Origin of the sequence: Oceanobacillus halotolerans (assembly GCF_010993955.1) — a bacterium.
Classification (GTDB): Bacteria; Bacillota; Bacilli; order Bacillales; family Amphibacillaceae; genus Oceanibacillus_A; species Oceanibacillus_A halotolerans.
In genome coordinates this window covers 1-57,671 of record NZ_WIXL01000007.1, presented here as the reverse complement: position 1 = coordinate 57,671, position 57,671 = coordinate 1, and the positions used below count along the sequence as shown (strand labels likewise).

The following is a 57,671-nucleotide window of genomic DNA, read 5'->3' as shown; positions in this document are numbered from 1 at the left end:
GATATGCATCTACCGTACGCTTAAATACGGCAACTGGTCCACCTAAATGTGCCATAAACATCCCAACACCAGCATACCCTGCCTTCATCGCACTTGCGGGAGATCCCCCAACCGCACGCCAAATTGGCATTTTTCCATTTTGTGGACGGGGTAGGATCTTGGCATTGTTTAATGGTGCTCGGAACTCGCCACTCCAATCCACCACTTCTTCTTCATTTATCTGGCGCAAGAGATCAAACTTTTCCTCAAATAATTCTTCATAATCACGTAAATTATACCCTAGTAAATCAAATAACCCAACTCTTGACGCTCGGCCTGCAATAATTTCTGCACGTCCTTTTGAAATTAAATCAAGTGTTGCGAAATCTTCATATACACGGACAGGATCAGATGTGCTAATAATCGTAGAGGAACTAGCTATTTTTATATTTTTAGTTGCCTGTGCAATTGCTGAAAGTACAACGGAATGTGCTTGTGTTGCAAAATACTCCTGATGACTCTCCCCTACACTAAAAAAGTCAATACCAGCCTGATCCGCTAATTTTGCATATTCTATAATTTCGTGAATCCGTTCTTCTGCTGAAATTCTTTCACCTGTGTTTGGATTTGGCAAATGATCACCTAAAGTATAAATACCAAATTCCAATCCTTTGTTCGGATCAATGCGATAGTTTTCCATCTATTTTCACCTTACTTTCTCATACTAGTATTTACTTTTTCCTATCTATAACGTTATTATAGATAATAATAACTTATTTTTTAAGTACCCACTTTAAAGTGGTATAGTATCCTAAAAGATACTTAGGGAGGAAATATCATGGAAAAGCAACCAGAAAACTGCCGTGTCGAGGATGCGTTAAGTATCTTAGTCGGCAAATGGAAACCAATTATTATCTTACATTTATTGCAACAAGGTACGAAACGTTTTAGTGAGTTAAAGCGGAGCTTACCTGGAATCACACAAAAAATGTTAACCAAGCAATTACGGGAGCTTGAGGAAGAAGACATTGTCCAACGCGTTGTCTATCCACAGGTCCCGCCAAAAGTAGAGTATTCGATCACGGAATATGGGAGAAGTTTGGAACCGATTTTAGAAGCCATGCATGAATGGGGTACCAAGCACACCTTGCACAAAATGGAAAAACAAAAACAAAATCAAATGACTTCTTAAGAAGCAAGAGTAGATTCCTCTGCTTCTTTTTTTTACACGTGAGGAGTGCAAAATTTTAGCTAGAAACTAGATTCGACGCGGCTAAAATTTTAATATCCTGTGACAATGCCAGTACTAGGACATCAATCACTCCGATCTGGACGTGACCTTTCCTTTAAAGGCTGTAATACGGCTAATTTTTTCCTCACTTTTAAAGAAATAAAAGGAGGTCAAATTTTCATAAAAAAATGAATGGAACAATACAATAGTGATATTGATACATTAGAAAGAGGTGAATCGTTATTGATCTGAATTTCCAATCACAAGAATACGTGCAGGCAAGTTTCCAGGCTCTAACCGATGCTATCGTCCCATCAACAGGAAATGGACCTCATTTTTATACTTCGGATATAGGTGTTCATGAATATATCATCTATGCTTTGGACCACTACATTTCGATTCAGCAGCAGTTATATCACACCACTATCCCTCTCGCCTATCCTACAGCCATCATGCTAGACACAGCGGCAACACAGCTCGTAAAAACGCATCAGGCACAAGCCTTTCCTCAAAGTCTATTCCCTGGAGGGCGAATGTTTTCTCACCTTTCCCGAAAAGACCGAATTCAAACACTAGCTGCACTAGAAAATCTTGAGATCGACCTTTTCTTATTACCATCTCCTTTTCAAAACAATGCTGGTTTGGTCAAATATGTAACAGATGCGCTAAATCGCTTTTCAATGTTTGGCTATTATTCCGAGTGGCTTGCTTATGGCTCGACACGGTTATATCCACCGAATCATCGACAGCTCGAATTTTTCCCTTTCAGTTGGCAACAAGTTGGTTACCCTGGTGTGTCATTGGGTTATCGTGATTTTCGTGGCTTTTTATTACTAATGGGCAGAAATGAGGGTGAAGAATGAAAAAAGATGCTGATGTAATTGTTATTGGTGCTGGAGGAGGCGGCCCTGTTATTGCCAAAGAACTTGGTGAACTGGGAATCCGTGTATTGGTACTTGAAGCAGGACCATGGTATGGAAATAAAAAATGGCCCGAGCCTAACGAAAATCGAGGTGTGGCAAAAGAAAGTTCTAATCCCAGAGATTTAGATGGTGCTCTTTATCGAAGGCAGTTAACAAGACTTGAAAATGATATGAATGATTTTGTTACTGGTAAATTCCGTTGGGGATCAGCCGACCGAAGACGAACACCTTGGTACAGGAACACCCCAGATCAAGCGGTTTTATGGCAAAGTGCTGGGATTGGAGGATCCACACTTCATTACTATGCCAATTCTTTACGTGCATTTCCTCATGCAATCGATAATGAGTGGCCTATCAGTTACAATGAGCTCATCCCTTATTATGAAAAAGTGGAAGATACATTACCAGTTGAATTTGCACCAACGACATCGAAAGAAGCACTTTTTTACTATGGAGCGGATAAGGCAGGATTTTCTCTTAATAAAACATTAGATGTAACGAAGAGTGGATACCGTCCACAACCGAATGCAATCCTGCCCCCGAATGAGCATCTAATGGACCCAGAATTTTCCTTAGAAGAATTAAGTCATCTGGAGGGGTGTACACTAAGTGGGCATTGTGGGCAAGGATGTCCATATGGTCCAACACTTGAAAGGATGGCAAAACGTTCAACAAATGTCAGTTATGTCCCCTTAGGAATGAGGACGGGGAATGTGACGTTTAGGCCGAACACGTTTGTAACAAAAGTATTAACAGATCACAGTACAAAAAGGGGCCGTCGTGCAGTAGGCGTTCAAATTCGAGATACATGGACAGGTGAAATGGATGAATTACGCGCTAAAGTAGTCGTAATGGCGGCTGGTTGTGTGGAAACACCACGTCTTTGGTTAAACTCTGAATTGCCACAAAATCCTTGGGTAGGAAGAGGTTTGACAAATCACTACATGGATATGGTTACAGGTACATTTGATGAGGAAACGTTAATGGACATATTAGGAAGTCCAACAACTGATCCCTTCGTTGGTCATACTTCAGGAGCGCGGCTTGATTATCCTGGTCTTGGGATGATAGAAAATATTGGTGAAAGTCCTGGTCTTTCCGCTATGCCACTGTTTGGATTTAGTCAATACGGTTATAACAGCCTACATCATTCTGATTCAGATATGTGGGACCAACGAGGAAGACTTGTCGGACCTGAATTGGAAGAAGCCATGAATGACTATAAAAGGACACTCACGCTTTCTGTCATTACAGGTGATGAGGTACAATACAGCAATAGAGTTGAGTTAGACCCCCATATAAAAGATGAACATGGGCCAGTACCTTTTGTCCATTATTTACCTAGTAAAGAATCAGAAAAGAAAAGAGAGCAATTAACAAAAATCGCAACCAATATCTTACGACAGGCTGGTGCGAAAAAAATCCACCGAAGTGACCTACCTCCAAACTACTACATTCATTTACAAAGCACGATGCGAATGGGTTTTGTTGTTGATACTTCATGTGAAGCTTATCAGGTAGAACGCCTCTACATTGCGGACAATAGCGCGGATTATAATTCCCTTGGCGGTCCAAATCCAACCTTAACGACTCAAGCACTTGCGACAAGGACAGCTGAACGATTAGCTAATAAATATTTTTAAGGATTGTCATAAAGAGGCACCAATTATTGGTAAGTAGTTTATTTTTGATGGACTGAAATAGGATGCCAAGTCGAATAGTGATTGGTGTCCTATTTTTCGTTGATATATCAATAACATCACTATTAACATCCTAAATAGCACACAAATGAATATACCGCTAACAGATGTTTGTCGAGGGATAATTGTTATGTTACTTTTGTGGCTAAATTGAAAGTCTAATATCAAATGCTTCTATAATATCAATTGTCTCCCAACACTTTATGATTCTTCCCTCCTACTTCAAAAACTATCTCTTTCACTCTAAAATCGAAGCATAATAGTATTTAGTGGCATTATTTCAAAAAAAGATTGTGCGTATGCCTAACGAACATACTAGAAAAGACAATTCACCTTATTTGGCAAATTGTCTTTTCTATTTAAAACTCTACGTTATTTCGTGATAGCGTCCACTGCATCTTTCACAGGAGTTGACCCTTTGACTACTTGAAACTCTTTTCCGATTGTTTTCTCGTTCTCTAGGCTAGCCACAATCACACGTGCTATATCTTCTCTTGGAACTTTATCGATTTCTACATCTGTTGCGATGTTTACTTTTCCAGTTCCTTCATCATTCGTTAATCCACCTGGATGGATAATGGTATAATCCAAGTCTGTACGCTTCAGCCATTCATCAGCATAATGCTTTGCGGCAACATATGGTGCAAAGGATTCAGGTGCATCTTGGATGGCTTGACGTCTTGTATCAAACGAACTAATCATGACAAACCGCTTGACTCCAGCTTTCTTTGCTGCCTCGATTGTTTTTACTGCACCATCTAAATCAATCATAATGGTTTTGTCTTTTCCTGTATGTGGACCAGAACCTGCTGTAAATACAATTGCATCGACATCCTCTGCTGCTTTTGCAATTGGTTCAATATCATCTTCCAAGTCGACTAATGCTGTTTCTGCACCTAAGTCTTTAAAGTAGGTAGCTTGTTCCGCTTTCCGAATCATTGCTTTTGCTTTTAAGCTATCACTATCTTGAATAAACGAAACAAGGTGTTTCCCAATTTGGCCATTTGCTCCAACAACAAGTACTTTCACACGCTTCACCCTTTCGAATAAATTAGACCTCTAGCCTCAAGATGTTACACTATGTAGGTAGGTCCCTTATCTTTATCGTAAATCGAAAAAAGGCCAATGTCTAGGAAGTGGTTTAGCTTATCCTCTTCAAAGATAGACCTTTCACATTATTTTTATTCGAATTTCCCTTCAAAAATGGACTCTTTTAATGGACGACGGTCAGATGGTTGCTCACGTTCTTGAAAATCTTCTGGAAGCACCTCTTTTTCTCCTTGATAACCAATTGCAATTAGTGCTTGAATCGCAAAATTATCAGGTATGTTTAGTACTTCTCTTGCTTGATCCTTATTAAAACCACCTATTGGATGAGTGATTAATCCCTCTTCCACTGACTGTAACGAAAGGTATCCCCAAGCAGCTCCAGCATCAAAACCATGAACTTTGTCTTGTTTGTCTGAGATAATTAAAGCTAAAACAGGAGCTTTTTCACACCATATACGGTTACGCTCCGCAATAAACGGATAAAATTTTTCTCGGTCCTCTTTCGTACGAGCGATAATAAATCGCCATGGTTGGATATTGTTGGCAGACGGAGCCCAACGCGCCGCTTCCAATACCCGCATTAAGACATCCTCAGGTACCTCTTTTTCCAAAAAAGACCGAGGTGACCAACGATTTAGAAATATGGGATTAATCTCATGATCTGCCTTTCGAATTTGTTTTATCTCTGTTGAATTCATTCCTGTTCACCCTTTTGCAAAATATTTATGACGTACCCATTATTATAAATAATAGATAGTATGGAATGAAAATAATCTGTTTTGGAAAAGGGGTGAGGAAGTTTCAGTAAATGGTTCAATTAAATTAAAGAAAATGGCGTGACTTACGGTGACACAAACCAGTACGTTCGTATATATCGGGGGAATAATATTGGACCAAAATACAGCAGGTAAGCAGATACATTAATTAAATTGTTAAAGGAGGTTATAGAGGAAAACATACATTTCCTAGCAGCATAAAAAGGCTGTCGAAGGTTTCTCGACAGCCTGAGGGGTAGAATAAGACACCTGTCCTCTATTTAAAATTATGCAGTTGCCCAACGACCAACAACATTGATGGCAGATTGTTGTGGAAACATTTCCTTATACATTTTATAGTACAAACATTCTTGCTTACTGCGAAGTTCGATCGGTGCTTCTGATTGTACTTGACGAAATTCTCGATCGGTTATCACAGAATTGGCATGCTCCTCTAAAATATCTAACGCACCACTTCCTGCAGAGAATTCTTCTTTTTTTCGCCATAAAATAGGCTCTGGAAGCAATCCCTCAAACGCCTTTCGTAAGATCCACTTTTCCATTCGATTATCATGGTGGAGCTTCAGATGTGCTGGTATGCTTAACGCACCGTCTATTAGTTCTAAGTCTAAAAATGGTACACGTAATTCCAAGGAGTGCGCCATACTCATCCGATCACCACGTTGTAAATTAATGTTGTGCAACGTATTCATGATGCGAATTATCTCGTCATTTAGCTCCTTATTATCATTGTATTCCTTCAAATAATCATAACCAGCAAAAAGTTCATCAGCACCTTCACCAGATAAAATCACTTTGACATGTTGGGAAGCTAGCTTCGAGACGAAATAATTCGGAATTGCACTTCGAACGAGTGAAGGTTCAAAGGATTCCAAGTGATAAATTACTTTAGGCAACACTTCAATCAACTCTTCTTTCGTGTAAATATATTCATAATGGTCGGTATCGATTGCTTTTGCGACATCACGTGCTCGTTTAATGTCTTCACTGCCCTTTGATCCAACGCAAAATGATTTCACACGTCCTGTTCCCTGATGTTGATTAGCCGTGATCGCCGAAATCAGACTACTATCCAAGCCTCCACTTAACAGCACACCTACTTCCACATCTGCAAGTAGACGCTTATGTACAGCTTTTGTTAGATAGTGATTAATTTGAGTTGTAATATCTTCTTTTGTCAATTGATCAAGCATTTCAGGATTAACTGGTGCTTTAATTTCTCGATAGCAAACAAATCCTGTCTCAGGCGTATAATAATAACCTGCTGGAAATTCATACACTTCATCCGTAATTAAATACAGCGTTTTTAGTTCAGAAGTAACCACAAAATTTCCGAATGCATCTTTCCCATAATAAAGTGGTTTAATTCCTAAGGTGTCTCTTGCAGCTATAAATGTATTATTCGCCACATCAGCAATAAAAAAGGCAAACATCCCGTCTAACCTTTCAACTGCATGTACTCCCTCTTCTTCATACAGTTTTAATACGACTTCACTGTCAGATTCCGTTAAAAAAGAAACGTTTTTGTCTAGCTCCTCCTTTAATGTTAAATAATTATAAATTTCCCCATTACACACAATCCACTTAGATGCATCTTCATTTTTAATGGGTTGGGTACCATCCTCAAGGCCAATAATCGACAAACGTTGGTGACCTAAATGAAACTGATCAAGCGCGACATTTTTCCCTTCATCTGGACCTCGATGATTCATACTGTTTAATACTTCTTGCTTTAATGGTTCTGAAATCGTTCCTGTTGTTGCAAATATTCCACACATATTGTTGGCTTCACCTTACTTCTTATATTTTTAAAACTTTTTTCCTTAATTAATGCTATGGAAAGCCTTAAACAAATGCAATGCGCATTTATCGTTAAATCTAGCTAAATTATATAATGTAGGGGATAAATCAGTAGTTTCGTTATGAAGAAGCAAAATTCCAAGCAATAAAGCCATTATTCGTAGTATTTGTACAGAGCACTAGAAGATAAAGGAAACATGTCCCTTCATACTTTCCTAACGTGTTAGAAAAACTCGCATTCGCTCGTCCTTTAGCGAATGTGTTAGTTTTTCTTATACTTGGGACATTAAAACTTTAGCTACGTCGAGTCTACTTCTTAGCTAAAATTTTATACTTTCCTAACGTGTAAAAAAAGCTTGACGCCATGTATGAATGACATCAAGCCTTTATTGATTCATGTGACATTCTTATTCTAATGCACCAATTTCAGTTAAAAATTCTTCGGCTACTTCTTCTACACTGCGTTCTTCAACGTCTACTTGGTAGTTCAGGTTGATCATGGTTTCGTTATCCAAGTTATCTGCCATTGGTTTTAGTAGTTCTTCGATTTCAGGGTTTGCATCTAACACCTCTGTACGAATGACAGTTGCAGCTGAGTAATCTGGGAAGAATGTTTGGTCATCTTCTAAGTTCATTAGGTCAAACTGTTCGATACGGCTATCTGTTTTGAAGCCCATCGCTACATCTACTTCCCCATCACGTAAAGCTTGGTACGTTAAACCTAAGTCCATTTGTACAACATTATCTGCACCGAATTCGAAGCCATAATGTTCTTCAAGTGCACCTAATCCATCAGGACGTGCATAAAACTCATCGTTAACGGCAACAGTCGCACCGTTTTCTTTTACATAACTTGCTAAGTCACTTAGAGAGTGTACACCCTGTTCATCTGCAAAGTCTTGGCGAATCATAAGTGTATACGTATTGTTAACCGTTGTTGGGTTTGTCCACGTAATACCATTTTCAGCATCGATTTCTTTTACAGCTTCAAATGCTTCCTCAGCAGAAGGAACTGGATCTTCCCCTAGATAGGTAACAAGTCCTGTACCTGTATAATCCCAAGTAATATCAATTTGGCCACTTTCTATCGACTCACGTAATACATTACTACCCATATTCGTACGTTTATCCACTTCATAGCCATTATCTTCTAGAATCATTTGTGTCATTTGAGCCAATAATAGTGACTCTGTAAAACTTTTTGCACCAACGGAAACCTCTTTACTTTCACCTTCGTCCCCGCCACCACATGCAGCTAAGACGAACATAGATAATGCTATTAAAACCATCATTAATTTTTTCATAGTTTAAATCCCCCTTGTTTTTTTATCGTTTTGTCCCTTTTGGAACAACTATATGCTCAACAGCCCTTAACAGATAGTCTGTGATCACAGCTAAAAGTGTGACTGTTACAGCCCCTGATAATAGAATGGAATTATCAAACACCTTAATTCCCATGAAAATCCAGTTACCCAAACCACCGCCGCCAATTAAATAGGCTAGTGCGGTTGCGCCAATATTAATAACAACAGCTGTTCGAACACCTGCGATAATCGCATATGCAGCATTCGGCAACTCCACTTTGAATAAGATTTGGGATGGTTTAAATCCCATTCCTTTCGCTGCATCTATTAAACTAGTATTCACGGACTGAATCCCTGCGACGGTATTTCGATAAATCGGTAAAATGGAATATAAAAACAATGCAAATACAGCTGTCTTAAATCCAATACCTAGAAATCCCATCATTAATGCTAAAATTGCCATATTTGGAATGGTATACCCGAAGTTAACGAGTGTAGATACAAGACTTTCCACCCGTTTAAAGGTTGGTCTTGTCACGAAAATGGCCAATGGAATGGCAACTAGAAGTGCCATACCCGATGATAATCCAACAATTTGTAAATGCTCGCGAACCAATACTTTAAATTGGTCAATATTCTCCGTTATATAGTTAAAATATTCATTAGTAATCGTCCAATAGAAAAACGCGATAACTAGTAAATAAACAATAATTCGAACGATCCACGTAATCCTTTTTTTGCTATCCACTATTTTTTCCCTCCCTCACTCGTTTGTCACGTTGAAAAGGGATGGTCATGACGTAAGCTCTGATATAAATTGATTGATGCCATCAAAGTCTAAGCTTCCTACCGTCTCATTTTGACCATTGACCACAGTAACTGCCTGCTCCTTACTTTCTAAAATGGCACCTAATGCATCACGTAGATTCGTGTTTAATGATACCTGCTTCGCTAATTTCTTATTTTCTTTTAATTTATTTTGGCTATAGATATCATTAACCATATGAATGCTTAAACTCTTTATCGTACGATCTTGTCCAACAAATTGAGTCACAAATTCGTTTGCGGGGTTTTGCAGGATATTAGCTGGTGTATCGTATTGCATGAGCTGCCCATCTTTCATTAATGCAATCTTATCCCCCATTTTGATAGCCTCATTAATATCATGACTCACGAACAGTATCGTTTTGTGTAATTCTTTTTGGATGGCTAAGAATTCATCTTGAACCTTTTCACGGATAATTGGATCCAATGCACCAAATGGTTCGTCCATTAACATCGCCGGTGGATCGGCTGCTAGAGCACGGATTACACCAATACGCTGTTGCTGACCACCTGATAACTCATGTGGAAAACGTTTGCGGAAATCCTCTACATCTAATCCAACTAATTTCATTAACTTCTGATAGCGCTCTTCTTTCTTTTGTTTATCCCATCCTAATAAATGAGGGACAATCGTGACATTTTGTTCAATAGTCATATTGGGAAACAATCCATTGCTTTGGATGACATACCCAATACCACGTCGTAATTCAATTTCGTTTAGATTGCTGGTACTTTTTCCATCTAGTAAAATATCCCCTTCTGTGATGGACTCTAATCGATTGACCATTCGAAGTAGTGTGGTTTTCCCACAACCAGAAGGACCAAGTAGAACAACAATCTCTCCATCTTCCACTGTAAAGGACACGTCATCTACAGCCTTTACGTCTTCACCATATACTTTTGTTATGTCCTTATATTCAATCATTTCATCCATCTCCTTCTATTTGGCATTAAGAAGATACACCTTTTGACGTGAAAATTCGTTGCAATAATCGTAAAAATAGATCGGCGGAAATACCTAGAACAGAAATCGTAATAGCGCCGGCTATAACCATATCCTGATGTCCTCTTGTTATACCTTGTTGAATTAAGATACCTAATCCACCTGCACCAATAAAGGCAGCAATAACACCGATTCCAATGTTTAACACAACTGCTGTACGAATACCTGCCATGATAACTGGAATTGTATTAGGAATTTCAACTCTAAATATCCGCTGTGTGGTGCTCATACCGATACCAATAGCTGCATCTCGTATTTCTGGATCCACATTATTAATAGCAGTATACGTGTTTCGAATAATTGGTAGTTGTGAGTAGAGAATTAGAGCTATGAAGGCCGGAAGAAATCCAATACCTTGGTTAATGAGGGAGAAAATGGGTACCATTAAACCAAACAAAGCAATACTTGGAATCGTCATGATAACACTCGCAATATTTAACACCGTTCCAGCTAAGCTATCATTAGTAGTCAAGTAAATACCTAATGGAACCCCTATTAGGATCGCAACAATAATCGCTAAACCTACTAGATTAACATGCTCAGCAGTCAATTCAAGAATGAAATCCATATTTTCCTGGAAGTATTCGATGACCTGTAGCAACGTATTTTCATCATTGTTATTCAATTCAACGCCCCCTTTGTTAAAAGAATTTTTAACACGTAAAATAGCCACATCTTATATAGTATCGTAAAATCACCTCCTAAAACAATCTACATATCGGGGTGTTAAATGGCGATATATCGGGGAAAACGGTTATAGACTGAGATCTTCATTTGTTTTCGACATAATTACTAAGATAATCTCCAAATTTCTACAAATGCCTGATTTGTCAATTTCTCTATTGTTTGTTATAGTTTGCACATTATTTGTAACAGTTTGCACATTATCGAAAACCGAACAAAAGCGCAAGCACCCTTACAGGCTTAAAAACGCCACGTCCTTATGTCTATCGGCACTAGGACGTCCTGTACATCGGGGCTAGAATCTATTAAAAAGGAGTTCCCTATGAAAATTACATCTATTGAAGTGAAACATTATGTTAAGAAACTAGATCCCCCATTTAAGGCAGCGTGGGATCCGAAACCTCGAGAAAAATTTGCATCTACTCTCGTTTATGTACATACCGATGAAGGCATAACTGGGATTGGCTCTGGTGATTTAATGACAGGTTTTGAAGGACATGCACACCTATTTATTGGACAAGATCCATTTGCCGTTGAACGACACATACAAGTTGTTGATAATATTGATTTTCATTATGGCCGTTGCTGGCCACTTGATCTTGCACTATGGGACTTAATCGGGAAGGCTACTGGCCAGCCAGTTTATAAACTATTAGGTGCAAAATCAAATAAAATTAAAGTATATGCCTCGACTGGTGAAATTGTCACACCACAAGTTCGCGCTGAGCGAGCTCAACAATTTGTAAAAGACGGATATGAAGCCATGAAAATCCGTTTCCACCATGATGACGTAAAAGATGATATTAAAGTCGTTGAAGAAGTAAGAAAAGCAGTCGGTGATCAGCTCGAAATTATGGTCGATGCAAACCAAGGATGGAAAATGCCATGGGATATTAAGCGCACTTGGGATTTAAAACAGGCCGTTCAAGTCGCAAGAGAACTCGAACAACTTGATGTCTATTGGTTGGAAGAACCTCTTCCGTCCGATGACTTTAAAGGCATGGCAAAACTTCGTGAAATGACAGATATTCGAATTGCAGGAGGTGAAATGAATCGTCGCTGGCATGACTTTCGTGAAATGGTCAACTACGGATCATTAGATGTTTACCAACCTGATGTTGCTTTAGCTGGTGGAATTACCAACGTTAAGAAAATTGGTGAACTCGTCCAAGGCAGTGGTCATATTTTCTCTCCTCATACGTGGAGTAACGGTATCGGATTACTCGCCAACTTGCATCTGAGTGTTGCAATTAGTGATTGTCCATTTATTGAATTTCCGTTTGATCCACCATTGTGGACCCCTGACCGAAGAGATTATGTGATGAAAGAGTTTGTACGTCCAAATGATGATGGTGAATTTGTAATGTCTGACAAACCAGGATTAGGCTTTGAACTTAATGAAGAAGATCTTAAGAAGTATGAAGTTGAATCAGCTTATTTTGGGGAATAATTGAATATAGTGTCAACTCCCCATTGATGTCTAGAAGCCATTTTCAGATATAGCTTGTGAAATTTGAATAAGCGTTTTCTCGATTTTATTTAAACAGAGGAAACGCTTTGTTCATCTAGTTTACCTTCAATTCTACCCACAAAGGAAGCTATTTTGTCAATTATCCTTCCCTTCTATTAATAAAAAAACCCTTCTAAACAAAACCCAAATTCTCAACCTAGATACCCCAGTTTTCTTTTAAAATTCTTTTAAATGACGTTACCTGCTCCACACCAATCTTATCAGCAATTTGTATCGCTAATTGTGCCTTTAGGGACTCGTTTTTTTCATAGCATTCTTTGCCTAATGGCGTTAATGTGATTGATTTTTCCTTCTTATTCGTTGGGTGTTTCTCTATTTCTACTAATCCTTTTTGCTGAAGTTGTTTAATAAATTTATGCGTGGCCTGCCTGGATATGTCGACATGTTTGGTCACATAGGAAATTGTCGTTTGCTCTTTCTGATAGATTCTTGTTAATATAAACCACTCTGAATTTGATAAATAAATATCACTGTGATTATTCCACATCTCTTCTGATCGTTTTCGTAGTTGAAGATGCCGTTCGCTAATTAAATCAATTAGATCTAAGTACTCCAAATCAGAATTCAACTTCTTACACTCCAATCATTTTACTTCGTCTATACTATACAAGTTAAATATAGATTGTCAACTTAATTGACAATCTATCGATAAAAGGAGTAAAATAGAATAGTCAAACTAGTTGACAATATGTTTTCAAAGGAGTGCTAACATGCTTGACGTAGGTAATCTAATTATCCATTCGGCACATGGGATCTGCCAAATCGACGATATCAGTGATAAAGAATTTTCGGGTACTACAAAAAAATATTATACCTTGCATCCCATTGACGAGACCCATGGTTTAACAATCAGTACCCCTGTTGATAATGACAAAATTAAGATGATGGATTTGGTTAATAAAGAAGAAGCAGAAAATGTTATGGAAGTGTTCCATGCGGATGGGGTCGATTGGATTGAAAAACCTAACTTACGAATCCAAACGTATACCGCTATTGTAAAAACGGGAGATCGAACAGAAATTGCGAAAGTAGCCATCACCCTATTGCGGAAAAAGCATGAACAAGAAGCACTTGAACGAAAATTCTCTGAAATCGATAAGACACTCTTAAGCAGTATTCAAAACATATTATACAAAGAATTGGCCATTGCATTCAATACGTCCAAGGATGCAGTTAGCGCAAGAGTGAATCAGAGTATTAAGGAGCATTTATAAAATAATAGTGTATAAAGCATGGATGATGGATACGGAAACGTCTGAGCAAAGACCATATGACGAAAACGCTTCATCCATTTTTTATCACTTTTTGCAAACCAAGAATTTGTTCTAGTTTGTTTTCGAATTTCTCTAGATTGTGCAAGGAGTCCTTTCCGTTGTTATAGAAGGATTGATCATCTCCTAGATCATGGTTAACTTCCTTCACAAATCCATCATCAAAAACAACCTTCGTTATACAAGATGGCAGATCGGTTGCAAACATATCTGGTTCTGGATAGGTAAACGACCGATAATCAAACGCTTCTAGTAACCTTTCTATGTCGTTAATTTTATTTTTACTAACCTTCCATTCCGCTTCTCCCACATGATAAACAAATTCATGCCCCTGCCATTGAACATCTCCCTTATTGTTTACGACCACATCATACACAGGACATTCCCCATAACAAGGGGTTCTGGAGATAAATAGTTCTATAAACATTGTCTCATCACCTTTTTTAAAATGTTATATTGAGAAGGATGCAATGCATTCTTGAATAACTTGTCTTAATTCTGTTTCACTGAAATCCTTTATGTTTATCAAACCTCTTGGATCAATTTTATACTTATTATCTGATGGTAATTATCGACCACAAACATATCCATTTCCTGTCCAAATGGAATTCACGACTGACATTCGTTGCTCGAATTTTCGAATTAGGGGAATGATAGCTCGCCCGTACTTTCTTTTCCAATTTTCTTTTCTAGTTCTATAAAGCTATTAAATATGTCTAACTTCTGTGATACAGTTAACATAAAAATCATCCTTTCGATCATGTGATATAATTAGAAGAGTAGAAGTACTCTTGTAGTGCTTCCCTTCTGCTTTTCATGCTAACTTCATTTTAACTAAAAAGTACGCCTCTATTTTTTTATTTTGGAAGCAATCGATAAACACCAACGATTATATAAGTAAATAACTTCATAAACAGGAATAGTCTGAATAACGGATTAACCACGAACGAACTAGAAAAGGGTCAGTCCCTCTGGTGCACTATGTAGTAGAGAATGAGTGACCAACTGGAGCAAAACAACCTAAAGGGGTTATAAATATTGATCTTTATCCACACGAATAGGAATGATAAGATTTCGAAGTGATCGTTTCCATGAGCTATAATCAATAGATTTCCCCTTTTTTAATACTAAAACATCAGATTGAATTTTTTCCCAATCTTTTACCAATCCCTCAGGTATATGATTTTCTTTCTCTCTTACTTGTTTTAGTGTTGATAAGTGTCTCTTAACAACTTCTTCATAGGATATATCCACATTATTTTTCTGTATCATCTTCGCTAAATAGATTTTACTTTCTTTTATTTCACGGATTCGCTTTTCATGTTGATCTAGTAGGGGAAAACCATACTTTATATGAACTTTAATATCTTCAGGTATGTCATCATCTTCAAGCATATCCTTTTGTCTTTTAACATCCTTATTGGCACTAATCATGACATCATAAAGTTCTTCAATGGTGTTCCTATCAAAACTTTTTACATATGATTGTTGCTCTTTACTTAATGAGGCTACAAACTTGTTTATTTCTTCTTCATATTCTAATCTTCGGCGTTCCTGATCTTGCTCCAGTTGTCGTCGCCGCTTTTCATACAGCAATTTATCTAACTTTTCTTCTTGTTTATATGAAAGTGCAATTCCTAATTCAAGTTGTTCCTTAATTAGTTCAGGAAGCATAATTTCTTCATATTCTTCTATTTCAGTTATTTCATTTCTCCTCATCCGAAAAAGTATTTCATCTCTTTCCAGGTTAATAGTATAAAATTCTTTTTTTATATCTTTTATTATTTCAGGAGTTAAACTCGTATAATTTTCAAAGCAAGTTTCACCTAACTTGTGAACTTTATTTGTTTTGGTATGCCTAACTATATATTGATATCTTAATGCTTTCCCACATTCACATCGATATTCTCTATTTCCATACCCACTATCTAATACTTCCTCTAAAACCCAGTCATCTATCTTATACTCTATTTCTCCAAGCTCATCTTCATTATTAATATTGTAACCTTTTTTATCAGCAAGAACCTCTAGCCACTTGCTTTTTTTGCTCTGTTTAATGAATTTATCAATAAATGCTTGTTGTTCCTCTGTTAATTTTTGAAGCAGTTTATACACTACTTGTTCAGACAGTGGTTGAGCCATATTTAACCCTCCAACTCGTTTAATAACCCCAATTCTACTTAGCTACATCAAAAAGCATATTATCTCTTGACATTAGTAATTATCTCAACTTTCGCAGTGTAATAATAAGGCTTAGGACATAAGTGTTATGGTGTTTTTGTGTAATCAAACCCCATTTTGACCCCATCCCCAATAACCTCATAAAAATTTATAATATTCTATATAATTATACCATAAAGTGAAACTTGGATCATAAGTAGTTCACTTATGGTGGAAAAATCTAAATTAACAATCGAAATAATATATAAAATCCCTTATAGTGCGTGTTTAAAAAGGAGGATTAAAAGGACCGAGTCGGCTAAGGTCTCAGGCGTCCTGTTACAACGCCGACACTAGTACGTCCTGTACGTCGGAAGTTCGAGGCAGCGTAGCTTTGAGTAGCGGACTTCCACAGGATGTGGTGACTTCTACGTTGGTCACAGGACGTGGACGGTTTTAGTAGAAGTTCCTTAGTTCATTTAATACATGAGCAACGGAAAAGCAAGCTAACGAAGAAATTCGATGTGTCATTTTCACCGGACTTTTTGAACAACCTCTTATAGCTAGTATGTTATTTTTATATAACAATGTAATCTACCGATAGATAGTTGTAATGGCCGATTGCAGCGTTCATTGAGATAAAGTGAAACTTCAGTCAGTGGGGCTTTCCTTTCCTCCCCCCTCTTATCTTTCTTGGATCTCCTAAGAAATCTTGAAGTGGGGGGCTTGCTGCCAGTTACATGCGGGATAAAATCAACTGACTGTTACGATCGATAGCATCGTATTTTAAGATAAAATCAACCGAAGTTAGCAAGAAATGGTATTTGTTCCCAATAGAAATTACCTTTGATAAGATAAGATTAACAAAAGATGCATAGAAATGAAGAATTCTTTCTTTTGGAAAGGGGAAAGTTGTTCGCATACAATAAAGTCTGGAAAGGCGGGACTAATATGGATAAGATCATTTTATTCGATGGGGAGTGTAACTTTTGCGACCAAAGTGTTCAATTCATCATCAAAAGAGACCCAAAAGGGTACTTTAAATTCGCTTCGTTACAAAGTGATGTCGGAAAAAAACTATTAAAAAAGCATCATGTACCAGAAAACATAGATAGTTTTGTTCTGATAGACGATGACAATTGTTATGTTCAATCATCTGCTGCTCTTCGTGTTTGTAAGCATTTGAAAGGTACTTGGAAGATACCCTTTATCCTACTAATTGTCCCAAAACCTATTAGAGACTTTTTTTATAAAATTATCGCTGCCAATCGATATAAATGGTTCGGTACAAAGAAAAGTTGTATGATACCAACCCCAGAAGAAAGAAAACGGTTCTTATAATGCTGCTAATGGAGAGGTTATTTAACTATAGTTACGAAGGATAATTGAATTCTTTATTAAACTAAATACAAAAATTAGAGAGTATTCGGCTTAAATAGATTTCCGCAATGGATGGGAATTAAAAAGGAGGAGGTAAAGTCGTTACTAAAAAATATTTCAAACTCTTATAACTTATTATTATCCTTAGGTACTTTTTATGTTGGGGTAACAATGTTTTAGGAAGTACTTCAATCAATGGGGGTTTTCCTTCATCCCCCACTGATTGTTAGTTGAACGAATCAAACATTTACTTTAGGTTAACCCTGCACTATGCACTACATCACCCTACAGTTTAACAATCGTTCTGCCACGTACTTTTCCATTGACAATATTAGCTAGAACGTCTGGAAGCTCCGCTAATGAGACTTCTCTTACCATATCCTCATGTAACATAGTAGGTTTCAAATCATCACCTAGACGACTCCACGCTTTTAAACGCTGATCCATTGGGTATTGCACAGAATCAATCCCAAGCCAGTTGATACTTCTTGAAATAAATGGAACAACCGTTGTGGAAACCTCTACCCCACCAGTTAACCCACATGTTGCGACAGATCCACCATATTGTAAGGTGCTTAGAATGTATTGAAGTGTTTTTCCGCCTACTGGGTCGATTGCTGCTGCCCATTTTTCTTCCCGAATGGGTAGCTGATCTGTATCTTGTACTTCGTTCCGTTGAATCACTTGTTTGGCTCCTAAGCCTGTTAAATAATCCGCTTCATTGGATTTACCTGTACTAGCGACAACGTCATACCCTTTCATAGCTAATATATTGACCGAAATACTGCCGACTCCACCTGTAGCACCTGCTACCAAAACAGGCCCTTTTTGAGGTTCTAATCCATTCATCTCCAGCTTTTCCACAGATAACGCTGCCGTTAATCCAGCTGTTCCAAGGATCATTGCTTCTTTTAGTGATAATCCTTTTGGTAGTGGGACAACCCAGTCTGCAGGTACGCGCGCTATTTCACTAAATCCACCAAAATGTCCAGTGCCTAATTGATAGCTTGTGACAATAACTTCATCACCTGTTTTAAATTGTTTATCTGTTGAGTCAATGACTGTTCCAGCTAAATCAATTCCTGGTACTAACGGATAGGATTCGACTAACTGATTATGGATGGCTACGATGCCGTCTTTATAGTTCACACTAGAATAGGCGACACGTATAGTTACTTCCCCTTCCGGCAAGTCAGCAGTGGTCAATTGCTTCACTTCTAACGTCGTTTGATCATCCACTTTATCTAGCACCAATGCTTGAAATGTGTCCATGCTGTTATCATCTCCTTTAAAAAACGATTCCTTGACCTGAAATAACATCTGTACCCATTATTATAAACACTCTTAAATCTTATTCCTACTAAAGTGAAACTTCAATCAGTGGGGTTTCCTTTCCTCTCCCACTGATTGTTAGTTGAACGAATCGGACATTTACGGGCAGTTTGAACCCCACTTATCTCTCTTGGATCTCCTAAGAAATCTTGAAGTGGGGGGCTTACTGCCAGTTACATGCGGGATAAATAGCACAAATCCCGATTAAAATGAAGGATTGCTTGCAACATGTTGCACAAACAAAAAGCCATGAATAAAAATTCATGACTTTATACATTATAAGATCTCCACTATTTCTTATCACTATATTTCCGTTTTCCAAAATTACTTTTATAATCCTTGCTACGGAAGTCTCTTACAAATGGACTTATTCTTAGTTGTTTTGGCGCTACATAAAAAATATTCAATTCATGTCTAGCACGAGAGCATGCAACATAGAGTAGTTTCTTTTCATCATTTAAGATAGCATCATAGTCATTTTCATAGTTTTTATCAAAAGTTTTTGCTCCACCATATTTATCATTTAATTCCTCGATTCGCTGTTGGGATGGATAGTGCTCCCTATCAAAATGAAGGATAAAAACGTAATCGAATTCCAACCCTTTAATTTCAAAGGGATCTGTAAAGAATATTGGCTTTTTACGCTTATTGTAATCAAATTTCTTACCATATTGATCAACATCGATCACATGAAATTCACGGTGTAATTTGCTTAGTAGACTATCTTCTTGGTTTAACTCATTCTTTGTATAACGGTGGATGACAGCAATCGTTTTTTCTTTATGCGTCTCATGTATTGCTTTAATTCGCTTTACTAATGCTTGAAACATCGTATCGTTTTTCTTATAATGCATGATATTTGGTGGATCCCCTTCACGAAAGAAATCTTGATCATCCTCCCGTACATTTTCCACATCATCAAATTGTAGAGAGCTAGCTAGATTCATGATTTGCTTGGTAGATCGGAAGTTTTTTGAAAGCTTTTGATTTTTCCGAGCTGTAATCTGCAAATTTAACTCTCGATAGGAAACAGGTGTCCGTTTATAAATCCGCTGTTTATCATCCCCAACTAATGTGATACTATTATTCGTTAGCTCTACTAGACTTTTAATTTGCATCGGCTGTAGGTCTTGAAATTCGTCAACGAAAATATGATCATATTGAAACGGGGCATTCGGACGGTTATTTAATTCGTTTAAAAGCAGGAGTGCATAATCCTCCATATCATACTGTGGTACTTGAAAGTTCGTCAGCATAAACGCATTATACAGCTCAAATAGATAAAATATCGTTGGACGCTGCTTCCGATTTACGCTAGGACTATTTCCACGTCCAGTCCGTTCCTTCTCAAAATATTTTTCCTTCGTAATGAGGCCGTTCGCTTTCATCCAGAAGAACTCTTCTCGTAGGAATTGAGCAGTATGGGTTTTAAATAGCTTCTCCATCTGTTCATATTCTTCCGATTGCTCAAACCCCGCTAAAACAGCCTCTAGTCTGGCATCAATTAATGATTCATGTGCTGCCACCCTTTCCTTTGTCATTCGAATTCTTTTCATTTCGGGGTAGCCACATTCCTTCATTAATATGGAGCGAACTAAATCATGATAGGTGCGAATATCCACGTGATGTTTTTCTTTCAATTTGTTATAGGTTTCAGATTGACACAAGCGTTTGACCGTATCCTGAATTAACGTTTCATTGAAGGTGACGTATAAAATCCGTTGTGGTTTGTTGCTTTGTTCCATTACTTTAATCAGACGATAAGCCAGCATCAAACTTTTCCCACTACCTGCTGAACCTCTAATGATTAGTTGTTTTTCATTGGATTGAACAACTTGTTTTTGTTGATTAGTTGGTTCAATACCTGGAATTAAACCGTCTATCGAAAAATAGTTCTTCCATTTCTTGGCAAATCGTCTGCTAAAAGTCTCTAGTTCTTCCGCTTTATTCCTGACTGATGTTGTCAATGGCATACATCCCCTCACTGCAGTTTTGTAAATGTGGACACATTTTACAATGGTTACCTGGCTCTGCTTTCACCTTATATCGCGACACATTTTCCTGAAACTGCTTTAGAACATCTGCATCCTTGAATGCGGTATTTTTACGATAACGGTTACGCGCTTTTGTTCGCCGATTCTCTTGATACACACTACGTAACAATTGAATTCGATTCATTTCTTTTGGATAGGTAACATTTTCGAATTCCTTATATATTCGCAATTGAGCTGGATATTCTGTATCAATTAGGTTTTCTTTTTTACTATAGGTCCAATGCGGAAACAATGGATAAATTAGGCTTCTAAATTCCGCTCGTTCATCAGCTGAGATCGAAAACAGTTTTCCTATTTTACTAAATAAGAACTGTTGATGAAACACATCTTCATAAACTGGCTGTTGCTCAATCAGGGTCGTTAGGAAAAACTTCTTCGCGCAAAAATCATGATCTAACCAAAATAATGCAGGGATTTTTCCTTTTAGCTCTTGAACAGCTGATGCTTGAGTTAGTTCACTACTTGGGATCGTTCCTTCTTTTTCCTGTTCAACTGATTCTTCTACTTGATAAGAAATGATTTCCCCTTGTTGGTACAAATCAGCGATAATATCTAAATAAATATTACGAAAATCATCAGCCTGCAAATGCTTGATCCAACTGAAACGAATAGGTCCTTGATAGGAAGAGATAACATGATACATTTGATAGGTTCCTAGCTTATCAAAATACTCACCAACAGTGTAATCAACCCATAGGGCATGTAACAATCTATTTGTGGACCAACTACTCCCCAAACTTTCCGTAATCAATTGTTTCAATTCCTGATGGCTAAAAAAGTCGGTAATCGTTGCATGATAACTTTCTGGAAAATTCATTAACGTTAAGTTCGTAATATGGAGAGTTTTCGCTTCTTCTTCTTCCATAATACTTGCTTGTAAGGTAGGCATCGAATAAATAGTCGTGTTCGTATTATCCATATAATTCGATACCGTTAAATAGATAACAGACAATAGCTCTTGGATTGGAAATACCCACTCTGCTGGGTGCTGTGGGGTGAAAACCTTTTTCCAAAAGGTATAAACATCCTTTTCCCACGAATCTTCATAGCGGTCCATTATCGAATTCCAACGCTGTAAATAGTCATTAACAGGCATCGTTTCGCCCTCATTCATCACCAAATACTGGCAAAGCTTTTCCGTTTGTTCCACAAGCTCGATTAGCTGATTTATCGTTACTTGATACCTTCCTTGTTGAAGAAAAGCAAAGGCTCGAAATGGATTTAAGAGATAGCGTTTCATTCTACTCTTTCCTGCATCTTGCATATTTTCCTGATCAAAGGTTTTACTGACTATATCTAGATCACTAAGCTGCTGCAAACGAGTCTTTACATCCTGAATGGACTCTACCCCGCTCATATACTCTTCTAAGTCCTTCAATAAGGCTAATGCATCTTTTCCACTTACCGCACGAGTGGACACCCATTCACTTGTTATGAGTTCCATTAGATGATCATAGCTCACAAAAATGGTGTCATCTTGCTTCTGGCAAAACTGTAAATAGTAGATAAATTTCCCATACCCATTTTCAAATGGTTCTGCTATCACATTCGAAACAATTCGATTAATATCATCTGGATGAACTGCGGTGATTTTATCGTTCGTTGTTTGATAAAAGTCTGCAAAATCCCGTGGTGACTCAAACTCCATGACCATAACATCTTTACGATCCGCGTGATCCATCAATATATTCTCATTAAACGCAGCAAATCGGTGGCCAAATGAGGGCATCTCTTTAGAATGTGCGATTTCATCTATATCTTGTCTTGTTACCACTTGATAAACCGATTTCCAAAACTGATAAACTTGTGGAAAAGAGGCATTATATGGAATGCAAAATTCCACTTCAAACCCCTTCGCCTGCAGCCAATGCACTAGATTCATCCGCCCAAAGTTTAAATACTCAATTTGATAGAAAGCAATTTTGTGTATCGTACTATCCCCACAAAGAAGTTTAGCAATCTCGTTTCTTGTTAGTGTTTGCTTTTGGTAATGAAAGTGTTCGATGATATCATCTTTTAATAATGCATTGACTAAGGCAATAATTTCGGATTGTCTTTCGGATTGACCTTGGAACTGTATCGCTTTCCGACCAAGGTCTGCCATGGCGTATACCGTGTTCATTATAGATGGGATCCGGTTTAGTAGATAGGTCTCATGTTGATAGTTTCCCGTTTGAATTAATTTTCTTATTTCTGATTGAAAGTAGATTTCCGTTAAACCTGTACGATAACCACGAAAAAGCTGATCTATCACTTCATCCATACTAAGCGCTTTCAGCTGATACCGTTTTCTTACATTCCTTGTGATTTCTGATGTCCCAAATACATGAATGCCATCAGTTGATCCTGTTTGTTCTCCTAAAATCCGATTTAAAGATGTATAGGTTTTAAGGTTGAACAATGGTTTCGCTTCTTTGATAGCCTCTTGCATATAAATCACCCCAGCTTCTAATCGTGTGGCTGTTCACTTGTTCTGGTGCATCAATATAGACTCCTTTTCGTGCTCTTGTTAACGCAACATAAAAAAGCCTTGCTTCTTCGCCAATATTTTCAACCTTTTCTTCAGATCGGAATTGTTGATAGGCATCATTTGAGAATATTTTCCCTTTTTCAATAAACGTTTTATACCCAACCTTATCCTCATCCATGATGACATCGGTTTTTGCAAACTTATCAAATGTATTTTTCGTGTATGGAAGGAACACATAATCAAACTCAAGTCCTTTTGCTTTATGAACCGTCATGATTGTCAAACGATCCATCTCGTTATCCTCAACAAATAGCTTCGACTCACTTCGATCTGTATTCATTTTTAAACGCAGGACTTTTTCAAGCTTGGGTAAGGTTGGAACCGTATCCTTTAATTCATTTTTCAACATATAGAACAGGTGATCAAGATTCAGTTGATACTCCTTTTTCATGACTTCCAGTTGAGGTCCTCTAATAGCTTCTTTGTAAAGGTGCTTTCTATCCCGTTCAAACCGTTGTGCATAGTTTTGTGCTGGTTGTACTTCTTCAATAACATCAGCTAACACCTCAAACACAGGACGTTTCGTCAATTCTCCTTGATAGTGATGATAGATCATATCTACCTTTTCTAACATTGGTTGGATATACTGCTTGTCATCAGAAAAATGTTCCAATATCTGGTTCACTTCAATGGAGCGTTCTCCATAGGAAGATAGATGTAAGGCATATCGATTTTTCCAAACAGTTGGATGGGTAAATCGGCGAATAAGCATATAGAACTCCCTGACTGGAAGTGATCGAAAGAAATCGCCATCCTTATCAGCAGTATAGTAAATTTTATTTTCATCACATATTGCTGCCAATTGGTTTACTTCCCGATTGGAACGTACAAGAATAGCGGTGTTTGTATTCTCTATACGCTTTAGAAACTGGGTAAATGCCGCATTTGTGGAAAAGTTTTTATGGATCACTGGATTTTCTAATTCCTGTTCTGGCTCAAATCCAGCTAATAATTTGTCCTCTTCTTCAAACCGAAATGTGGACACAACCCCGGGCCAAGTAGCAAATAGTTGATTGAAAGAATCGAGTAACGGCCGATCTGTCCGATAATTATGTTGAAGATAATACGTTTGGTCGATAGTTGTTTGGTTTTTCAACTGATCAAATGCTGTATAATCTGCTCCACGAAATCTGTAAATACTCTGCTTCACATCTCCCACAACAAATAAGTGAACTGGATAGCGATTAGCTAAATAGGCAAAGAATTTCGTTTGCATCTGATCTGTGTCTTGAAATTCATCCACAAAAATATAACGAAATGGCAATTCTTTGTCACTCTCTATGGCCATCAATTTATCTAACTCAATGATTAAATCATTGACATCAAAAAAGTCTTCCTGCTTTTTGTATTCGGTTAGCCTTTTACTTGTTTCTTTGACCAGGTAGGAATATAAACGATGCGAATCATCTGATGAACTACCAAAGTTTATTTGATCGATCTTCTCACTAGACAATGCTAAGTTGCCCATTTGATCGATGAGTGTTTCCACCGCGCTAATAATTTTATATTGCTCTATATATTTAAATTTACGAAATAGCTCTGGTTCAAGCTCCTGAAAGTCATCAATAACCTCTTCAATAATCTTTTTCCTGCGATAGCGAAATTGACTAATCCTCAACTGTGATTGACTAAATAACTCTTCTTGAAAATGTTCAAACATACTATAAGCAAACGAATGAATCGTTCCTATTTTCATATTTCGAATTTCCTGTAGCCACTGTAAATAGGTAACATCTTTTGTTAACTGAAAATAACCTTTCGTTCGCTGAATTAACTTTTCACGCATATTAGCCGCTGCCTTATTCGTAAAGGTAACTAGGCCAATATCAGAAAACAATAGATCAGAATCGATATGTTTTAAGAAAAAGATACGATTTATCATGACGGTCGTTTTCCCTGTACCTGCACCTGCAGATATCATTAAGTTTGACTGTAATGCCGCGTGCTCAATGATGTATTGCTCTTTATTGAAAAATGGGGTTTGTTCTGACAATTCCTGTAAAACATATTGTGGCACCTTGCCATCAAAATACGAAAACTCCTCATCCTGCCAATCATTCGTAAACATAGTTTCATAGGCAAATAGAAATTGATCCTGCTTTGCCTTAGCTAATAAATCATTTTCATAAAGTTGTTCTACTGGGTCAAAGGTAAAGTAAAATACTTTTACCCCTTGTTTTAGTAGATTTGTTAATTGATTGATCGTCTGTTCATTAATATCGGACTGAAAGGCAAGAACGGAATAATGATTCATCATATACCACCTCGGAAGCACTTATGAAAGGCTTTTTGGTAAATTCTTTTATACGAACAAGTATCTTACTATATATTAACAGAAATATAAAAAAAGGGTTAGAAGGAATTATTGGATATGGATCCTCTGGATGAAGGTTTCATAGAAATAGAATGGGGAATTAGTCAATCTCTTTTAGAAAAACTCGCATTCGCTCGTCTTTTAGCGAAGGTGTTAGTTTTTCTTATACTTGGAACGCAAAAAATTATAGCTACGTCGAGTCCACTTCTTAGCTAAAATTTTATACTTTCCTAACGTACAAACAAAAAACAGCACAAAACACTTGGAATCCAAGCGTGTTTATACTGCCTCTAAACTGTATCACATTCTTCTAAGATTGTTAATTTTTGTATTAGAAAGGATTGTTAACTGCTTCATCATATAGGTTGCTGGATATTTAAATTTACTTTTAATCCAATAGAGAAGTAGCCCTAAGGTTGCATTTGTTTGGTAATGTAAAAACATATCATAGTTTACCTCTCCAAAAGTAGATTCTGTTTCAATGAAAATATCTTTTGAGAAGATGTCGTAAAATAACGCTTCTAAGTTAGCCTTAAAATCGTTATGCCCAACATATAAAGCATGAAAGATCTTCTTGTTTTGTTCGATATATGCAAATATTCGTTCTGTTGTCGGTGTTAGGGTATCGGTTTGAATCTTAGCTTTTTGCACAAAGGGGCCTATGATCGCTTCTTTTAAACCTTCTAAGGCATCATACAGTATTTCCTCAAGAAATTCGGTTTTATTGGAGTAATGTGCATAAAAGGTAGCTCTATTCAAATCGGCAAATTGGGTAATCATCGATACCGTGATTTCTTTTTCCGAGTACTGCTCCATTAATTCAATATAGGCATTTTTTAATGCAGATCTAGTCTTTCTTATTCGTCTGTCTATTTTTTGATCCATGACTGCATCTCCTAATAAAAGATATTCTACATTATTATTATAACTGTTGTTTAAACCCCACATAAACTATTTGTGTTTACCAGATTTTCCATGACCAATGTTACATTAAAAGTGTACCTATTCATCTATTCTTTAAGGGGGTTAAATGATGAGTGATAAAATGAAAGCTGCCGTTTGGCACGGACAAAAAGATGTTCGTGTAGAAGACAGAGACGTTAAAACAGTAAATGAAAATGATGTAAAAGTGAAAGTAAGCTGGTCTGGTATTTGTGGTACAGACTTGCACGAATACGAAATCGGTCCTCTATTAATACAAAATGAAACTCCAAATGAGCTTACAGGTGAAAAAGCACCACTTGTACTAGGCCATGAATTTTCAGGTATTGTAGAAGAAGTAGGAAGTAATGTAACGAAAGTGAAAAAAGGTGACAGAGTTGCGGTCAATCCTGTTGTAACATCAGGAAAGCATTCCGCTGAAACAGATCGTTATTATGAATTCTATTCTGCTGGATTGCATACAGATGGGTCCTTTGCTGAATATGTTGTATCACCAGAAGGAAATATTGTGCCAATTCCAGATGACCTTCCATTAGATAGAGCAGCACTTGTCGAACCATTATCTGTAGCTGCACAAGCAATTAAAGAAGGCGAAGTGAAACAAGGCGATACAGTAGCAATCTTTGGTTGTGGTCCAATTGGATTATTCGCTATCGTAGCTGCAAAAGCGGCAGGCGCAAAAGAAATCTTTGCCTTCGATTTATCAGATGAACGCCTAGAAAAAGCAAAAGAAGTTGGTGCAACAATTACACTTAACACCAAAGATACAGATGCCGTATCCTTCATCAAGGAAAAATATCCTGAAGGTGTAGATGCAAGCTTTGAAGTTGCAGGAGTAAAACCAACGTTTGATTCAGCAATAACAGCAACAAAACCAAAAGGGAATATGGTTGTAATCGCCATTCATGCTAGGGATTTTGAATTTAACCCAATTTCACTAATGACATCAGGCGTTAAACTATCTTCTTCCCTAGGTTATGAACACGAAACCTTTAAAAAGTCTATTGATATTTTAATGGACGAGAACGTTAACGTTAGTCCGATCATGACCAAAAAAGTGGAACTTGATGATATCGTGGAAGAAGGTTTCCATTCATTGTCAAACGATCTTAACCAAGCAAAAATCTTAGTAAAATTAAGTGGCGAATTGTAATAAGGACTTTCCATCCTTATATGCTGTTCCGTGATCAACAGTGCTAATAAAGTGACACTTCAATTTACGGGCAGTTTGATCCCCCACTTATCTTTCTTGGATCTCCGAAATCTTGAAGTGGAGGGCTTACTGCCCGTTATATGCGGGATAAATGGCGTTTCCTCTTAATATGAGGAAATGCCATTTTATTCATGTAATTGAGGTTCACTGAAGGATATTGGCCATTGCACCTAATACGTCCCTTGGATGAAGTTAGCCAAAAGGTGAGTAACATCACAAAAAACATCTTTAAATGGCTGGGGAAGTAGAAAGTATAGTAAAATCCACTCCTCCACTTCTTTATTCATGTATAATTTTAATTTCGTCATTTATACGTTCCAATTTAGGATCGATTGTGTTCACTTATTTTGGAAGCAATCGAAATACGCCAATGATAATATAAGCAAAAAATCCAAGAAATAGTAATAATTTGATAAACGGATTACCTACAAACGAACTGATCAAAATAATGGTTATCAAGATCATAACGAGCATGGATGAAAACTTGGTTAAACGAATGGCTGTATCCGTAAACTCAGGTTCTTCTTTATATCGCCACCTCTGAAGAAATAACATGCTTTCTCTCGGGTACAAATAAGACCAAATGGATACCGCATATAAAAGAATCAACATGAAAGTCAACAAAATCCTATCTCCGAGCGACGGTCCTCCAATAATGTTCGTTAACAGCAATAAACAAAGCTCCAACAACGCCCCTCCTTAGAAAATACAACAATTATCTTATCTATATATACGTTTTAGGCACTAAATCGTTTCCATTTTAGCTGCATCCTTCAATCAAAAAATTCCATATGGGGTTTTCCCTGTTTATAATAATCCAATCTATCCTGCAATGTACCCGTGTGAAATTCAAATTTATGGCCGTCTGGATCTGTAAAATAAATGGATTTCTTATCCTTTTGGTGTCTTTTGCGACCTGGCAGTATATTTACTTTCAACTGTATTAACTTATCGTACATCTTATCGAAATCTTCTTCATTAATGGAAAAGGCAATATGCGTGTAGGATTGGTTTATCTCCGTACGAGGAATATCTTTTTCCACATTAAGTGCTAGCCACATACCGTTTAAATCAAAATATGCTGTGTTTCTCCCTTTTACTAACAATTTAGCATCCAATACATGTTGGTAAAACGCAATTGACTTTTCTAAATCAGAAACAGAAAATAATAGATGATTAAGGCCTTTGATTGACAATCTCATCCCTCCTTAGCTAACGGATTCCATTGGTATTTCTCCAAATCAATCGATCCTTGCTGACTGACTTCTATACCTTCCATTTGCAAATTGATGATCTGCTCATGATATAGCTCATCATTTTTCAGTGCGATCTGTCCTTTTGCATTCACGATTCTATGCCATGGCAGGTGATGTTTCTTACTCATAGAATGAAGAATCCTTACAACTTGACGGGCAGCTCTCGGACTCCCAGCAAACCTTGCAATCTGTCCATACGTCATCACCTTCCCCTCAGGAATAGACCGAATAATAGTAAGGACCTCCTTTGTAAAAGGTGCCACGATGCATTCCTCCTAAACTATTTATAAAACATTTATTATTTAAGAAAGGCGCATGTTACTCCGAGCTATACCTATTAGTAACTACTATCATGAGTTCTATTTAATCTTCTTACCTCTTGCTCTAAATAATCTAATCGCCTATGAATTTTATAAATGATAGGAAGATATGCGATTACAACAATGATTACCCACCCCATTACATCCCCCCTTTCTGATTTAAAAGAACCAGAATAGGCGATACGGCGTTTACCCTGACACACTCGCCATACTACATAATATAAATTTTCTTCTAGTTACCAAACTAGGGTTTTCAGGCAATTCCAGTCTTAATTCACTTTTGTCTTTCCTTCTGTTCCAAATATCTGTCTATTAGCATTTTAGCCTAACCATTGCCCATGGTAAGCCATAACGCCTAAAATTGCTCCAACTACAGCACCAACTAAAACACTTATCACAGTGGATGTTTCAAGACTTTTGCGATTCTCCTCCAACAGACCCCCCTCCTTCCTAAGAAACGGGTTATGTCTGCTATAGATTATTTACAATCCATATCGCAAGCTGGCACCCCTTAACTTAGTAGAAAACCTTAATCATCAAGGTCGCTATCTAAAAAGGAATTGCTTTTTTCTTCTTTTTTAATATCTAATTTTCTTTTATTCCGCTAACTCTTGTAAAATCTTTCTTGTGTTCAGCCATCCAGTAATAGATCCGATGATGGCATGATGAGAATTATCATTATTAAAATTGCCTCGATCCATATCACTCCCCTTAAAATATTAGGTAGTGCGTTGTGGAGCCACAAAGAATTGCGTCATGCTCAAATGGTATATTCAGTTTATCAGAATTTGAATATTCAGAAAATAACTAAAGTAAAAGTTTTAGCATAATGCCTCGCTAATACGTATCTTTTAACAGCAGGATACAATGTAGCTCAGGTGGGGGTTGCTTATACGTTTTTGTAGGTTTCTTGAACTCGTTGGGTACAGCTAGGTCTGCTCTGTTATCTTATTACATCCTTCCCTACCAGTTTGGGCACTGATAAGCTCCATCTGTCTCCATCTGTTACCTTATTGCTACTTTCCAGACCAGTTTGGGCACTGACAAGTGTGCTCTCTTACCTTATGGCAAATCCACTGAGTAGTTTGGTCACTGAGAAACGGTCTCCTTCCTTTTGCCGTTTGCCAAACGAATGAAGTCGATGACAACCGTCAATGGCGTAGATAAAAATACGACATGTCTTTCTCTATTCCAGTAAATGATACCTCTTCGCCGTTCACTGCCAGCGTGGTTGACTTTTCGAATTAACAAAACCGCTTATATTGTAAGTGCAAATAACTTAGGGTCAACCCCATTTCACCCTCGCTTTATATCAAAAATTCCTATCGTTCCGCAAATCAATACACCTAATCCTAAAACGCTTGTTAGAATCCAATTATTTCCCCAGGTTATAATTGCACTACACAAACAACTTAACGCAATAACTAATGCTCCATATTTCGCTTGCCATTTTCCTAATTTTGAATTTTTCTCATCACTCAAAATAATAAACCTCCAATTCTACCAATATACAAATATTTCCCTGTTCTATAAATCATTATTATTATTTTATACAATGGAGCTACTTAAGTAAATCTCTTACAACAACAAATTATCCCTTTCGATTTAATCCAAAGCAAAATCTGCATTATATTTAATTTCAGTTAAATACTATATGAAGGAAAAAATATTGACTGCGTGTAGCACAGAATGAAGGAGGCAAAATAAGATGGGCCGAAAACAAGACCTCGAAGTAGTAGGTTTAGATAAAGCCAAACAGCGACAGCTTACCGAAAACAGCAAAGGCAGACTAAAGGAATTAACAAATCAAGTCATAGTGATTACCGGTGCATCCAGTGGTATTGGTCTTACCACAGCAAGAATGGCTGCAGCTAAAGGAGCAAAAGTGGTTGCTGCAGCCAGAAATGAAGAAGCACTAAAGCAGTTAGTAAAAGAACTTGAAAGTAAAGGGCATACCGCCACATATGTTAAAGCAGACGTTGGGCGTGAAGAAGATGTATATAAAATTGCCGAAGTGGCTACTCAGGAATTCGGCCGTTTTGATACATGGGTGAACAATGCAGGGGTCTCCATCTATGGACATGCAATGGATGTTAGTATTTCAGACATGAAACGAATGTTTGACACAAACTTTTGGAGTGTAGTGTATGGCTCAAAAGTGGCGGTGAAGCATTTTAAAGATAGAGGTGTACCAGGTAGCTTAATCAATGTTGGAAGTCTTTTTGGCGGTCGAGGAACTGTCATTCAATCAACCTATGCCGCAGCGAAATTTGCGGTACACGGGTGGACAGAAAGTATTCGAATGGAGTTAGAAAAGGAACAAGCACCTGTTTCTGTTACACTGATCCATCCAGGCAGAATCGATACACCATACAACGAACATGCTAGAAGTTACTTAACCAAACAACCATCACACGGGGGTATGGTTTATCCGCCTAAGGAGGTTGCCGAAGCTATTCTTTTCGCAGCAGAAAACCCGAAAAGGGATATGTATATAGGTGGGCAGGCCAAAGCTTTTGAATTGCTTGGTACACTTTTTCCACGGTTAATAGACCGAATCATCGAAGGCTATATGTACCCCACTCAACATGACAATAGACCTTCTAAACCAGCTGAAGAAAGTGCTTTACACCATGCTGGATATGGCATGCACGAAAGAGGGACGAATGTTGGCTGGATTCGTTCAGGGAGTATGTATGTAAGTGCTCAAAAGTACCCCATTATCTCAACCATAGCAGCAGTTGGATTAGGAGCTATTGCAGTAGGAATGGTAAGAAGAAAAAAGAAATAGATGAAGCTGTTAAATCATTAGAAAAACTCGCATTCGCTCATCCTTTAGCGAATGTGTTTAGTTTTTCTTATACTTGGGACATTAAAATTTTGGCCACGTCGAGTCCACTTCTTAGCTAAAATTTTATACTTTCCTAACGTGTTAGAAAAACTCGCATTCGCTCGTCCTTTAGCGAATGTGTTTAGTTTTTCTTATACTTGGGACATTAAAATTTTGGCCACGTCGAGTCCACTTCTTAGCTAAAACTTTATACTTTCCTAACGTGAGAATAAAGGCAGTAGGGAAACTTAATCCCAACTGCCTTTGTTTAAAGGTAATAAAGTATAAAAAATTGGTGTTATAACTCTTTAAGATAGGAAAGGGCACGTCCAGCTTCGAGTGATTGACATCCTAGTGCCGATAGACATAGGGACGCCCGAGTTTTCATCGGCCAGCACCTACCCCCTCGAGGTCATAAGTCAATCCTCATTACGCGCAAAAAGCACCCACGACGAGACTTGGCTTATGCTTGGCAGATAAGAAAACCTTCTTACTACATAAGTGCAACTAAGGCTTTTGCCACTTAGCGACAAGCCAAGTTTTCTAATCGGGGGTGATCAAGGCGCTTCTAGCTTTTGTTCACTTCCATTACATATGCGGATAAATTCCTGGTCCGAATGGAATTCCAGTAAAGTAGAAGATTAGAATCAAGATAATCCATACTGCTAGGAATCCAAGACTATACGGAAGCATTAGTGAAATATAGGTTCCGATACTAGCATTTTTATCATAGCGTTTCATAAATGCTAGGATAATAACCATATACGGGAATAAAGGCGTAATGATGTTTGTTGATGAATCGGCAACACGATAAGCAACCTGTGTAAAGGCTGGATTATACCCGAGTTGCATAAACATCGGTACAAAAACCGGAGCTTCTAACGCCCATTTTGCAGATCCAGACGTAATTAAGAAGTTCATTAAAGCTGTGAATATAATATATCCGATAATTAATCCCATACCAGTGAACTCAATATCTTTCAAGAAGTCTGCACCATTAACAGCTACCCATGTTCCAAGATTAGACCAGTTAAAGTATGCAACGAATTGCGCAATCGCAAATACTAACACAATATAACTAGCCATATCTTTCATGGACTCGGCCATATAGTCACTAACATCTTTACCTGACTTGATTTTTCCAACAGTAATACCAAATGCTACCCCAATAATGACAAACAGAATTAAAATGATTGGCACAATTCCATCTAAAAATGGAGAAGGAACAATTCCACCATCTTCATTGGTTAGTGGACTATTTGGTAAAAAGATCACAACAACTATTGCTGCAATGTATAACAACCCTGCAATAACCGCATTTCTAAATCCTTTCCCTGCATTAGGAAGTTCTTCGGTATCTTCTTCATCAAGTTCAACCGCGTCCCCTTTATATTTTCCCAACCTTGGTTCAATAAACTTAGATGTAATGAGACCACCAACTATAGTCAGGACAAATACAGAAACTATATTAAAATACCAGTTATCAAGCGGTGTGACAGTTATGGAGTCATCAAGAATGGCAGCTGCTTCTGTTGAAATACCCGAAAGCAACGCATCCGTACCAGCAATAAATATGTTCGCCGTGAAACCAGCTCCAGCACCAGCAAACCCAGCAGATAAACCAGCAAGCGGGTGACGCCCAAGCTTATAGAAAACCATTGCAGCTAGTGGTGGAATTAATACTACCGCTGCATCTGAAGCCAAATTCCCTAACATACCGATAAACACAACAGAGTACGTCACTAAAAATGGTGGTGAATTTAAGATAGTCTTCCGAATTGTGTAATCCAATAGCCCAACTTTTTCAGCAAGGCCAATACCTAACATCATGGCCAATACTAAGCCCAGTGGAGCAAAGCCAGTAAAGTTGTCGAGCATGGATGTCAAAATAAATTGGACACCTTCACCAGAGAGTAAGTTCTTCACTACTAACTCTTCCCCTGTTCCAGGGTGGACGACAGAAGCGTTAAACATATTAAAAATGGCTGAAATAATAATCATGAGTACAGCTAATCCAATAAATAAGATAAACGGATCTGGCAGTTTATTTCCTACCCTTTCAACAAGGTCTAGAAATCTCTGAAACAAACCTTTTTTCTCTTTCATCGTATCCCTCACTTTTCTTTAATTTTTTCTTAGAATAATGGCTCTAATTTAACATCGTAGTGCTTGTAGGTTATCATATTATTGAGAATATGATTTATGTATAAATTTTTCAGATAATTTAATCCCGCACGACACATTAATTAATTTGGTTCGGCTACATAAAACGTATTTATCTTCTATCCTGGTCGTCCAGCATCATAGATGAATATAAAAGCGGCTTCAGTCCATGGGATATTCCAGAGCATGATACATCCCAGTTCATCAAGTTTACAACATTTTTGATTAATAAGTTTCCAATCTAGTTTTGAGATGTGCATTAATTAACATCTATTCAAATATGTGCACTTTTTATCATAGATCCATACCTACTGTTCTACTACTCATCCCCCTCTTTCTCATTTAAAGGTTATGACTATTGTAGGGGTTTTCCTGAATTTTCCCTTTTCCCCTAAAATAATGATACTAAATTTTAAAAAAATTGTCTATATCTTGAATAAATTGTAGAAAAAATCTTTTTAGGGGCTGTTTTCTAAAAGATTGTTGCTTCTCCAAGTATAAATCTTAATGAATAGTTGAAAGATTATGCGCAGTAACTAGAATATGTACATTACTTCACTTCGGAAAAACACTACGCTTTCACCAGGGACATAAGTACGACATCTGTTCAAACTATTCGTTTTCACAGTGTCTTCTTTACCGCGGGGGAGTGGTGAGCCTCCTCGGGCTATCGCCCTGTGGGTTCTCACCGATCTCCTACTTCCGTAAGAGTTTCCGTGTTTTTCCTACGCTAGTTTTGCTATTCTATTTCTTATTAATATCATCTTTGATACTAATACATAGTTGTTTGGTACGTAGGACAGTCGAGTCCTGCAGGAATAGCACGCGTCCGAAGACCCCACAAGAAGCGGTCTTTGCTTCTGAGGAGGCTGAGGCCGTGCCTGCGGAAAGCGACTGTCCGAAGTGGAAAGCAACGGCGTTAATTTATTGCGCTTTATATAGATGTTGCGACGGATAAATTAACAAAGAATACGAAAAGTATAAACATATTGCGTACCTGTTCCTTTACACTGCTTTCTTGCTCGGTCTTGCACTGACAGGTCTTTTCGATCAGGTTCTTCTCACCCCAGTTCTTGGCACTGATAGAAGCTCTCCAAAACTACTCATGTTTTTACTGATCCAAACTTTCCGTACTCTTTCAGAAATTCCATTCTTACAGTCCCAGTTGGTCCGTTCCGCTGTTTTCCAATAATCACTTCCATTGTCTCTCCTGCCTGAGACCCACGTTTATAGTAATCATCCCGGTACAAAAAGGAAATCACATCGGCATCCTGCTCAATATTTCCAGAATCTCGGAGGTCCGACATCATAGGTCGTTTATCATGTCTCGTTTCCACACCTCGTGATAATTGGGACAATAAGATGATCGGTATATTCAGTTCGATTGCCAGTAATTTCAGCTCTCTTGTGATTTCGCCGATCTCTAAATCTCTTCTGTCCCGTCTCATAGCTGGACTGATTAACTGCAAATAATCAATAATGGCAACGTGATTTTCACCAGGATGTTCATGAACCATTTTTCGGATGGCTGCTCGAATTTCCATTATGGTTCGCTTTTGATCAAAAAACGTTAACCCCCAGCCAGAAATCTCCCCAATCGCATGCATTGCATTGCTGTAATCTGTCGTTGAAAAAGTCATATTCCGCCATTTTTGACTGTTAATTAGCCCTTCTGCCGAAATGAGCCGCTGCAATAGCTGTTTCGTTGCCATTTCCAAACTGAATACTACTGATCTACCACCATTTTTGCAATGACCAGCAGCCAAATTTAAGGCAAAAGCCGTCTTTCCAACAGAAGGTCTTGCCGCAACAATAATTAATTCTCCTCGCTGCAAGCCACCTGTCATCGCATCCAGTTCTTCGTATGTTGTCAAAAATCCAGTCACCCCCTCAGTTGGAAAACACATTTCATCCGTGATTTCCAGCAAATAATCATACGTCGATTTCCCTACATTATCACTAGCAATCTTTTGAAATTCCTGCAATTCACGGATCAGTACTTCCAAGCCATGGTCATCCGGATTGTCCGCATAATGCAATACACGAGTTCTGGTTTCTCGGTTTCGATACGCATCTAACATCAATCGTTCATAGTGCTTCAGGCTTGCGGTAGATGCGACGGACTCCACCATTTTCAGTAGATAGACCGTCCCACCTACTTGCTGAATGGCTTGTCCAAGATGCGTCGTCACTACAACCATATCGATGAACTCTCCCTTTTCTACTGCTAGTTTCATGGACTGATAGATTTTTCGATGCTCGGCATAATAGAAATGCTCCTCTTGTACACGTAGCTCATGAAAAAGCGTTCCATCCAGAATCACCGATCCAAGTACCGCTGCTTCCGCTTCAAAGTTATCAAGCTTCATAACCGGACTTCTCTTTCACGAGCTGATGCAATTCCTCTCGAAAACGCATCTTCGTCTCTTCAGGTACACTAGCTGCTTCCTGTCGCCATGCATCGATCTTGGTTAAATAGATATTTTCCTCTGGCGGATAGGCAGCAATATCAGCGATTGTCGGTGCAAAGGTATTTCTCTCCACATAGGCCGATAGATTTCCCATTACCACCCGATAATCCATCTGTTCCAGTTGTGGAATCAACATGTTCAGCTTTCGCTTAGTGACTTCAAATTTCGGATACATCTCTTTTACTGTTTCCAAAATATCAATGGCCTCCTCACGCTTCACATGCCTTCCCTCCTGACCTCATCAAATAATGCTTTTGCGCGATCTTCCTCTTTTCGGGGAAATGGGATTGTATTATGTACGTGTGTTGATTGTTCCTTCAGATATACCTCCACTTCCTCTACGGTGGTGAGCTTATTGGCGACCCATTCCTGCAATATTTTCTCTAGGTACCTAAACGTTCTAGCACCATGCTTGGCTGCGTGCTTCACAGCAGTCATGGGACCTCCCAGTTTAGACCTCCATATCAAAAATTCATCTTTTGCGAATGGAGTCAGCGTACCAATGTATTTTTCATACAAATGAAAGGGATTTTCCACGCGTCCTCCTCTTCTTCTTTCCTCTTTCTCTCTTTCTTTCTGTATAGTCAACGATTCGTCAACAGATGGGTACACCAATTGGTCTACAGATAAGTCAACTGAGAGTACCAATGACACCATTTGATACACAGGTGCACGTCCTTTTTTCCCTTTTTCGTAACGGATTAAGTTATGTTCTAACAATTTTTTGCGTGCTTGTACTAAACCTTGCTTGGATAAACCTGTTAAAGACTGGACAACTGGATTTGCTGCATTAAATCTACTCTTCCAACCAACCGAATTGTTTATAGACATCAACGTGTACCATAACGCAATGGCACTGGTGGATATTTCGATTAATAGCAGCCAATCCTTGAATGCAGTCATTTCTTGCTCATAATTCATTCCGACTCCCCCTAATTTAGACTCTCTTTCTCCTGTTCGTGTAACCATAGATTGATCGCATCCTCCGTAAACAAAATTCGATTTTTAAGTTTGATATGAGGGATTTGTTTAAGCTTTACCATAGAATAAACTGTATCCGTATGCACCCCCAAATAATTTGCGACTTCTTTTACTGATAATGTTTGTCGTTCCATCACATGTGCCTCCTTTAGTCTTTTATTTCCGATGAAAACGGAAATAATCACCTTTCACCCTACTAATCGAAAAAAAGTTGGATTAGGTGGCATCTTTTTAAAAATTTTTTCAATAAACGTATAGAGATGAAATCGTTTAACATTAATCGTATCGATTGCAATATAGGAACATTTGTTCTATAATGGTTGTGAACCTGAATTTTATTTCGAATGATGATGATAGCTGATTGATCAGAAGTCTTGGACTAAATTTCATTGTTGGGGTGTTCACATGTATGGGAAAGGGAATGTTAGAAGAGTAGGGAATCAGAAAAATTTTTGGGGAAGAAAAGCAAAAAAGATTTCTAGCGAATTAAAAGAATTCGTTTACGAGCAATACTTTAGTATGAACTCTTTGTTCGTATATTGTGATGCTTCCATGCATAAAAAAGGTATCCAAATGGCTACTGCATGTTCATTCGTGAAAGATGGATCTGTTATTGTCGAGAGTAGTTGGATTTACCCGCCAGCAGCATGTTATAGGAAAAATGTATATGGTGAATTACAAGCCATCCTATATGCCTTATTACATGTCAATAAACATATGGGTAATCCGTGTGATAACATAACGATTTATTCTGATGTCAACAACATTAAAGGCATCCTCGAAGGTACTACTACGTTCAAAAAGAATCATGCCTTACAGCAGATCCAAAAAGATCTACAACATACATACAAAACGATTTCTGCTTCACACCCTCAAATTAACTTATCAATTGAATATTTAACGGTTGATAAAAAAATGTACAACCCTTTTGCGAAAAGTGCACATAACGCTGCAAAAAAATTAATACAGTTTTAATATATTTGGAGTACTCCCTAACTCTCCTGAATCACTTTCGCACGCACCTTTGAACCTATAACAGATTCTATAATTCGGTTCAGTATGATTGCTTTCTTCTGTTTCGGATTCACATAAACATCTAATATTTTAGCAAATCGTATTAGATCCTTTTTCGTTATCAGAAGTGGATGATTTGTTAAAAACTGCTTTGCTTCCTCTACACTTTTTAGTTGCTGAAACGTTTCTTTGATCTTCTCGAGCTCACTTTCGTCTTTTTCCTGTACTGATTCCGTATTTTCAATTTGAAAGTGTGATGCGATCTTTTTAAAGAGTACCTTTTTCGTATCCCTCTTGTTTAAAGCTATATCATAGACTTCACAGAATGCGATTATCTCTTTTTTGACCATTCCACGACATGCTCGTTCTACTTCTTGGATAGACTTACTGTTACGGATGGATGTTTCCAGATGTTGATACCCTATCGGCTGACTGTTTGACCTATAGGCAATCGTAGCATTCCCATTCACTAGGTTTTCCATTTGCTCCTTGCTCAAGTCGTTTATAAATTCTGATATAATTTGAAATAAAGCCTGTGTTTCCGTTTTTGACATTCTGCTTCACCCACTCTCAACTTTTAATCGCTATTAAAACTTCATCTACTAAATTCTGAATTTCTCTTTTAATGCTATGCTGTTGTGCGCTTGCTCCACTGAGTACAACGGGTATCCCTGTTTCAGGCGCACTCGCAAAAAGGCTTTTATTTTCACGAAGATAAGACTTGAAAAACGGCAGACCTCTCCGCTGAATTTGTGAAATATATTCTCTTTGTGCAGAAATCGGGAGACCCTTCCAATAGGAAACCATCGTGAAGACAATCCCAAGCATTTTAGGCGAAATGGCTGTTATGTTTTGATAATTTACCGCTTGAATGGTTCGGTTATATTTCTTCGTTAGGGAATCAACATGTTTCAATAATGTATCAATACCAAGTGTAGATAAATAGTCTGTTTTTGCAGGTATAATATAGTAGTCACTGGAAACGATGGCGTTTTGTGTTAAAAGGTTGAAATTAGGAGGGCAATCAATCATGATAACATCATAGGCTTTCTTAATTTCACCTAGTTTCATACGAAGGCGAGATAATACTTGAACATAATTATTTCGAATCGCTCGGTCTGTGTTCCCACCTAATTTGCTAGAAAGCTCCATGTCAATTTCGACTAGTTCCAAGTGCGAACAGATCATATCCAACCTGCCACGATTTCCCTGTCGCGTCATTTTTTCATTAATTCTTGCTGGTGTAATGATAAGATCTTTTAACGATGTATCCAAATTATAATCTAAATAGCGATCATACCAATGCTTAATCGTCCGTTCATGTCGATCAAGGCTTTTCCATTCCTCGATCGTAACAAAAGACAATGTCAAATTAGCCTGGGGATCGAGATCAATCAGTAAGACCTTTTTTCCCCGATCGGCAATTGCCGCTGCAATATTAGCCGATAACGTTGTTTTGCCTACACCACCTTTATAATTCATCACAGAAATTATCCCAATGCATCCCACTCCCTTTTAGCTATGTATGTAATGATACATATGCAGGAATTCAGATAACATGCTAGATCACTTGTTTACAGCTAATCGAAAATTAAACATCTAACCACGGTTAGGAATATGAAGTTATCAAAGGGAGGATGGCACTTTATGTTAATATGGTGGTATGAATAAGATTACTTAAACAAAACAGTTAAATGAATAAATGGTTAATCTTTTAAATAAGCTTGGTAGGTAAACTCATTTGCAGAATGTAACTGTCGTTGAACAAACGGGAGCGATATTAAAAAAGCACTCTTTAGAAAATAAATTTGATATTAGGAAGAATAAGCTTTTTAAAAACAAAATGGATAAGTTGGCTTTCATTATTTTTAAGTGAAATTCCTATTACAGTCTTTTTTTTTTGCAACTTGGAGGGAAAGATATATCAACTATTGTAATGTTTTCTCCTTTATTCTTATCAATTTCACTAGCGGTTATTGCAATAATAAAAAAAACGGAATGCAACATTGTCCCAGCTCTTGCTTTGTTTTTATCTATTGGAAGTGGAATGTTTATTCTGTTAATTATCGTTGTTTCAGGAATGGGACAGCCATAAACTAGAGTTATTCCTTATAAAAGCATAAGTGCTCTAAGAATTACAGCTAGTGAAAAATCGTACTTAAAGTAACGTACCATTACTTTAAGACAAAAGTGAACCGTTGTTGCCCTAAAGGCAGTATTTCACATAGTTTTTTATACTGGATTCTAGATTTTTGAGGGGGTTTTGTAAATAAAAAATAATAGACAGACCATTATTTGGGCTTTAATTGCTATTGTTCTTTTTTTAATTTGGCTTTTCACAAGATAATGTTTTTTACGTATTGGGTACCTATTTTTAAAAAAGGTTCAATAATGCCTAATAATGATGTAGAACCAGATAAACCTTCTATGGCGGTTGAACCTATATTAGATGAAAACGCAACAAAAGGAATAATTAGCTTCAAAAGGTGCTAGTTTATCATACTACTAATAAAAGTATTGTGTTAAAGGTCCGTCAAGATGTAGGATTAAGGAGATTCGGCTATTATGAAAATCAAGCATAAATATGGTTTTTATCTGCTGATCTACTGCTTCTGTTTGCAAATTATGTGGAATGGACGACTTTTCCATTTGCCTTATGACATAATCACAGCTTTTCGTTAGAATAATTTCTACTTCGTTCTCCTCTGCAGAAAACAATGAAGCCATTTTCCAAATGTTTTATTAAATGTAGTATTCACTTTATTTTCTCTTATTGAATAGTATATATTAAGGATAAAGTCAAAGAGGGGGAATAACTTTATTAAAAATGAGCACTAAACAGAAAAGTGTCTCCAAATTGTACAGAAAAATAATTACATCCAACGAGGTTAAAGCATTTCTAACCTTTGAGAGATGTGATAAACCAACAAAGGAAATACTTAAAAAGCATCTGTCTGAAGCTAATTCATATCATGCAAAAAACATATTACGAAAAATTCAACATATGTAGACGGCTAATGATAGGCTGTCTTATTTTTTTGTTCATGGAACACTCCCTTTGTCATATAAATGCAACATGTCTAAATTTTACTTGGGGATGTGAATATGTATCTTTACAAAAAGATTATCACTGTCATTATAGGAAGCTTCCTTCTATCGATAGGCATTAATTTTTTCTTAACTCCTTTTCACCTTCTTGATGGTGGGATGATTGGATTAGGTTTGATTGTTAGCTACCTTACTGGCCTGAAAACAGGATTTATTATCATTATTTTAAGTATACCGATCTTTCTAATGGCATGGTTTTTCAATAGAGGTTATTTTTATAACAGTCTGCACGGTATGCTTTTTTCTTCGTTCCTTATTGATATCGTATACCCCTTTCATGATCCAATTGTAGCAAGGTTGGATCTATCTCCATTTGTTAGTTCTGTTTTAGGTGGCATATTTATTGGTTTAGGCATGGGAATGATGCTTCGCTTACATACTAGTACAGGTGGAACTGATTTAATAGCCCAGCTTATTGTTCGAGTACTAAACATCAATGTCGGTATTTTAATTTTTATTATCGACGCATGTATTATAGGTATTGGAGGATTATTAATTTCATTTGAAATATTTATCTTTTCTACAATTACAATCACACTGGTTGGGGTAATATCCAGTCTCTTTACTTGGAATGTGGAACATTAAACAATCCTATATTATACCTTAACCTAAAGAACAAGCACCTTGATCACTCCCACATGCATAAGCCAAGCCTGCGTGGCACTCTTTGCCAAAAAGAGGATTGACTTATGACCTCGAGGGGGTAGGCGCTGGCCGATGAAAACTCGTGCGTCCTTATGTCTATCGACACTAGGACGTCAATCGCTCTCACTGGCTAAAATCGTCACGTCCTGTGACAACGCCAGCACTAGGACGTCAATCGCTCGAAGCTGGACGTGGCTGTTCCTATATATGAACAAAATAAAGCAAAATTTTTATACATTCTTATCTTTTTAGAAAAACTCTCAATTCGCTCGTCCTTAGCTAATGTGTTAGTTTTTCTTATACTTGAACATCACTCCTATGGTAAACAACCACCTAATCCGCAATAAACAGTAATAAGCTATTCACAACGATTGCTATAAAATAGCTCAGTTCATTAAATTGAGCTATTTTTCTGGATTTAATCAAACGTTTGTTTAAAAGTAGCCTTTACACGTAAGCTGTATATGTAACAAAACTGGTGCCAACATTGAGCCTGCAATAAATACTAAAAATGCTACTCCAAGTATTACAATAAGACTGCTGAAGTCGACAGATAAAAACCAATCATCATTGGGATAATGGTGAAGACTGAATAATTTTAACATAAACAATCTGAATGGAAGATACAAAATAACAATGATCACATACTGGATAGCTTTTTCCGCGATAGCTCACGAAACCAAAAAATTCCACCTATTATAGGTGGAATTTGGCTTATTATAACTCCCCAATGAGAAGTGTACTATTTGTTTAATTACCAGCTTGCTTTTTTCAAGCCAGGTATTTGTCCTTTATATGCAAATTCACGAAGGCAGATTCGACACAATTGGAATTTCCTTACGACGCTATGTGGTCTGCCGCAATGATTACAACGACTATATTCACGTACTGCGAACTTTTGTGGCTTTTGCTGTTTTACAACTAACGACTTTTTTGCCATGCGGCATCCTCCTTCTTTTATGATGAAAGATTATTATACCATGAATTAAAGATCTGCTAAATGGTTAAATTATGGAAATCAACCGTCCTCTTTAGGTCAGAATGTTTGCGCTTTTCTCAAGGTGCCGTAACAGTTCTTTGGCAAACTGACTTGGATTATCCAACATATACCAATTTTCTTTACTAAAGAGAAAGGAATAATTACCTTTAAAAAATGAACAATACTAATAAAGGAGGGGAAATAACACATGAAACATATTAAGGCTTTATTGATAAAATTCGCTGCTTCTTTAGCCCTTCTGTATGTAATCCTTGGACTAATGTATGAAATGACGTTTGGTGAGGTATTCATTTTATCTGCTGTCTTAGGAATTGCAGCTTATCTGATCGGCGATATGTTCATTTTGCCTAGGACGAATAATGCAATCGCAACAATCGCTGACTTCGGACTAGCACTGATGATCATTTATTTGTTTGCTGATGGTATGACTGTCGCGGATAATGCCTTTACAGCTTCTTTATTTGCAGCATTAGGTGTGGGATTATTTGAGCTATTCTTCCATCGTTATTTAGCAAACCAAGTTTTACCAGATCATGAGGATAAGGATAACAGAGAAAGAACTGCAGATCTTCAATTCCAGACCGAGATTGCTGATGAAATGTATGAATATAGTGAGAAAGATAAGGATGAAAAATAGCAAGGCGATAATTAATTCCAATTTGTGATTTAAATGACTATATAAAAGAACAGTATAAAAACACGTTACCTTCAAGTGTTTTTATACTGTTTCAAACTGTATTATCTATTATTAAGACTTTGTTGTAAAAAGATCATCTCTTCCGCTAATGCTTTTATTCTTCTTAACGCATCTTCATCTACAATAATGTTCTCTTCATTATATGAATCATTATGAACGAACACATTACTTGTTGGTACTAATCCTTTAAGGTAAGAAAGGATCGGCTTTAATTGATATTCCGATACGAGAAAATGTTTTTCAACTGCTCCTGTTGTCACAATTCCTGTTACTTTTCGCTTAAATACATCCATCGGAAAATGATCTAAGAGATTTTTTAGCGCTCCTGTTATCGACGCTTGATATATCGGAGTACCAAACACGATTAAGTCTGCCTTTTCAATCTTGTTGACCACTTCCCATGTATCTTCATTATAAACCACTAATGGTTCGCCACGAGCAAACTCAACCTCATAATCCCTCAAATCGATTAGTTCTGTTTTTATGGTAGAATCAAGGTCCTTGGCCGCTTCTAAAACTTCATGAATCGCCACATTTGTTTTCCAGCCAGCTAGTGCTCCTGAGACTCCTATTAATTTCAATTGAGATACCTCCATTTTAAATACACAAAAATAGTTGTATAAGATCATTCCTATTTTAAGATGAGCACCACCCACGAATGTGCTCCTCTAACCTTAATTAATTTCCTCTTCTGTTATTCTAGCATACTCTTTTGTGTATGAATACGGTAACACTTTTCACTCTATATTAATAAGTAAACGTTTATCAGTGCCATTTCCTACAGATAACTTGATTAGAATTTGTAATGAAATAAAGGGTATTTTCAGAAAAACTCGCATTCGCTCGTCCTTTAGCGAATGTATTTAGTTTTTCTTATACTTAGGACATTAAAATTTTAGCAACATCGAGTCCACTTCTTAGCTAAAATTTTCTATTTTCCTAATGTGTAGAAAAGATTCCTGGAAGTCTGTTAGTAATTTTTATGCGACAACCCTTCTAAAAGAACAACTCATTTGTGATATATGTAACAGTAAATTTTACAAAACTAAAGTAGCATTAAAATATATTTTAAATTTCCCTACTCATTTGAAGTGAACTAAAACCGTCTATAATTAGGAGTGAGCTCGTGTTACGTCTTTTTAAAGACAATATTAAAAATTTCTTCCCTGGATATTTTGCACTTGTTATGGCTACAGGGGCATTATCTATCGGAACCCATCACCTTGGTATGACGTTATTTTCTACCAGTTTGTTATACATTAATGTTTTAGCCTATATCACGTTGTGGGTAATCACTATTTTTCGTATTATACTCTTTTTCCCTAGAATAATAAGAGACATAACTAGCCACACACTTGGACCTGGCTTTTTTACCTTTGTTGCGGGAACTAATGTATTCGGCAGCCAGCTTATTATTGTTGCTGAAGCATATTCCATTGCTGTTTATTTATGGGGACTTGCCATTATATTGTGGTTGATCATTATGTACACATTCTTTACGGCTGTTACGATTAGAAAGAATAAGCCTACAGTTGCTGAGGGGATTAATGGGGCTTGGCTAATAGCATCTGTTGCAACACAGTCTATTTCTATACTCGGGACACTTCTTACACCTTATGTTGATAATGGGCAGGAAATAATTTTATTTATAACCTTATGCATGTATTTTCTTGGCTGTATGCTCTACTTAAACATTATTACACTTATATTTTAGCCGATTTACCTTTCTGAAATTAGAATTCTCAGCATTAACACCTCCATATTGGATTAATATGGGGGCTGTCTCTATTACCACATTAGCTGGTTCTACTTTAATCCTACACGCTGAAAGCTGGTCTTTACTTGTTGAAATTACCCCTTTTTTAAAAGGGTTCACCTTATTTTTCTGGATAACAGGAACCTGGTGGATACCATTACTATTTATTCTGACAATTTGGAGGTATCTTTACCATCGCTATCCACTAACATATGATCCGCAACTCTGGGGCATGGTATTCCCACTTGCAATGTACACAACTAGTACATTACAACTTTCCAAAGCATTAGATTTCCCCATTTTGATGTGATTCCAAACTTTATGGTATATATTGCAATCACTGCATGGGTTTATGTGTCCATCAGTCTTGTGTGGAACATTTATAAAAACACGCTAGTTCAATAAAATCAAGAAGACACATTCATAAACGTTGATCAACATTTGTGAGTGTGTCTCTATTTAAAACAAATTAATGGGATAGGCTTTAGCTCAGTTGGGTGCAATGTTAACCTATTAAAAAGTATGATCCAATACCTCGGGAGATTTCGCCTTGTCAAAAATCCATCCTTACCAATGATGTAACCATAACGAAATGAATAACCCAATTGCTGTTATAAACCCAACAAATGGTCCGCCTTTTTTAAACGCCTCTGGCATCATGGTGGAGGCTAACATCGCTATAATAGCACCACCAGCAAATGAACTCATGGCCGCTTTCATGTTGTCTGAAGCACCCTCTAACAGTGTTCCACCCCAAGCACTTAATCCAGAAAAGACGACAACCGAAATCCAGAGAATGAAGATCTTCTTCTTGGAATAGCCATTTTGCTGTAATCCTACTGTACTGGAGATCCCTTCTGGTAAATTACTAATAAAAATGGAAATAACTAATGCCATACTTACAGATTCTCCACCAATTAAACTCATCCCAATCATGGCCGATTCTGGTAATGTATCCATAACCGTCCCAATAAAAATTCCTAATCCCGCCCCCTTTGCCTGCTTTTTATCGGATGAGTCACTTCGTTCTGGATGCTTTCGATTGCCACCACCACGGTGGGAAACAATGATATTAATAATCGTAAAAACAAGTGCTCCACCGAGAAAACCTAATCCAATATACGTAAATCCACTCATTTCAAGTGCATCTTCTAGTAATTCATACGTTGTTGCACCAATCAGTGCACCAGTTCCTAAAGCCATAATAAAGGCTATGATGCGCCTTGGAATGGAGAACTTTAGAACAATTAAAGCACCAATCATCGTTGCTGAGGCTGCAATTGTTCCCCACATAATTGCATTCCACATGGAAAAGCCCCTCCAATATTAAACTAATTACGATATTCATACTTTCTAATATTAGCGGAACTTATTCATATATCATCTAAATTGCAATATGTTAGTAAAGTGAGACCTTTCAAAGCTTGCAGTACAATCTATTATTCTAGGCATATTTATTAAAAACAATTTCAAAGTGGACATTTTTCCTTTATAATGAAAATGTCTAATTAGAAAACTTGCCATTCATCAAGCCTTTATTGGTGAATGCCTTAGTTACACTTATGCAGTAGGAAAGTTTTGATATTTTCCTAACCGCCAAGAAAGGAAGATTAGTCATGAATAACATCATCTCGTTTAATATCCAATACTCAAAGGATATCCATTATTTATTAGATATTTACCAAAAATGTGCTTTGCTCGAAATTGCGGTCGATAAGGAATTTGAAGAATTTCTAAACGTTGATTTAGGTCACCAAACCTATGAGGATTTGGGTAAATCATATGAAAATCTGCTTTTTGCGGCAATTTGTGAAATTGGAGGGCACAAGGGGCACTTTAATTACTTACATGCAACAGACTGTGTCTATCAATTTATTAATAAAAATAAAAGTTGGTCTTCATTAGCAACTGAAATTAATGATATCATTCGAAATAATTTTGTTGAAGGTACTACTAAAGAAAAGATAGCGGTTTCAGAAGCAGTGGAATTAACCGGAAATGGGATTGAGGAATATCAAGAACATATGTCAAATGCACTAACACTTATTTCTGGTCAACCCGTAACCTTTAGGCGATTTAACGATATTTTGAAACAGTTGGAATTTCATTTTAACGCATAATGACATAAAGAGTTAACTCAGCACTAGAGTTAACTCTTTTCCCTTCTTCTATTAAAATACTATGCATTTGCTACTTGCATGCTCTGTCCTTTGTTCATGTTTTTATGATTAAAGCGAATCAAGCGCATTGCATTTAAGATAACTAGTAGCACACTAGCTTCATGGATGAACATGCCTGATGCTAAGTGAACAGATCCTGCCAACACACCTGCTAAAAGAATAAATACCGTTCCAACCGCAAATGATGTATTTTGTTTCATGTTACGGATCGTTGCTTTCGATAAAGAGTAAGCGTGAGAGAATTGCATTAATTTATCGGCCATTAGCACAACATCTGCTGTTTCCATCGAGACATCTGTTCCACCTTCACCCATCGCTAATCCAATATCTGCTGTTGCAATCGCTGGTGCATCATTAATACCATCTCCTTCCATCGCCACGACATTTCCCTGTTCTTTTAATTGCTTCACAAACTCTACTTTATTTTCTGGTAACAATTCGGCATGAACTTCGTCTAATCCTAACTGTTTGCCAACTAATTCGGCTGTATGTTTATTATCACCTGTTAGCATAACAATTCGTTTAATGCCGTTCTTTCTCATTTCTGCTAATGCTTTTGGTGCATCTTCCCGAATTTGATCGGCAATCGAAAAGATTCCTGCCACTTTTCCATCAACTGCTGCAAAGATTGCTGTGTTTCCGGACTTTTCCCGTTCGACGGCATATGCTTCTACTTCTTGTGGAATCTTGATATTTTCCGCATCCATTAACTTGCGATTCCCAACTGTGAGGACTTTTCCAATTACTTGTGCACGTATACCATTCCCTTTGATCACTTCGCCATTTTCTGGTTCTGCGTCTAACGCTAAGTTTCTTTTCTTCGCTTCTTTTACAATGGTTTGACCTAAATGATGCTCAGAAATGGTTTCGGCTTTTGCTACTAAACGTAATAACTCATCTTTATCTTCTTGGTGGAATGTATGAATGTCCGTTACTTCCGGTTTTCCTTTTGTTAACGTACCTGTTTTATCAAAAACAAGTGTGTCCACTTTTGATAATTTATCCATCACTTCGCCACCCTTAACAAGTACCCCATTTTTTGCACCATTTCCTATACCAGCTACATTGGAAACAGGAGCACCAATCACTAAAGCACCTGGGCAAGCGACAACTAAGAATGTTATGGCTGTGTGAAGATCTCTTGTCAATGCATAAACGAGAACCGATAAAACAACAACTGCTGGTGTATAAACATTCGCAAACTTGTCTAAGAATTTTTCCGTTTTAGATTTAGATTCCTGTGCTTCTTCGACAAGTTCAATGATTTTTGCAAATGTTGTATCATCGCCAACTTTTTCTGCCACAATTTCAATATACCCACTGTCAACAATGGTTCCACTAAACACTTTATCCTCCACATTTTTTGCGGATGGTACGGATTCACCTGTGACAGCTGCTTCATTTAAGGAAGCCTGACCAGTTAAAATACTTCCATCAACCGGTACTTTCCCACCAGAACGAATGATGACGCGATCTCCTTCTTCTACTTCTTCAACAGGAATGGTGATTTGATTATTTTCGCGAATAACCGTTGCTTCTTGTGGTGCCATATCTACTAATTCTTTTAAGGAAGAGCGTGTCTTTTGCAAAGTCCGCGCTTCTAAATAATCCCCAAATAGGAATAGAAACGTAACAACTGCAGACTCAACATATTCTCCGATTATAAGTGCTCCAATAACCGCAATACTAACTAATAAATCAATACTAAATGCTTTCATTCGCAATGCTTGGAAAGCTTTAATAAAGATAGGAACTCCAGCTATAATCGTTGCGGCTAGCAAGACCCCTTGCTGAATTGCAGAAGCTCCTGCGATACTTGCAATTAACGCGATAATCAACAATGTCCCCGAAATCGCTGTAATATGATTTTTGTACTTACTAATGAATTTATTCATGATTATCCCCCTTCTTGACATACCATTTTGACTGGAAAGCCTTTATTGGCTGTCTGTCTTTCGTTATGATTTCATTATAGATCTCTTTCTGTTAAAAAGAATTGACCCCCGTCAAGATTTGGATATTTTTCCTTTAGACGATAGATTTCTTTAAAAAGAAATAGTTTGGGAAATTGGCTGGAATGCGGGGTTTCGGCTATTTTATTGATAGGGACTTGTGAAAAGGCTGTTCGGTAATAAACTCAAAGAAAAAGTCCATTAGACTGTCTCTATTGGATCGAAGTGAACGGAAAACCTCTGAAAAAGTCCATTAGACCTTCTCTATTGGATCGAAGTGAACGGGAAACCTCTGAAAAAGTCCATTAGACCTTCTCTATCGGACCGATTTGTACGGGGAAAGTCACCATAAAGCCAATAGAAACGTAAATAATCCAAAGTATAACTACGACAATTTGCATACGTCTAAAAGTAACGGCATATCGTTACTGCCCTATAGTTTATGCGTCATAGAAATCAGCAAAGTATGCGAAAAGAGCCTTTAAAAATAGCCATCAAAAAAGCAGTATAAAACACGTGGGATACTTATACTGCTTAAAAACCAAATTATATGTATTTTTCTAAGCCTAGAATTTGTTCTAGCTTTTCTTCCAATTTTTCTAGATTTTCAAAGGAGTGTTGGTGGTCATTGGGATTGATTTGACTATCTCCAAGGTAATGATCTATTTCCTTTTCGAATCCATCCTTAAACACCACGTTCGTAATGCAGGACGGCTGGTCTGTAGCAAATACATCTGATTCCGGATAGCAAAAAGATCGATAATCAAATATTTCCAATAACGTTTCTATTTGTTTAACCTGTTCGGGGCTGATACGAAAGTGACTCTCTCCTAAATGGTCCACAAATTCATGTCCTGTCCATTTCACTTCCCCATCATGATGGACAACTACTTCATATACTGGACATTCGCCATAACAAGGCGTTCTTGAAATAGATAGTTCTGTAAACAATGGCATCCCTTCCTCTTAAAACATTTCGCATGCTACGAGGGCATATTGTTAGCTTTACCCAGCTATATAGCGAGGGGATTTCTTCTGTCACTATCCTGCAGGCTTTTTCACCATACAGCTTGTATAAGATAGCTAATAAAAATTTTATCTTTATTGTACCTTAAAAGGAATAGATGACATTCTGTATTAGAAAAATATGAATTCGAAAGCATATATGGCCATTTTCTATACTTCAGGATAGGTTGAATCTTCTTTTTGTTATATTATTAACATATTAGAAAAGAATGCTAACCGATTAGCATTCTTCTCATCCCAAATTTCACATTAATGGTGATGGTGTTCCTCAGCTGCTAGTGCTTCTGCTTTCGTTCGATGTACAGTACCAAATGGGTGCTCTGGTGGTGCGTAAATTGTATATAGTTTAAGTGGCGTATTCCCAGTGTTTGTCAGGTTATGCCATTTCCCAGCAGGCACGATAATCGCATCATCATCTGATACACTTCGCTCGAAATCTAACTGATGTTCGGTATCCCCCATTTGCACTAGCCCTTGACCAGCTTCCACACGGAGAAATTGATCGGTATTTGGATGGACTTCTAACCCAATATCTTCTCCGACACCAATACTCATTAAGGTAACTTGAAAATGCTCCCCGGTCCACAGTGCAGTTCGAAATGTTTGATTTTGCATAGAAGTATGCTCGATATTCGTCACAAATGGGTTATTTCCATAATCCGTTAAATGTAAATACTCATTTCGATACAAAGTGGAGTCATTTGAATTCCCCCCATACATTGGGTAGTTTCTGGGTATTGGCATTGGTCCAGCCACATAATATGGACCAGGATACGTATATGGTACAAAATACATGTTGCTCACCCCCTTTTCACCTTTTACCACACATCCTATGCACAATGCCTAGGAAGCGTACCATTGATATGGATCGTGAGGCGGGACGATCGGCTGATTCTGCTTCGTGTTTCTTTTGGATCTACCGTGAGATACTCCCTCTCGGTTGATTTCTCTTCCATTCACCGCGGATCCGTTCAACATCTTTGTACAGGATAGATTATGTAACAAACTATACGGAAAAGAGCCAACATAAAAAAATTGTGCCTTAGAATCATTTTAAGGCGCAGTTTTCCCATTAAGAATCTCTTAAAATGCAAAGGTATGGTTGCCTATAACGGTTGATACGGTACGACTTTTCAAGTACGGACTTGACGTTTTATCTGGATTGTAAAAGAATAATGCTCCATTTGTAGGGTCCTCACCATCTAGCGCTCGTTTTGCCGCTTCCATGTTTTGCGCATTCGGCTTAGCTGTATTGATGGAACCAGTCTCTGCAGGTGTAAATTGATAATACCCATTACTTTTTTCAAATAATACATCTTTAACATTGTTCGGAAATAACGGACTTTCCACTCGATTCATAATAACAGCACCAATCGCGATCTGGCCTTCTAATGATTCGCCTCTCCCTTCACTATAAATCATCTTTGCAAGCCACTCGATTTCTTCCTGGTTAACGGTTGTTTGTTGCTCAGTTTGTGGAGCAGGAGGTGTTGCATTAACGGGAGCAGCAATATTACCAGAAGGAATGTTTAATGTTTGTCCTTCTTTGAGTACGTTTGTTGTTAATTGGTTTGCTTGCTTAATCGCATCCACTGTTGTTCCATTCTGCGTCGCAATGCTATATAGTGTATCTCCGGACGTTACTTGATGGGTCGTCACTTGACCTGATGGCACTATTCCCCCTGATGGGATAGTTAGTTTCTGGCCTACTTTGAGTACGTTTGTTGTTAATTGGTTTGCTTGCTTAATCGCATCCACTGTCGTTCCATTCTGTGTCGCAATGCTATATAGTGTATCTCCAGATTTTACTTGATGGGTCGTTACTTGGCCTGGTGACACTGTTATCCCTGATGGTATCATTAATTTCTGACCTACTTTTAGCACATTCGATGTTAATTGATTCACTTGCTTAAGAGCATCCACTGTTGTTCCATTCTGCGTCGCAATACGATAAAGTGTATCCCCTGGTGTTACAATGTAAGAAGAAACTGTCTGTGTTTGGGTTGGTGTTACTTCAGCAGCAGAAGCTTGATCAGGAGCCATCGTGCCAATTCCTAAGCTCGTTAGCAATATTGCACCAGCCATAATTTTCACAGACTTTACCTTTAAAGAGGGAAATTTTCTTTTGACAAAACCAACCGCTTCCTTTTGAATTTGGGATTCGTCCTTTTTAGGAATCGTCCCTAGCTCGTCAGAAAACTCTGTTAGGTTTTCATCTAAATATAATATGACTTCTATTCCTTGCTCTGTTTCGTTTATGTGGTATTGAGTAAATGATTCCATTCCGCTAACAATCCTTTTTTTACTCATTACTCTCCCCATATATTTGCTTTTTACTATAATTAAGTGCTCGTTCCGAATTCGAATCTTTCCCTGCGAAATAAAAGACGTTTCAACAGAGAAACACCTGTTTATCATGATATAAGGATCTGTTATGATTATCCTATTTTCAAATAAACTTACAATCTGGAAATTCTAATACATTTTCCTGTATAATAAAAGAGAAGTGCTGCAACACTTCTCTTTTAAAAAACCTATCATTTTAAGGCAGCTATCTTTTCTCGGAAAAAGGTGGCTGTTTTTTTATGCAAATGGATTTTTGACCATTTCCTCTAAACACCAAAACCCTCCCTCTTATTTATTTCGATTACTACCAGTAAAGATAAGACCTAAAAACACCCCAACACCAGCTATAAAGAAAACCATAAAGGAGCTGATTGCAATAAACATTTCACCTGTTGCAACTCCTGATGAAGTAGCGGTATATAAACTAAATAAAATTAATCCAACAGCTAATGCATATAACGTTGCACGAATCTTATTCATCGCATACTTATTCTTTGTTTCCCTTGCTAAGAAACTATAAGTAAGAATCGCACCACCAATAACAATAAAGATACCTGGTCCAGTTACAGATACTAAAGGCACTTCCATAAAGTAAAGCATCGCCATCGTTAATATACCAAATAAAATAATGAGGATACCGACAATCAAACCGGCTGTCGATATACGCTCTGCCATGGATGTATATACCGCTTCCCTAGCAGAATCTTTCCCTACCTCACGCATGTCATCAACTAAACCGCTCAAGTCCCCCATTGAACTGATCGCTTCCTTGAACGCTTCTTCCTCACCCATTCCGTGTTTTTCGTAATCTCTAATTTTTTCCTTTAAATTAATGGTCAGCTCTTCTTTCAAATCGAATAGTTGCTGACTTTCGCCAACACCAGCAAATAAACGATTTAAATAATTTCTTACTTTATCGTCTAAACTACGATTACGCTTCATCTTTTTCCACTCCTCCCTTAATTAATTTGTTTAGAACGCTTTTTGCAAATTCCCAGTCCTTCTTATTTTGCTCATAGCGCGCCAAGCCATCTTCTGCAATACGATAATATTTCCTTCTCCCACCTTGCGTTTCATCCCCCCAGTAAGAAACAATTAACCCTTCTTTTTCAAGCCGGCGAAAAGCAGTATATAACGTGGCTTCCTTTAGTTCATATTGTTGATTACTTAAGTCAATGATTGTCTTAAAAATTTGATACCCATAACTGTCACCTTGACGAAGAATATTTAAAATAATTGTATCCGTATGCCCCCGTATCAAATCCGTTGAAATTTTGTTTGCCACACTATATCACCTCCTAATCTATAATATATACCACATTACTTTGTCTGTCAAAGTAATGTGGTGAAAAGAATTATGGAACAAGGTAAAAGTATATTTAGTAAGCTGATTAAGCTTCTACAAATTATCTTTTGATTGAGAATAAAACCTTTTATGGTATGTAGAAAACATAGGACAAAGCAAGAAACAGAAGTCCATACAGACACTCTTTTGCCTAAAAATAAATCGATCTACCGTGAGATTCGAGCGATCTATCAAGATTGACCTAAAAAGCCTTGGCATTTAATTATCAGAAGAATTATAATAAAATAACATATAAGGGAAGATATAGGAGGTGAAACCATGCAGATCCACGAAATTGAGGAAAAAGACAATAAAACAATGGAGCAAATTATTAAGCGATCCTTGGAATCGTTTAATTTAGATATTCCAGGAACAGCCTATTTTGACCCACAGCTGGCTAATTTAACGCAGTTTTACAAGGAGCAATCTAATGCTAAGTATTGGGTTGTGGTGAATGAACATGGTGAGGTCCTAGGTGGTGTGGGGATTGGACCGTTTGAAGAGGAGAAGGGAATTTGTGAGCTCCAAAAGCTATATATTACACCCGAAGAACAAGGAAAGGGATTATCTAGAAAGCTCATGAACGAAGCACTTGATTTTGCTAAAGAACATTATACATACTGTTACTTAGAAACCATGGAAAAGCTAAAAACAGCTAATCTCCTATATACCAAATTAGGTTTTCAACAGCTAGATAACCCACTTGATGGTTCAGACCATAATACGATGGACGCTTGGTTTATGAAAAAACTATCATAAAAAATGATAGTTTTTTCCATAGATGTGCCAAAAAATGTAAAGACCGACTTATATCATAAGTCGGTCTTCTTTAATCATTAGCGAATAACTATGCAACATTGGCAAACCGTGCTCTGCTTTACTCCTCTTGGTCACTTGCCTTATGAAATAGAGCTTCAGGAATCATCTCAAAACCTTCAATGACCGTATTTTCTTCCAAGTCAATCATAAGGCGGAGTTTTCCGTCTAATTCAACCTGGCGTACATACCGTAAATCTTGTGGACTAATTGAAATATCCGCTACCTTTGTCTTAATCTTAATTGATTTCGAATTATATTTTGGCAACACATTACTTGCTTTAAATTCATACTTTTCATCATCAATCACAGTCTTGAATGCATCTTCTACTTTTTCCGTATTCACATTTTCTACTCCACTACTCTTTAACACGTTTTCCACATCTTTGTAATCTAATTTCGGTACTTCTTCTTCCTCTTCATTCTCCTCCACAACGCGGTGAATCTCTTCATATACATTGGAAAGGGTAGATGTATTAAGTTGGTTGTCTGCTGCTTTTTTTACAATTTCCTCAAAAACTACTTTATCCTCTTGAGCTGTCATAATTTCTTCTGCATTCAATACTTCCTCTATTAAATGATAATCTAATTCATATTTCTTTCTGGCAGCATAAAGGATATGATTCACATCTGCTGCATTATCAGTAAAACAAGGGAATAAAAACCCTGAAATAGGTGCTTTCAAGTTAATAATAGGATCAACGACCACATTATATTTAAATTCTTTTTCCACATAATCAAACAGCAATTCTTTCTTCGGATCCTGTGTTTTATTCATACTGCATAGGATAAATGGATTGGAATAAACCGTATCCCGATCACTTTCTTCGGACTCTTCACTCTTTTTCATCGGTTTTCGGTACTCTCCCCGGATAAAGGTGACGACCACATCCATTTCATATTGCTTATCTTTTAGCATTTTTTCAACAAGCTGCAGCATTTGTGCCTTCCATTCTTCTGTCTCATTACTAAGCAAACCTTGATGCAAAATCAGTTGACTGTTGTTTTCCACATCACGTTGAAATTTTAATTCAAACAATTTTTCATCTAACTGACCAGATAGTACCTTTTTAAAATTGTCCATAAACAATTCTTTTTGTTCCTCTTCCAGCAATTCAAATGGGGTACTTTGATGATGATAGATATCGCTCGACTCTTTCATGATGTACACATTAAAGATATCATTTATTTTTAACAGATCATTATTTACTTTAAATTGTTTTCGGATATTTGCTATATCTTTTTTGTTCAATCGTTTCCCACTCCTGTTGGTTATGTATTTCGTATCGTTATTTTATCATAGATTATAGGTAGTTAAATTGTATATGTTTTACACTTCACGTCAAAATGCTTTTTTATCCTAATTTCGTGAGTTTCATAAGTATCGTAGCATATAAATTAAGTTTGAGTAAGTATATAAAGATAATAAAAGATGGTTGGAGCATTTACCCGCTTCGGAAATACACTTCGCTTTCCGCGGGTGGCTGTTGAGCCTCCTCAACTCGTCACACGTTTCTAGGGGTCTTACCTAGGCCGTTCCTCCCGCAGGAGTCTACGTGTATTTCCTACGCTGATTTGAGCTATGTTTATTCATGTATTTACGTAACTATACATTAGTTGATTGGAGCGTAGGACAATCGACTCCTGCAGGAACAACACGTGTCCGAAGACCCCTGAGGAAGTGGTCTTTTTCCGAGGAGCATTCCTGTTTGTAAAGTAAAAGGGACTTGATATAAAAATAGCCCTCTTGTATGATGTTTGAG

Annotated in this window: 54 protein-coding genes (1 of these 54 running past the window's edge); 15 read left to right on the top strand and 39 right to left on the bottom strand. The window is 37.4% G+C overall.

The window, feature by feature from the left end; all coding sequences use genetic code 11:
* Positions 1-679, bottom strand: partial view of an LLM class flavin-dependent oxidoreductase gene (locus GHC26_RS09860; protein WP_163971100.1) — the 5' portion only. Its footprint begins 380 nt before the window's first position; 679 of the gene's 1,059 nt are visible here — the first part of the coding sequence; its start codon is at positions 677-679; its stop codon lies beyond the left edge, outside the window.
* Between the two features lie 138 nt (positions 680-817).
* On the opposite strand from GHC26_RS09860, the gene GHC26_RS09855 reads away from it, so the two are divergent.
* From GHC26_RS09855 to GHC26_RS09845, 3 genes are all read left to right on the top strand, one after another.
* On the top strand, positions 818-1,171 hold the full coding sequence (locus GHC26_RS09855; RefSeq protein ID WP_163971099.1) for a winged helix-turn-helix transcriptional regulator: 354 nt from the start codon (positions 818-820) through the stop codon (positions 1,169-1,171).
* 572 nt (positions 1,172-1,743) lie between these two features.
* Positions 1,744-2,073, top strand: a complete 330-nt coding sequence (locus GHC26_RS09850) for a hypothetical protein (RefSeq protein WP_163971098.1) — start codon at positions 1,744-1,746, stop codon at positions 2,071-2,073.
* On the top strand, positions 2,070-3,776 hold the full coding sequence (locus tag GHC26_RS09845) for a GMC family oxidoreductase N-terminal domain-containing protein (RefSeq protein WP_163971097.1): 1,707 nt from the start codon (positions 2,070-2,072) through the stop codon (positions 3,774-3,776). The genes GHC26_RS09850 and GHC26_RS09845 overlap by 4 nt, the downstream gene beginning before the upstream one ends.
* Positions 3,777-4,205: 429 nt before the next feature.
* Here GHC26_RS09845 and GHC26_RS09840 read toward each other — a convergent pair whose 3' ends face one another.
* The 7 genes from GHC26_RS09840 to GHC26_RS09810 all read right to left on the bottom strand — a co-directional run bounded on the left by GHC26_RS09840 (position 4,206) and on the right by GHC26_RS09810 (position 11,216).
* A complete protein-coding gene (locus GHC26_RS09840; RefSeq protein ID WP_163971096.1) occupies positions 4,206-4,862 on the bottom strand; it encodes an SDR family oxidoreductase in 657 nt (218 codons plus the stop codon).
* Between the two features lie 152 nt (positions 4,863-5,014).
* Complete coding sequence (locus tag GHC26_RS09835) at positions 5,015-5,581, bottom strand: nitroreductase family protein (protein WP_163971095.1); 567 nt, start codon at positions 5,579-5,581, stop codon at positions 5,015-5,017.
* A 344-nt stretch (positions 5,582-5,925) separates the two neighbouring features.
* Entirely contained in the window at positions 5,926-7,437 is a 1,512-nt protein-coding gene (gene asnB, locus GHC26_RS09830) for an asparagine synthase B (protein WP_163971094.1), read from the bottom strand.
* A gap of 429 nt (positions 7,438-7,866) precedes the next feature.
* Positions 7,867-8,763, bottom strand: a complete 897-nt coding sequence (locus tag GHC26_RS09825; RefSeq protein ID WP_163971093.1) for a glycine betaine ABC transporter substrate-binding protein — start codon at positions 8,761-8,763, stop codon at positions 7,867-7,869.
* Positions 8,764-8,785: 22 nt separating this feature from the next.
* On the bottom strand, positions 8,786-9,511 hold the full coding sequence (locus GHC26_RS09820; protein WP_163971092.1) for an ABC transporter permease: 726 nt from the start codon (positions 9,509-9,511) through the stop codon (positions 8,786-8,788).
* Between the two features lie 45 nt (positions 9,512-9,556).
* A complete protein-coding gene (locus GHC26_RS09815) occupies positions 9,557-10,513 on the bottom strand; it encodes an ABC transporter ATP-binding protein (RefSeq protein ID WP_163971091.1) in 957 nt (318 codons plus the stop codon).
* A 25-nt stretch (positions 10,514-10,538) separates the two neighbouring features.
* Positions 10,539-11,216: an ABC transporter permease gene (locus GHC26_RS09810; protein WP_318937000.1), complete on the bottom strand. Its 678-nt coding sequence runs from the start codon at positions 11,214-11,216 to the stop codon at positions 10,539-10,541.
* Between the two features lie 381 nt (positions 11,217-11,597).
* On the opposite strand from GHC26_RS09810, the gene GHC26_RS09805 reads away from it, so the two are divergent.
* Positions 11,598-12,725, top strand: a complete 1,128-nt coding sequence (locus tag GHC26_RS09805) for a mandelate racemase/muconate lactonizing enzyme family protein (protein ID WP_163971090.1) — start codon at positions 11,598-11,600, stop codon at positions 12,723-12,725.
* Between the two features lie 217 nt (positions 12,726-12,942).
* Here the strand turns inward: GHC26_RS09805 and GHC26_RS09800 are convergent, their stop codons facing one another.
* Positions 12,943-13,374: a MarR family winged helix-turn-helix transcriptional regulator gene (locus GHC26_RS09800; protein WP_163971089.1), complete on the bottom strand. Its 432-nt coding sequence runs from the start codon at positions 13,372-13,374 to the stop codon at positions 12,943-12,945.
* 142 nt (positions 13,375-13,516) lie between these two features.
* Here GHC26_RS09800 and GHC26_RS09795 point away from each other — a divergent pair, with 142 nt between their 5' ends.
* Positions 13,517-14,020, top strand: a complete 504-nt coding sequence (locus GHC26_RS09795; RefSeq protein ID WP_163971088.1) for a CarD family transcriptional regulator — start codon at positions 13,517-13,519, stop codon at positions 14,018-14,020.
* 70 nt (positions 14,021-14,090) lie between these two features.
* Here GHC26_RS09795 and GHC26_RS09790 read toward each other — a convergent pair whose 3' ends face one another.
* Together GHC26_RS09790 and GHC26_RS09785 are read right to left on the bottom strand one after the other, a co-directional pair.
* Complete coding sequence (locus GHC26_RS09790) at positions 14,091-14,504, bottom strand: DUF6438 domain-containing protein (RefSeq protein ID WP_163971087.1); 414 nt, start codon at positions 14,502-14,504, stop codon at positions 14,091-14,093.
* Positions 14,505-15,106: 602 nt separating this feature from the next.
* Positions 15,107-16,219: a hypothetical protein gene (locus tag GHC26_RS09785; RefSeq protein ID WP_163971086.1), complete on the bottom strand. Its 1,113-nt coding sequence runs from the start codon at positions 16,217-16,219 to the stop codon at positions 15,107-15,109.
* Between the two features lie 969 nt (positions 16,220-17,188).
* On the opposite strand from GHC26_RS09785, the gene GHC26_RS09780 reads away from it, so the two are divergent.
* Positions 17,189-17,578, top strand: coding sequence for a thiol-disulfide oxidoreductase DCC family protein (locus tag GHC26_RS09780; protein ID WP_163971085.1), 390 nt, complete (start codon positions 17,189-17,191; stop codon positions 17,576-17,578).
* A 324-nt stretch (positions 17,579-17,902) separates the two neighbouring features.
* Here GHC26_RS09780 and GHC26_RS09775 read toward each other — a convergent pair whose 3' ends face one another.
* The 5 genes from GHC26_RS09775 to GHC26_RS09755 form a co-directional block, all read right to left on the bottom strand.
* Positions 17,903-18,889: an acrylyl-CoA reductase family protein gene (locus GHC26_RS09775; RefSeq protein WP_163971084.1), complete on the bottom strand. Its 987-nt coding sequence runs from the start codon at positions 18,887-18,889 to the stop codon at positions 17,903-17,905.
* Between the two features lie 350 nt (positions 18,890-19,239).
* Positions 19,240-20,916, bottom strand: a complete 1,677-nt coding sequence (locus tag GHC26_RS09770; RefSeq protein ID WP_163971083.1) for a UvrD-helicase domain-containing protein — start codon at positions 20,914-20,916, stop codon at positions 19,240-19,242.
* Positions 20,894-23,434 (bottom strand): hypothetical protein, encoded by a 2,541-nt coding sequence (locus tag GHC26_RS09765; protein WP_163971082.1) that lies wholly within the window; start codon positions 23,432-23,434, stop codon positions 20,894-20,896. The genes GHC26_RS09770 and GHC26_RS09765 overlap by 23 nt, the downstream gene beginning before the upstream one ends.
* Positions 23,391-25,787 carry a UvrD-helicase domain-containing protein gene (locus tag GHC26_RS09760; protein WP_163971081.1) on the bottom strand — a complete coding sequence of 799 codons (2,397 nt, stop codon included), beginning with the start codon at positions 25,785-25,787 and terminating at the stop codon, positions 23,391-23,393. The genes GHC26_RS09765 and GHC26_RS09760 overlap by 44 nt, the downstream gene beginning before the upstream one ends.
* 360 nt (positions 25,788-26,147) lie before the next feature.
* Positions 26,148-26,732 carry a TetR/AcrR family transcriptional regulator gene (locus GHC26_RS09755; protein WP_163971080.1) on the bottom strand — a complete coding sequence of 195 codons (585 nt, stop codon included), beginning with the start codon at positions 26,730-26,732 and terminating at the stop codon, positions 26,148-26,150.
* A 160-nt stretch (positions 26,733-26,892) separates the two neighbouring features.
* On the opposite strand from GHC26_RS09755, the gene GHC26_RS09750 reads away from it, so the two are divergent.
* Positions 26,893-27,942, top strand: a complete 1,050-nt coding sequence (locus GHC26_RS09750; protein WP_163971190.1) for a 2,3-butanediol dehydrogenase — start codon at positions 26,893-26,895, stop codon at positions 27,940-27,942.
* A 402-nt stretch (positions 27,943-28,344) separates the two neighbouring features.
* Here the strand turns inward: GHC26_RS09750 and GHC26_RS09745 are convergent, their stop codons facing one another.
* The 5 genes from GHC26_RS09745 to GHC26_RS09730 form a co-directional block, all read right to left on the bottom strand.
* Positions 28,345-28,689 carry a hypothetical protein gene (locus GHC26_RS09745; protein WP_163971079.1) on the bottom strand — a complete coding sequence of 115 codons (345 nt, stop codon included), beginning with the start codon at positions 28,687-28,689 and terminating at the stop codon, positions 28,345-28,347.
* A gap of 86 nt (positions 28,690-28,775) precedes the next feature.
* Positions 28,776-29,204 carry a FosM family fosfomycin resistance protein gene (gene fosM / locus GHC26_RS09740; RefSeq protein ID WP_404821781.1) on the bottom strand — a complete coding sequence of 143 codons (429 nt, stop codon included), beginning with the start codon at positions 29,202-29,204 and terminating at the stop codon, positions 28,776-28,778.
* Positions 29,201-29,521, bottom strand: coding sequence for an MGMT family protein (locus GHC26_RS09735; RefSeq protein ID WP_163971077.1), 321 nt, complete (start codon positions 29,519-29,521; stop codon positions 29,201-29,203). Before GHC26_RS09735 ends, fosM begins: the two co-directional genes overlap by 4 nt.
* 74 nt (positions 29,522-29,595) lie before the next feature.
* Complete coding sequence (locus GHC26_RS16075) at positions 29,596-29,718, bottom strand: hypothetical protein (protein WP_264175957.1); 123 nt, start codon at positions 29,716-29,718, stop codon at positions 29,596-29,598.
* A 1,156-nt stretch (positions 29,719-30,874) separates the two neighbouring features.
* On the bottom strand, positions 30,875-31,060 hold the full coding sequence (locus GHC26_RS09730) for a hypothetical protein (protein ID WP_226376911.1): 186 nt from the start codon (positions 31,058-31,060) through the stop codon (positions 30,875-30,877).
* Between the two features lie 226 nt (positions 31,061-31,286).
* Here GHC26_RS09730 and GHC26_RS09725 point away from each other — a divergent pair, with 226 nt between their 5' ends.
* Complete coding sequence (locus GHC26_RS09725) at positions 31,287-32,369, top strand: SDR family oxidoreductase (RefSeq protein WP_163971076.1); 1,083 nt, start codon at positions 31,287-31,289, stop codon at positions 32,367-32,369.
* 627 nt (positions 32,370-32,996) lie between these two features.
* Here the strand turns inward: GHC26_RS09725 and GHC26_RS09720 are convergent.
* The 5 genes from GHC26_RS09720 to GHC26_RS09700 all read right to left on the bottom strand — a co-directional run bounded on the left by GHC26_RS09720 (position 32,997) and on the right by GHC26_RS09700 (position 38,157).
* Positions 32,997-34,514, bottom strand: coding sequence for an AbgT family transporter (locus tag GHC26_RS09720; RefSeq protein WP_163971075.1), 1,518 nt, complete (start codon positions 34,512-34,514; stop codon positions 32,997-32,999).
* A gap of 1,160 nt (positions 34,515-35,674) precedes the next feature.
* Positions 35,675-36,940: a replicative DNA helicase gene (gene dnaB / locus GHC26_RS09715; protein ID WP_163971074.1), complete on the bottom strand. Its 1,266-nt coding sequence runs from the start codon at positions 36,938-36,940 to the stop codon at positions 35,675-35,677.
* Positions 36,930-37,262, bottom strand: a complete 333-nt coding sequence (locus tag GHC26_RS09710) for a replicative helicase loader/inhibitor (protein WP_163971073.1) — start codon at positions 37,260-37,262, stop codon at positions 36,930-36,932. The genes dnaB and GHC26_RS09710 overlap by 11 nt, the downstream gene beginning before the upstream one ends.
* Positions 37,259-37,963: a DnaD domain-containing protein gene (locus GHC26_RS09705; RefSeq protein WP_163971072.1), complete on the bottom strand. Its 705-nt coding sequence runs from the start codon at positions 37,961-37,963 to the stop codon at positions 37,259-37,261. The genes GHC26_RS09710 and GHC26_RS09705 overlap by 4 nt, the downstream gene beginning before the upstream one ends.
* An 11-nt stretch (positions 37,964-37,974) precedes the next feature.
* Complete coding sequence (locus tag GHC26_RS09700) at positions 37,975-38,157, bottom strand: helix-turn-helix domain-containing protein (RefSeq protein ID WP_163971071.1); 183 nt, start codon at positions 38,155-38,157, stop codon at positions 37,975-37,977.
* Between the two features lie 271 nt (positions 38,158-38,428).
* Here GHC26_RS09700 and GHC26_RS09695 point away from each other — a divergent pair, with 271 nt between their 5' ends.
* Positions 38,429-38,998 carry a ribonuclease H family protein gene (locus tag GHC26_RS09695; protein WP_163971070.1) on the top strand — a complete coding sequence of 190 codons (570 nt, stop codon included), beginning with the start codon at positions 38,429-38,431 and terminating at the stop codon, positions 38,996-38,998.
* A gap of 17 nt (positions 38,999-39,015) precedes the next feature.
* On the opposite strand, the gene GHC26_RS09690 is transcribed toward GHC26_RS09695, so the two are convergent.
* The 3 genes from GHC26_RS09690 to GHC26_RS09680 form a co-directional block, all read right to left on the bottom strand.
* Entirely contained in the window at positions 39,016-39,591 is a 576-nt protein-coding gene (locus tag GHC26_RS09690) for a hypothetical protein (RefSeq protein ID WP_163971069.1), read from the bottom strand.
* 16 nt (positions 39,592-39,607) lie between these two features.
* On the bottom strand, positions 39,608-40,519 hold the full coding sequence (locus GHC26_RS09685) for a ParA family protein (protein WP_318937001.1): 912 nt from the start codon (positions 40,517-40,519) through the stop codon (positions 39,608-39,610).
* Positions 40,520-41,542: 1,023 nt separating this feature from the next.
* Complete coding sequence (locus GHC26_RS09680) at positions 41,543-41,755, bottom strand: hypothetical protein (RefSeq protein WP_163971068.1); 213 nt, start codon at positions 41,753-41,755, stop codon at positions 41,543-41,545.
* 387 nt (positions 41,756-42,142) lie between these two features.
* On the opposite strand from GHC26_RS09680, the gene GHC26_RS09675 reads away from it, so the two are divergent.
* A complete protein-coding gene (locus tag GHC26_RS09675; protein ID WP_163971067.1) occupies positions 42,143-42,730 on the top strand; it encodes a YitT family protein in 588 nt (195 codons plus the stop codon).
* Between the two features lie 814 nt (positions 42,731-43,544).
* Here GHC26_RS09675 and GHC26_RS09670 read toward each other — a convergent pair.
* Entirely contained in the window at positions 43,545-43,730 is a 186-nt protein-coding gene (locus GHC26_RS09670; RefSeq protein WP_163971066.1) for a type Z 30S ribosomal protein S14, read from the bottom strand.
* Positions 43,731-43,977: 247 nt separating this feature from the next.
* Here GHC26_RS09670 and GHC26_RS09665 point away from each other — a divergent pair, with 247 nt between their 5' ends.
* The gene (locus tag GHC26_RS09665; RefSeq protein WP_163971065.1) at positions 43,978-44,427 is read left to right on the top strand and encodes a YndM family protein; all 450 of its coding nucleotides are present in this window, start codon (positions 43,978-43,980) and stop codon (positions 44,425-44,427) included.
* Positions 44,428-44,528: 101 nt separating this feature from the next.
* Here the strand turns inward: GHC26_RS09665 and GHC26_RS09660 are convergent, their stop codons facing one another.
* Complete coding sequence (locus tag GHC26_RS09660) at positions 44,529-45,068, bottom strand: NADPH-dependent FMN reductase (RefSeq protein WP_163971064.1); 540 nt, start codon at positions 45,066-45,068, stop codon at positions 44,529-44,531.
* A gap of 545 nt (positions 45,069-45,613) precedes the next feature.
* Here GHC26_RS09660 and GHC26_RS16070 point away from each other — a divergent pair.
* Complete coding sequence (locus tag GHC26_RS16070; RefSeq protein ID WP_264175956.1) at positions 45,614-46,201, top strand: tellurite resistance/C4-dicarboxylate transporter family protein; 588 nt, start codon at positions 45,614-45,616, stop codon at positions 46,199-46,201.
* A gap of 58 nt (positions 46,202-46,259) precedes the next feature.
* The gene (locus GHC26_RS16065) at positions 46,260-46,553 is read left to right on the top strand and encodes an SLAC1 family transporter (RefSeq protein ID WP_404821780.1); all 294 of its coding nucleotides are present in this window, start codon (positions 46,260-46,262) and stop codon (positions 46,551-46,553) included.
* Between the two features lie 257 nt (positions 46,554-46,810).
* On the opposite strand, the gene GHC26_RS09650 is transcribed toward GHC26_RS16065, so the two are convergent.
* Complete coding sequence (locus tag GHC26_RS09650; protein ID WP_163971063.1) at positions 46,811-47,551, bottom strand: ZIP family metal transporter; 741 nt, start codon at positions 47,549-47,551, stop codon at positions 46,811-46,813.
* Between the two features lie 308 nt (positions 47,552-47,859).
* On the opposite strand from GHC26_RS09650, the gene GHC26_RS09645 reads away from it, so the two are divergent.
* A complete protein-coding gene (locus GHC26_RS09645; RefSeq protein WP_163971062.1) occupies positions 47,860-48,363 on the top strand; it encodes a hypothetical protein in 504 nt (167 codons plus the stop codon).
* A gap of 59 nt (positions 48,364-48,422) precedes the next feature.
* Here GHC26_RS09645 and GHC26_RS09640 read toward each other — a convergent pair whose 3' ends face one another.
* The 6 genes from GHC26_RS09640 to GHC26_RS09615 form a co-directional block, all read right to left on the bottom strand.
* Complete coding sequence (locus GHC26_RS09640; RefSeq protein WP_163971061.1) at positions 48,423-50,318, bottom strand: heavy metal translocating P-type ATPase; 1,896 nt, start codon at positions 50,316-50,318, stop codon at positions 48,423-48,425.
* 603 nt (positions 50,319-50,921) lie between these two features.
* The gene (locus tag GHC26_RS09635; RefSeq protein ID WP_163971060.1) at positions 50,922-51,326 is read right to left on the bottom strand and encodes a DUF6438 domain-containing protein; all 405 of its coding nucleotides are present in this window, start codon (positions 51,324-51,326) and stop codon (positions 50,922-50,924) included.
* A 324-nt stretch (positions 51,327-51,650) separates the two neighbouring features.
* Positions 51,651-52,196 (bottom strand): cupin domain-containing protein, encoded by a 546-nt coding sequence (locus tag GHC26_RS09630; protein ID WP_163971059.1) that lies wholly within the window; start codon positions 52,194-52,196, stop codon positions 51,651-51,653.
* Positions 52,197-52,484: 288 nt separating this feature from the next.
* Positions 52,485-53,711: a LysM peptidoglycan-binding domain-containing protein gene (locus GHC26_RS09625; RefSeq protein ID WP_226376910.1), complete on the bottom strand. Its 1,227-nt coding sequence runs from the start codon at positions 53,709-53,711 to the stop codon at positions 52,485-52,487.
* Between the two features lie 324 nt (positions 53,712-54,035).
* Complete coding sequence (locus GHC26_RS09620; protein WP_163971058.1) at positions 54,036-54,689, bottom strand: permease prefix domain 1-containing protein; 654 nt, start codon at positions 54,687-54,689, stop codon at positions 54,036-54,038.
* On the bottom strand, positions 54,679-55,032 hold the full coding sequence (locus GHC26_RS09615; protein ID WP_163971057.1) for a PadR family transcriptional regulator: 354 nt from the start codon (positions 55,030-55,032) through the stop codon (positions 54,679-54,681). The genes GHC26_RS09620 and GHC26_RS09615 overlap by 11 nt, the downstream gene beginning before the upstream one ends.
* 339 nt (positions 55,033-55,371) lie before the next feature.
* On the opposite strand from GHC26_RS09615, the gene GHC26_RS09610 reads away from it, so the two are divergent.
* Positions 55,372-55,851, top strand: a complete 480-nt coding sequence (locus tag GHC26_RS09610; RefSeq protein WP_163971056.1) for a GNAT family N-acetyltransferase — start codon at positions 55,372-55,374, stop codon at positions 55,849-55,851.
* Between the two features lie 118 nt (positions 55,852-55,969).
* Here the strand turns inward: GHC26_RS09610 and GHC26_RS09605 are convergent, their stop codons facing one another.
* Positions 55,970-57,160 carry a DUF4317 domain-containing protein gene (locus GHC26_RS09605; protein ID WP_163971055.1) on the bottom strand — a complete coding sequence of 397 codons (1,191 nt, stop codon included), beginning with the start codon at positions 57,158-57,160 and terminating at the stop codon, positions 55,970-55,972.
* Positions 57,161-57,671: the final 511 nt, after the last annotated feature.

Coding starts and splice junctions, on each gene's coding strand:
- GHC26_RS09855 (WP_163971099.1), top strand. CDS start 818: ATGGAAAAGCAACCAGAAAACTGCCGTGTCGAGGATGCGTTAAGTATC.
- GHC26_RS09850 (WP_163971098.1), top strand. CDS start 1,744: ATGTTTTCTCACCTTTCCCGAAAAGACCGAATTCAAACACTAGCTGCA.
- GHC26_RS09845 (WP_163971097.1), top strand. CDS start 2,070: ATGAAAAAAGATGCTGATGTAATTGTTATTGGTGCTGGAGGAGGCGGC.
- GHC26_RS09835 (WP_163971095.1), bottom strand. CDS start 5,581: ATGAATTCAACAGAGATAAAACAAATTCGAAAGGCAGATCATGAGATT.
- asnB (WP_163971094.1), bottom strand. CDS start 7,437: ATGTGTGGAATATTTGCAACAACAGGAACGATTTCAGAACCATTAAAG.
- GHC26_RS09825 (WP_163971093.1), bottom strand. CDS start 8,763: ATGAAAAAATTAATGATGGTTTTAATAGCATTATCTATGTTCGTCTTA.
- GHC26_RS09815 (WP_163971091.1), bottom strand. CDS start 10,513: ATGATTGAATATAAGGACATAACAAAAGTATATGGTGAAGACGTAAAG.
- GHC26_RS09805 (WP_163971090.1), top strand. CDS start 11,598: ATGAAAATTACATCTATTGAAGTGAAACATTATGTTAAGAAACTAGAT.
- GHC26_RS09795 (WP_163971088.1), top strand. CDS start 13,517: ATGCTTGACGTAGGTAATCTAATTATCCATTCGGCACATGGGATCTGC.
- GHC26_RS09790 (WP_163971087.1), bottom strand. CDS start 14,504: ATGTTTATAGAACTATTTATCTCCAGAACCCCTTGTTATGGGGAATGT.
- GHC26_RS09785 (WP_163971086.1), bottom strand. CDS start 16,219: ATGGCTCAACCACTGTCTGAACAAGTAGTGTATAAACTGCTTCAAAAA.
- GHC26_RS09780 (WP_163971085.1), top strand. CDS start 17,189: ATGGATAAGATCATTTTATTCGATGGGGAGTGTAACTTTTGCGACCAA.
- GHC26_RS09775 (WP_163971084.1), bottom strand. CDS start 18,889: ATGGACACATTTCAAGCATTGGTGCTAGATAAAGTGGATGATCAAACG.
- GHC26_RS09765 (WP_163971082.1), bottom strand. CDS start 23,434: ATGCAAGAGGCTATCAAAGAAGCGAAACCATTGTTCAACCTTAAAACC.
- GHC26_RS09760 (WP_163971081.1), bottom strand. CDS start 25,787: ATGAATCATTATTCCGTTCTTGCCTTTCAGTCCGATATTAATGAACAG.
- GHC26_RS09755 (WP_163971080.1), bottom strand. CDS start 26,732: ATGGATCAAAAAATAGACAGACGAATAAGAAAGACTAGATCTGCATTA.
- GHC26_RS09750 (WP_163971190.1), top strand. CDS start 26,893: ATGAAAGCTGCCGTTTGGCACGGACAAAAAGATGTTCGTGTAGAAGAC.
- fosM (WP_404821781.1), bottom strand. CDS start 29,204: ATGAGATTGTCAATCAAAGGCCTTAATCATCTATTATTTTCTGTTTCT.
- GHC26_RS16075 (WP_264175957.1), bottom strand. CDS start 29,718: ATGGGGTGGGTAATCATTGTTGTAATCGCATATCTTCCTATCATTTAT.
- GHC26_RS09725 (WP_163971076.1), top strand. CDS start 31,287: ATGGGCCGAAAACAAGACCTCGAAGTAGTAGGTTTAGATAAAGCCAAA.
- GHC26_RS09720 (WP_163971075.1), bottom strand. CDS start 34,514: ATGAAAGAGAAAAAAGGTTTGTTTCAGAGATTTCTAGACCTTGTTGAA.
- dnaB (WP_163971074.1), bottom strand. CDS start 36,940: ATGAAGCTTGATAACTTTGAAGCGGAAGCAGCGGTACTTGGATCGGTG.
- GHC26_RS09705 (WP_163971072.1), bottom strand. CDS start 37,963: ATGAATTATGAGCAAGAAATGACTGCATTCAAGGATTGGCTGCTATTA.
- GHC26_RS09700 (WP_163971071.1), bottom strand. CDS start 38,157: ATGGAACGACAAACATTATCAGTAAAAGAAGTCGCAAATTATTTGGGG.
- GHC26_RS09695 (WP_163971070.1), top strand. CDS start 38,429: ATGTATGGGAAAGGGAATGTTAGAAGAGTAGGGAATCAGAAAAATTTT.
- GHC26_RS09690 (WP_163971069.1), bottom strand. CDS start 39,591: ATGTCAAAAACGGAAACACAGGCTTTATTTCAAATTATATCAGAATTT.
- GHC26_RS09685 (WP_318937001.1), bottom strand. CDS start 40,519: ATGAATTATAAAGGTGGTGTAGGCAAAACAACGTTATCGGCTAATATT.
- GHC26_RS09675 (WP_163971067.1), top strand. CDS start 42,143: ATGTATCTTTACAAAAAGATTATCACTGTCATTATAGGAAGCTTCCTT.
- GHC26_RS09670 (WP_163971066.1), bottom strand. CDS start 43,730: ATGGCAAAAAAGTCGTTAGTTGTAAAACAGCAAAAGCCACAAAAGTTC.
- GHC26_RS09665 (WP_163971065.1), top strand. CDS start 43,978: ATGAAACATATTAAGGCTTTATTGATAAAATTCGCTGCTTCTTTAGCC.
- GHC26_RS16065 (WP_404821780.1), top strand. CDS start 46,260: ATGGGGGCTGTCTCTATTACCACATTAGCTGGTTCTACTTTAATCCTA.
- GHC26_RS09650 (WP_163971063.1), bottom strand. CDS start 47,551: ATGTGGAATGCAATTATGTGGGGAACAATTGCAGCCTCAGCAACGATG.
- GHC26_RS09645 (WP_163971062.1), top strand. CDS start 47,860: ATGAATAACATCATCTCGTTTAATATCCAATACTCAAAGGATATCCAT.
- GHC26_RS09640 (WP_163971061.1), bottom strand. CDS start 50,318: ATGAATAAATTCATTAGTAAGTACAAAAATCATATTACAGCGATTTCG.
- GHC26_RS09630 (WP_163971059.1), bottom strand. CDS start 52,196: ATGTATTTTGTACCATATACGTATCCTGGTCCATATTATGTGGCTGGA.
- GHC26_RS09625 (WP_226376910.1), bottom strand. CDS start 53,711: ATGAGTAAAAAAAGGATTGTTAGCGGAATGGAATCATTTACTCAATAC.
- GHC26_RS09620 (WP_163971058.1), bottom strand. CDS start 54,689: ATGAAGCGTAATCGTAGTTTAGACGATAAAGTAAGAAATTATTTAAAT.
- GHC26_RS09610 (WP_163971056.1), top strand. CDS start 55,372: ATGCAGATCCACGAAATTGAGGAAAAAGACAATAAAACAATGGAGCAA.